The organism is Streptomyces sp. MMBL 11-1, from assembly GCF_028622875.1.
Classification (GTDB): domain Bacteria; phylum Actinomycetota; class Actinomycetes; order Streptomycetales; family Streptomycetaceae; genus Streptomyces.
Window position 1 is genome coordinate 57,672 of the sequence record NZ_CP117710.1, and the last position, 55,211, is coordinate 112,882.

54 protein-coding genes, 1 tRNA gene and 1 pseudogene are annotated in these 55,211 nt (G+C 69.2%); 18 read left to right on the forward strand and 38 right to left on the reverse strand.

Annotation, left to right across the window (positions count from 1 at the left end; translation table 11 throughout):
• The first annotated feature begins 336 nt into the window (after nt 1–336).
• Both PSQ21_RS35615 and PSQ21_RS35620 read left to right on the forward strand, forming a co-directional pair.
• Entirely contained in the window at nt 337–912 is a 576-nt protein-coding gene (locus tag PSQ21_RS35615) for a hypothetical protein (protein ID WP_274036293.1), read from the forward strand.
• A gap of 44 nt (nt 913–956) precedes the next feature.
• A protein-coding gene (locus PSQ21_RS35620) for an IS3 family transposase (protein ID WP_274036295.1) occupies nt 957–2,140 on the forward strand; the annotation gives its coding sequence in 2 pieces (ribosomal slippage) (nt 957–1,244 and nt 1,247–2,140; 1,182 coding nt in all).
• 338 nt (nt 2,141–2,478) lie between these two features.
• Here PSQ21_RS35620 and PSQ21_RS35625 read toward each other — a convergent pair.
• Nucleotides 2,479–3,204 carry a hypothetical protein gene (locus tag PSQ21_RS35625; protein WP_274036298.1) on the reverse strand — a complete coding sequence of 242 codons (726 nt, stop codon included), beginning with the start codon at nt 3,202–3,204 and terminating at the stop codon, nt 2,479–2,481.
• A 344-nt stretch (nt 3,205–3,548) separates the two neighbouring features.
• On the opposite strand from PSQ21_RS35625, the gene PSQ21_RS35630 reads away from it, so the two are divergent.
• The gene (locus tag PSQ21_RS35630; protein ID WP_274036300.1) at nt 3,549–3,842 is read left to right on the forward strand and encodes an SH3 domain-containing protein; all 294 of its coding nucleotides are present in this window, start codon (nt 3,549–3,551) and stop codon (nt 3,840–3,842) included.
• A 377-nt stretch (nt 3,843–4,219) separates the two neighbouring features.
• Here the strand turns inward: PSQ21_RS35630 and PSQ21_RS35635 are convergent, their stop codons facing one another.
• Nucleotides 4,220–4,948 (reverse strand): PP2C family protein-serine/threonine phosphatase, encoded by a 729-nt coding sequence (locus PSQ21_RS35635; RefSeq protein ID WP_274036302.1) that lies wholly within the window; start codon nt 4,946–4,948, stop codon nt 4,220–4,222.
• 459 nt (nt 4,949–5,407) lie between these two features.
• On the opposite strand from PSQ21_RS35635, the gene ligA reads away from it, so the two are divergent.
• Nucleotides 5,408–7,441 carry an NAD-dependent DNA ligase LigA gene (ligA, locus tag PSQ21_RS35640; RefSeq protein WP_274036305.1) on the forward strand — a complete coding sequence of 678 codons (2,034 nt, stop codon included), beginning with the start codon at nt 5,408–5,410 and terminating at the stop codon, nt 7,439–7,441.
• 365 nt (nt 7,442–7,806) lie between these two features.
• On the opposite strand, the gene PSQ21_RS35645 is transcribed toward ligA, so the two are convergent.
• The 3 genes from PSQ21_RS35645 to PSQ21_RS35655 all read right to left on the reverse strand — a co-directional run bounded on the left by PSQ21_RS35645 (nt 7,807) and on the right by PSQ21_RS35655 (nt 9,273).
• Nucleotides 7,807–8,253 (reverse strand): hypothetical protein, encoded by a 447-nt coding sequence (locus tag PSQ21_RS35645; RefSeq protein WP_274036307.1) that lies wholly within the window; start codon nt 8,251–8,253, stop codon nt 7,807–7,809.
• A 97-nt stretch (nt 8,254–8,350) separates the two neighbouring features.
• Entirely contained in the window at nt 8,351–8,614 is a 264-nt protein-coding gene (locus tag PSQ21_RS35650; protein ID WP_274036309.1) for a hypothetical protein, read from the reverse strand.
• A 344-nt stretch (nt 8,615–8,958) separates the two neighbouring features.
• Entirely contained in the window at nt 8,959–9,273 is a 315-nt protein-coding gene (locus tag PSQ21_RS35655) for a hypothetical protein (protein WP_274036311.1), read from the reverse strand.
• 568 nt (nt 9,274–9,841) lie between these two features.
• Between PSQ21_RS35655 and PSQ21_RS35660 the strand changes: the two genes are divergently transcribed.
• From PSQ21_RS35660 to lexA, 3 genes are all read left to right on the forward strand, one after another.
• Nucleotides 9,842–13,174 carry a DNA polymerase III subunit alpha gene (locus PSQ21_RS35660; protein WP_274036682.1) on the forward strand — a complete coding sequence of 1,111 codons (3,333 nt, stop codon included), beginning with the start codon at nt 9,842–9,844 and terminating at the stop codon, nt 13,172–13,174.
• Entirely contained in the window at nt 13,171–14,184 is a 1,014-nt protein-coding gene (locus PSQ21_RS35665; RefSeq protein WP_274036313.1) for a DNA polymerase Y family protein, read from the forward strand. Before PSQ21_RS35660 ends, PSQ21_RS35665 begins: the two co-directional genes overlap by 4 nt.
• Before the next feature lie 158 nt (nt 14,185–14,342).
• On the forward strand, nt 14,343–14,999 hold the full coding sequence (gene lexA, locus PSQ21_RS35670; RefSeq protein ID WP_274036683.1) for a transcriptional repressor LexA: 657 nt from the start codon (nt 14,343–14,345) through the stop codon (nt 14,997–14,999).
• Between the two features lie 75 nt (nt 15,000–15,074).
• On the opposite strand, the gene PSQ21_RS35675 is transcribed toward lexA, so the two are convergent.
• Entirely contained in the window at nt 15,075–15,944 is an 870-nt protein-coding gene (locus PSQ21_RS35675; protein WP_274036315.1) for a Mom family adenine methylcarbamoylation protein, read from the reverse strand.
• 627 nt (nt 15,945–16,571) lie between these two features.
• On the opposite strand from PSQ21_RS35675, the gene PSQ21_RS35680 reads away from it, so the two are divergent.
• Entirely contained in the window at nt 16,572–17,150 is a 579-nt protein-coding gene (locus PSQ21_RS35680) for a hypothetical protein (protein ID WP_274036317.1), read from the forward strand.
• 33 nt (nt 17,151–17,183) lie between these two features.
• Here the strand turns inward: PSQ21_RS35680 and PSQ21_RS35685 are convergent, their stop codons facing one another.
• The 8 genes from PSQ21_RS35685 to PSQ21_RS35720 form a co-directional block, all read right to left on the reverse strand.
• Nucleotides 17,184–17,672, reverse strand: coding sequence for a hypothetical protein (locus PSQ21_RS35685; protein WP_274036318.1), 489 nt, complete (start codon nt 17,670–17,672; stop codon nt 17,184–17,186).
• Nucleotides 17,673–17,758: 86 nt separating this feature from the next.
• On the reverse strand, nt 17,759–18,172 hold the full coding sequence (locus PSQ21_RS35690) for a hypothetical protein (RefSeq protein ID WP_274036321.1): 414 nt from the start codon (nt 18,170–18,172) through the stop codon (nt 17,759–17,761).
• A 462-nt stretch (nt 18,173–18,634) separates the two neighbouring features.
• Nucleotides 18,635–19,225, reverse strand: coding sequence for a hypothetical protein (locus tag PSQ21_RS35695; RefSeq protein WP_274036347.1), 591 nt, complete (start codon nt 19,223–19,225; stop codon nt 18,635–18,637).
• Between the two features lie 594 nt (nt 19,226–19,819).
• Nucleotides 19,820–20,050 carry a hypothetical protein gene (locus PSQ21_RS35700; RefSeq protein WP_274036349.1) on the reverse strand — a complete coding sequence of 77 codons (231 nt, stop codon included), beginning with the start codon at nt 20,048–20,050 and terminating at the stop codon, nt 19,820–19,822.
• A 255-nt stretch (nt 20,051–20,305) separates the two neighbouring features.
• On the reverse strand, nt 20,306–21,613 hold the full coding sequence (locus tag PSQ21_RS35705; protein WP_274036351.1) for a hypothetical protein: 1,308 nt from the start codon (nt 21,611–21,613) through the stop codon (nt 20,306–20,308).
• A 36-nt stretch (nt 21,614–21,649) separates the two neighbouring features.
• Entirely contained in the window at nt 21,650–21,853 is a 204-nt protein-coding gene (locus PSQ21_RS35710; RefSeq protein WP_274036353.1) for a hypothetical protein, read from the reverse strand.
• A 15-nt stretch (nt 21,854–21,868) separates the two neighbouring features.
• Nucleotides 21,869–22,168, reverse strand: coding sequence for a hypothetical protein (locus tag PSQ21_RS35715; RefSeq protein ID WP_274036355.1), 300 nt, complete (start codon nt 22,166–22,168; stop codon nt 21,869–21,871).
• Between the two features lie 109 nt (nt 22,169–22,277).
• Nucleotides 22,278–23,084, reverse strand: coding sequence for a GNAT family N-acetyltransferase (locus PSQ21_RS35720; protein ID WP_274036357.1), 807 nt, complete (start codon nt 23,082–23,084; stop codon nt 22,278–22,280).
• 327 nt (nt 23,085–23,411) lie between these two features.
• Between PSQ21_RS35720 and PSQ21_RS35725 the strand changes: the two genes are divergently transcribed.
• Nucleotides 23,412–23,768, forward strand: coding sequence for a hypothetical protein (locus tag PSQ21_RS35725; RefSeq protein WP_274036359.1), 357 nt, complete (start codon nt 23,412–23,414; stop codon nt 23,766–23,768).
• A gap of 47 nt (nt 23,769–23,815) precedes the next feature.
• On the opposite strand, the pseudogene PSQ21_RS35730 reads toward PSQ21_RS35725, so the two are convergent.
• The 6 genes and pseudogenes from PSQ21_RS35730 to PSQ21_RS35755 all read right to left on the reverse strand — a co-directional run bounded on the left by PSQ21_RS35730 (nt 23,816) and on the right by PSQ21_RS35755 (nt 30,256).
• Nucleotides 23,816–24,632: pseudogene (locus PSQ21_RS35730) on the reverse strand (GP88 family protein).
• A gap of 286 nt (nt 24,633–24,918) precedes the next feature.
• Nucleotides 24,919–25,683, reverse strand: a complete 765-nt coding sequence (locus tag PSQ21_RS35735) for a glycosyltransferase family A protein (protein WP_274036361.1) — start codon at nt 25,681–25,683, stop codon at nt 24,919–24,921.
• An 18-nt stretch (nt 25,684–25,701) separates the two neighbouring features.
• Nucleotides 25,702–26,043: a hypothetical protein gene (locus PSQ21_RS35740; protein WP_274036362.1), complete on the reverse strand. Its 342-nt coding sequence runs from the start codon at nt 26,041–26,043 to the stop codon at nt 25,702–25,704.
• A complete protein-coding gene (locus PSQ21_RS35745) occupies nt 26,040–27,311 on the reverse strand; it encodes a PTS transporter subunit EIIC (protein ID WP_274036364.1) in 1,272 nt (423 codons plus the stop codon). The genes PSQ21_RS35740 and PSQ21_RS35745 overlap by 4 nt, the downstream gene beginning before the upstream one ends.
• A 121-nt stretch (nt 27,312–27,432) precedes the next feature.
• Nucleotides 27,433–28,599 carry an MFS transporter gene (locus tag PSQ21_RS35750; protein WP_274036366.1) on the reverse strand — a complete coding sequence of 389 codons (1,167 nt, stop codon included), beginning with the start codon at nt 28,597–28,599 and terminating at the stop codon, nt 27,433–27,435.
• Between the two features lie 586 nt (nt 28,600–29,185).
• A complete protein-coding gene (locus PSQ21_RS35755) occupies nt 29,186–30,256 on the reverse strand; it encodes a hypothetical protein (RefSeq protein WP_274036368.1) in 1,071 nt (356 codons plus the stop codon).
• Between the two features lie 158 nt (nt 30,257–30,414).
• Here PSQ21_RS35755 and PSQ21_RS35760 point away from each other — a divergent pair, with 158 nt between their 5' ends.
• Nucleotides 30,415–30,819 (forward strand): hypothetical protein, encoded by a 405-nt coding sequence (locus tag PSQ21_RS35760; RefSeq protein WP_274036370.1) that lies wholly within the window; start codon nt 30,415–30,417, stop codon nt 30,817–30,819.
• A 68-nt stretch (nt 30,820–30,887) separates the two neighbouring features.
• Here the strand turns inward: PSQ21_RS35760 and PSQ21_RS35765 are convergent.
• The 9 genes from PSQ21_RS35765 to PSQ21_RS35805 all read right to left on the reverse strand — a co-directional run bounded on the left by PSQ21_RS35765 (nt 30,888) and on the right by PSQ21_RS35805 (nt 38,159).
• Nucleotides 30,888–30,961, reverse strand: a tRNA-Met gene (locus tag PSQ21_RS35765).
• 438 nt (nt 30,962–31,399) lie between these two features.
• Entirely contained in the window at nt 31,400–32,023 is a 624-nt protein-coding gene (locus PSQ21_RS35770) for an ATP-dependent DNA ligase (RefSeq protein WP_274036372.1), read from the reverse strand.
• A gap of 34 nt (nt 32,024–32,057) precedes the next feature.
• Nucleotides 32,058–32,618, reverse strand: coding sequence for a hypothetical protein (locus PSQ21_RS35775; RefSeq protein WP_274036373.1), 561 nt, complete (start codon nt 32,616–32,618; stop codon nt 32,058–32,060).
• 354 nt (nt 32,619–32,972) lie between these two features.
• Complete coding sequence (locus tag PSQ21_RS35780) at nt 32,973–33,170, reverse strand: hypothetical protein (RefSeq protein ID WP_274036374.1); 198 nt, start codon at nt 33,168–33,170, stop codon at nt 32,973–32,975.
• On the reverse strand, nt 33,167–33,976 hold the full coding sequence (locus PSQ21_RS35785) for a DciA family protein (RefSeq protein WP_274036375.1): 810 nt from the start codon (nt 33,974–33,976) through the stop codon (nt 33,167–33,169). Before PSQ21_RS35785 ends, PSQ21_RS35780 begins: the two co-directional genes overlap by 4 nt.
• The gene (locus PSQ21_RS35790; RefSeq protein ID WP_274036376.1) at nt 33,973–35,358 is read right to left on the reverse strand and encodes a transcriptional regulator; all 1,386 of its coding nucleotides are present in this window, start codon (nt 35,356–35,358) and stop codon (nt 33,973–33,975) included. Before PSQ21_RS35790 ends, PSQ21_RS35785 begins: the two co-directional genes overlap by 4 nt.
• Before the next feature lie 88 nt (nt 35,359–35,446).
• On the reverse strand, nt 35,447–35,962 hold the full coding sequence (locus PSQ21_RS35795; protein ID WP_274036377.1) for a hypothetical protein: 516 nt from the start codon (nt 35,960–35,962) through the stop codon (nt 35,447–35,449).
• Entirely contained in the window at nt 35,962–36,795 is an 834-nt protein-coding gene (locus PSQ21_RS35800; protein WP_274036378.1) for a sortase, read from the reverse strand. The genes PSQ21_RS35795 and PSQ21_RS35800 overlap by 1 nt, the downstream gene beginning before the upstream one ends.
• A 116-nt stretch (nt 36,796–36,911) precedes the next feature.
• Nucleotides 36,912–38,159, reverse strand: a complete 1,248-nt coding sequence (locus tag PSQ21_RS35805) for a SpaA isopeptide-forming pilin-related protein (RefSeq protein ID WP_274036379.1) — start codon at nt 38,157–38,159, stop codon at nt 36,912–36,914.
• Nucleotides 38,160–38,402: 243 nt separating this feature from the next.
• On the opposite strand from PSQ21_RS35805, the gene PSQ21_RS35810 reads away from it, so the two are divergent.
• Nucleotides 38,403–39,278, forward strand: coding sequence for a helix-turn-helix transcriptional regulator (locus PSQ21_RS35810; RefSeq protein ID WP_274036380.1), 876 nt, complete (start codon nt 38,403–38,405; stop codon nt 39,276–39,278).
• Nucleotides 39,279–39,292: 14 nt separating this feature from the next.
• Here the strand turns inward: PSQ21_RS35810 and PSQ21_RS35815 are convergent, their stop codons facing one another.
• Genes PSQ21_RS35815 through PSQ21_RS35825 form a run of 3 tightly spaced genes read right to left on the reverse strand, consistent with a single transcriptional unit; the run spans nt 39,293 to nt 41,503 of the window.
• Nucleotides 39,293–39,742: an NUDIX domain-containing protein gene (locus tag PSQ21_RS35815; protein ID WP_274036381.1), complete on the reverse strand. Its 450-nt coding sequence runs from the start codon at nt 39,740–39,742 to the stop codon at nt 39,293–39,295.
• A 17-nt stretch (nt 39,743–39,759) separates the two neighbouring features.
• Entirely contained in the window at nt 39,760–41,037 is a 1,278-nt protein-coding gene (locus PSQ21_RS35820) for an MAB_1171c family putative transporter (protein WP_274036382.1), read from the reverse strand.
• Nucleotides 41,030–41,503 (reverse strand): hypothetical protein, encoded by a 474-nt coding sequence (locus PSQ21_RS35825; RefSeq protein ID WP_274036383.1) that lies wholly within the window; start codon nt 41,501–41,503, stop codon nt 41,030–41,032. The genes PSQ21_RS35820 and PSQ21_RS35825 overlap by 8 nt, the downstream gene beginning before the upstream one ends.
• 594 nt (nt 41,504–42,097) lie before the next feature.
• Between PSQ21_RS35825 and PSQ21_RS35830 the strand changes: the two genes are divergently transcribed.
• From PSQ21_RS35830 to PSQ21_RS35840, 3 genes are all read left to right on the forward strand, one after another.
• The gene (locus PSQ21_RS35830) at nt 42,098–42,790 is read left to right on the forward strand and encodes a ScbR family autoregulator-binding transcription factor (protein WP_274036385.1); all 693 of its coding nucleotides are present in this window, start codon (nt 42,098–42,100) and stop codon (nt 42,788–42,790) included.
• 298 nt (nt 42,791–43,088) lie between these two features.
• Nucleotides 43,089–44,369 (forward strand): cytochrome P450 family protein, encoded by a 1,281-nt coding sequence (locus tag PSQ21_RS35835; RefSeq protein WP_274036386.1) that lies wholly within the window; start codon nt 43,089–43,091, stop codon nt 44,367–44,369.
• A gap of 560 nt (nt 44,370–44,929) precedes the next feature.
• The gene (locus PSQ21_RS35840) at nt 44,930–45,319 is read left to right on the forward strand and encodes a hypothetical protein (RefSeq protein ID WP_274036387.1); all 390 of its coding nucleotides are present in this window, start codon (nt 44,930–44,932) and stop codon (nt 45,317–45,319) included.
• Nucleotides 45,320–45,411: 92 nt separating this feature from the next.
• Here PSQ21_RS35840 and PSQ21_RS35845 read toward each other — a convergent pair whose 3' ends face one another.
• From PSQ21_RS35845 to PSQ21_RS35855, 3 genes are all read right to left on the reverse strand, one after another.
• Nucleotides 45,412–45,945, reverse strand: a complete 534-nt coding sequence (locus PSQ21_RS35845; RefSeq protein ID WP_274036388.1) for a hypothetical protein — start codon at nt 45,943–45,945, stop codon at nt 45,412–45,414.
• A 284-nt stretch (nt 45,946–46,229) separates the two neighbouring features.
• A complete protein-coding gene (locus PSQ21_RS35850; RefSeq protein WP_274036389.1) occupies nt 46,230–47,153 on the reverse strand; it encodes a DNA-3-methyladenine glycosylase family protein in 924 nt (307 codons plus the stop codon).
• A 90-nt stretch (nt 47,154–47,243) separates the two neighbouring features.
• Nucleotides 47,244–47,930 carry a ScbR family autoregulator-binding transcription factor gene (locus PSQ21_RS35855; RefSeq protein ID WP_274036390.1) on the reverse strand — a complete coding sequence of 229 codons (687 nt, stop codon included), beginning with the start codon at nt 47,928–47,930 and terminating at the stop codon, nt 47,244–47,246.
• Between the two features lie 388 nt (nt 47,931–48,318).
• Between PSQ21_RS35855 and PSQ21_RS35860 the strand changes: the two genes are divergently transcribed.
• On the forward strand, nt 48,319–49,326 hold the full coding sequence (locus PSQ21_RS35860) for an ATP-dependent DNA ligase (protein WP_274036391.1): 1,008 nt from the start codon (nt 48,319–48,321) through the stop codon (nt 49,324–49,326).
• 493 nt (nt 49,327–49,819) lie between these two features.
• Here PSQ21_RS35860 and PSQ21_RS35865 read toward each other — a convergent pair whose 3' ends face one another.
• Nucleotides 49,820–50,545 carry a hypothetical protein gene (locus PSQ21_RS35865; protein ID WP_274036392.1) on the reverse strand — a complete coding sequence of 242 codons (726 nt, stop codon included), beginning with the start codon at nt 50,543–50,545 and terminating at the stop codon, nt 49,820–49,822.
• A 38-nt stretch (nt 50,546–50,583) separates the two neighbouring features.
• Complete coding sequence (locus PSQ21_RS35870; RefSeq protein ID WP_274036393.1) at nt 50,584–51,168, reverse strand: hypothetical protein; 585 nt, start codon at nt 51,166–51,168, stop codon at nt 50,584–50,586.
• Between the two features lie 339 nt (nt 51,169–51,507).
• Between PSQ21_RS35870 and PSQ21_RS35875 the strand changes: the two genes are divergently transcribed.
• The 3 genes from PSQ21_RS35875 (at nt 51,508) to PSQ21_RS35885 (ending at nt 54,653) form a co-directional block, all read left to right on the forward strand.
• Nucleotides 51,508–53,259, forward strand: a complete 1,752-nt coding sequence (locus PSQ21_RS35875; RefSeq protein WP_274036394.1) for a hypothetical protein — start codon at nt 51,508–51,510, stop codon at nt 53,257–53,259.
• Nucleotides 53,260–53,331: 72 nt separating this feature from the next.
• The gene (locus PSQ21_RS35880; RefSeq protein ID WP_274036395.1) at nt 53,332–53,931 is read left to right on the forward strand and encodes a uridine kinase family protein; all 600 of its coding nucleotides are present in this window, start codon (nt 53,332–53,334) and stop codon (nt 53,929–53,931) included.
• Between the two features lie 176 nt (nt 53,932–54,107).
• Nucleotides 54,108–54,653 (forward strand): hypothetical protein, encoded by a 546-nt coding sequence (locus PSQ21_RS35885; RefSeq protein WP_274036396.1) that lies wholly within the window; start codon nt 54,108–54,110, stop codon nt 54,651–54,653.
• 171 nt (nt 54,654–54,824) lie between these two features.
• Here PSQ21_RS35885 and PSQ21_RS35890 read toward each other — a convergent pair whose 3' ends face one another.
• Nucleotides 54,825–54,959, reverse strand: coding sequence for a hypothetical protein (locus PSQ21_RS35890; RefSeq protein WP_274036397.1), 135 nt, complete (start codon nt 54,957–54,959; stop codon nt 54,825–54,827).
• Nucleotides 54,960–55,211: the final 252 nt, after the last annotated feature.

Below are 55,211 nucleotides of genomic sequence, written 5' to 3' on the forward strand. Positions count from 1 at the left end.
TGTCGAAAGGGCAAGGGGCTCCGCCATGACAGACCTAGGTATCAGTGAAAGGACTGCAATTCCTGTGAATCTGAAGACCCGCGCCGCCGCGGTAGCTCTCTCCACGTCCCTCCTTGCAGGAGGAGCTGCGGCCTTGGCGCCGACCGCGTCGGCGGCCGGTAGCGCCAGCTGCAGCTACAACATCGCCGACCACAATGCAGTTGTGGATGGGTTTAGCGACCACTAACGAAGTGTTCGTGTCCCTCGTTGAGGCGCTCATTGGCCGCGTCACGTAGGTCTTTAGCTAACGGTCTGCTTCTGTTCGCCCCATACGGGATGAAATGGAGGGAATGCCTGATGCGAAGCACATTGGTGCTGCAAGACATGCGGGTGCAGAAGATCAGACGGACGGACGGCAGCTGGTCGTTCGGAATCGTCTGGCCCGACTGCTCGCTCGATGAGGAGGCGGAGAGCTATCTGCGCCTCTACGAGGGCTCGGGCTCCCAGGAGACCTATGCGTACTACCTCGTTGACCACCTTCGGTGGCGCATCCGCGAGGGCCTGACCACGGAGACGATCAAGATCATGGACCTCCACCGCTACCAGGGTGCGGTGGGCGCTCAGGTGCCGATGCCGTACGGGACGCCGTGGCGGGTGCCGCCGAAGCGCCCGTACGGCAAGTCGGCCCTGTCGATCTCGGCGACCGTCCTGAAGGGCTTCTACCTGCACCAGTGCGTGAAGCGTGGCATCAACGACGAGCTGCGCGAAGCGCTGGACGTCGATCGGCTGCCCACCAGGGCGGACCGCAGCAGGTCCTTCCTGGGGCACACCAAGACCTCAATGCCGAAGAACCCGCTGGCACCACCGCAAGGCACCCGCCGACGGCACCCGAAGATGCTGCCGGACGGTGGGGACTGCTGCAAGGTTGGGTGACACCTGACCTGGCTTGCTGAGAGGCGGCCTGGAAGGATGTTGCAGTGCCCAAGCCGTATCCGAAGGAGTTCCGCGAGGACGTCGTGCGGGTCGCGCGCAACCGTGAGCCCGGCGTCACTCTGGAACAGATCGCCGCCGATTTCGGCGTCCACCCGATCACGCTGTCAAAGTGGCTGCGCCGCGCCGACACCGACGAGGGCGGCACCAAGCCCGCACCGGTGTCGAGCGAGTCGGCCGAGCTGCGCGAGGCCCGCAAGCGCATCCGGCTGCTGGAGCAGGAGAACGAGGTTCTGCGCAGGGCTGCGGCGTATCTGTCGCAGGCGAACCTGCCGTCAAAATGATGTACCCGCTCGTCCGCGAGCTGGCCGCCGCCGCTGCCCCTGGCCGGGTGCCGGTGGCGGTGACGTGCCGGGTGCTGGGGCTGGCCCGCCAGCCCTACTACCGGTGGCTGGACCGGCCGGTCACCGACACCGAACTCGCAGAGGCATACCGGGCGAACGCACTGTTCGACGCTCACCGCGACGACCCGGAGTTCGGCCACCGCTTCCTGGCCGATGAGGCCCGCGCGGCCGGCGAGGCGATGGCCGAGCGGACCGCCTGGAAGATCTGCCGCGACAACCGCTGGTGGAGCGCGTTCGGCAAGCGGCGGAGCCGGGGCAAGAGCGCCAAGGCCGGCCCTCCGGTCCACGACGACCGGGTCAAGCGCGACTTCACCGCATCCGGGCCGAACCGGCTGTGGCTCACGGACATCACCGAGCACGCCACCGGCGAGGGCAAGCTCTACCTGTGCGCGGTCAAGGACGTCTGCTCCGGCCGCATCGTGGGCTACTCCATCGACGCCCGGATGAAGTCCAGCCTGGCCGTCAGAGCCCTTGAATCCGCCGTTGCCCGCCGCGGCCAGGTCGCAGGATGCATCGTGCATTCCGACCGCGGGTCACAATTTCGCTCACGGAAATTCGTCGCCGTTCTCGCACGTCACAGCATGATCGGATCGATGGGCAGAGTCGGTGCCGCCGGCGACAACGCGGCCATGGAGAGCTTCTTCGCGCTGCTGCAGAAGAACGTCCTCGACCGCCGTACCTGGGCCACCCGGCAGGAACTGCGGATCGCGATCGTCACCTGGATCGAGCGCACCTACCACCGCCGCCGGCGCCAGAAACGCCTGGCCCGATTGACCCCCGTCGAGTACGAAACCATCATGACCCCAGCCGCAGCCCTGGCTGCATAAACCCCGCTGTCACCTACTCGTGCAGCAGTCCCAATTGTCGCTGGTGTCACTGACAAAGGGGAGCCGCGTGCAAGTAGTGACCAGGGCGGTGAGAGTGCGGCGGGCCGCTCACGTCACCTACGTGAGCGGGTCGACCGACCTCGCGGACGGCGTCCCGGACGGCGCGGCCGACGTCGATCAGGATGGCTGAGGGCGCTTGTCCTGTCACGTCGCGTCTGTCAGATGGCGAGCACTGACCTGCGGGGGTGCCAGATCGTTCTCAATTGCTGGGGGTCGGTGTTCTCAGTCGACCTGTCTATCGTGGAAGTCTCGTCCACGATAGAGGAAGAATCGGGCACTCAGGGCTGCAGAGTATCTCGGGCGCTCTCGTACATCCATGTGGTTCCCACGCGGCTGAAGAAGGAGTCGGCGAACTTCAGAGCGCTGTCCCATGCCCAACTGGTACAGCCGTGGCCGAGGCACTTCTCCGGGAAGTAGGAGTTCCTGGAGTCGGAGTAGAAAGGGTTCGGCGTGAACTTCCGCCCCATGAGCCCAACCACAAATTTGTGCCGGTCAGTACTTCGTCGCTCATCGCTGTGCTCGGGGCGCCACCTAGGTTTGTAGTGAACCAGCTCGTTGCGCAGCTTCATGAGCAGAACTACTTCGGTGAAGGGGCGGACGCCACAGTCGAATCGATCCCGCCCGAGCAACTGGAGCACCTTCTGATATCGCACAAGCGTTTTGGGCTCTTCCCAGAGGTCCCCGCCAGCGGCCGCGATTCGCTGCCGTTCGTTCAGCTGGAGTCCTGTCCGGGCTTCGGCGCCTTCGACGCGCGCGAGGTCGTCTCTTGAGGCCGTGTGGATGAACTCGTTGATGCATGCCTCGATGAAGGCTCCGGATGCGAGCACGGAAGATGTCGCGTACGAGCGGTGGTCCGACCTGGTACCGATGGGCGCGGTGTCTTCCTCGCCGGAGCACGGTGCCAGGGATTCCAGTTCGCCGCACTTGCGGGAGAGAGCGCTAGCGGCGCGGGCGTGGTCCAAAGAGAAGTAGTGCCAGTCCCGGATCTGTACGTCGTTGTCCACGAGACCAAGTGTAGATACGGCGTGTCCGGATGCCACCGACAGCAGGTGCCGCAGCGAGAATCCGACACCGCGAATGAGAGCGAGTGAGAATCCGACAGCTTCAATGTGACCGGACGGCACTTCGCAGAGTAGCGAGTAGGTGACGTCGGCGCCGCTTGCCAGCAAGCCTGCTGATCTGCCAACTGGGTGGCGTCACATGAAGGACTTGCCCCTGCGGGCCCGAAAATACCTGGACTCTGTCCACAGGCCAAGAATTCCAGGATTGCTTCACCAGCAGGTGCCTGGCATCGACGCAGCGTGCGCTCTGACTCCAACCTGCACCAGGGACCGAGAGGGACTGAACTATGGACAACATCACTGCTCAACGTCGCAGACACATACGCGACGTGTCGCCGCCGGTCAGGGCCAAGGCTGAAGCTTTTGCAGTCCCTAATCTGGACAATGGCATCAACTACCGGACCGGGCCGAGCACTTCTTACGTCAGCAAGGGTTTCCTCTACGACGGCGACGACCTGCGCGTCTACTGCGGAAAGGGCAACTGGTACTACACGAAGCTCATTCACCGCAGCAAGAGCGGAATGAAGAAGGGCACGTACGGCTGGGTCCGTAGCGACATGCTGCTGCAGCTCGCGGGCTAGCCCTCGCGAAACTGGGCGGCCCTCCAGCAGTTGCTGGAGGGCCGCCCAGTTTCGCGAGGCGCCGCCCGTGTCAGGAGTCCCGGGTGGGGTGAAGGTGCGATCCCTGTCCGCGGGAGGACTCCGCGCGTGCGTCCTCGGCGGTATACCCCGTGCCGCAGGTGGGGCGGCAGTACGCGAACGCGGGAGCTCCACAATCCTCGCAGGGCTCATCGAAGTCTGCCGGAAGGAACGGGCGAAGGGCGTCGGCGGCAGGGTGCAGAGACAGGGTGGCCCCTAGGGTTGGTGGATGTTCGGGAGCCGTCGGCGAGTTCCGAACGGGTGAGGCATTCAGGCCTGACGACGGGTACTGCAGCGGCTCCCCGAGCGCTCCAGGCGGCTCAGGAGCTGAGATCTGCCACCAGGACTGTGGCGTTGTCGATGTGCTGGGGACGGGCGTGATAGATGGCGGTGGATGCGAGGCGCTGGGCTGCCTGCTGGCATGTTGCACCGGCCAGGTGCCCGGTCATCGGATCACAGGCGCTCTCAAGGGGTTCGTACGCGCCATCAGAGGCGAGGACGAGCCTGCCCAGGCGCCCATCGATCTGCGCAGTGCCGAACTTGGCTGACCCGCCACCGTTCAGAGGCGCCATCGGATGCCATCCCAGATAGGACGTGACCGTGTTCCTGTCTCCCGGCCGGGGAGCCATGCCTTCGTCGAGCCTCTCCTGGGCGCGGTTGTGGTCGCTGGTCAGGAGAGTGAGCTCGCCGTTCGGCGAGAGGTGCCAGGCCCGGGAGTCACCGCACCAGGCGACGGTCAGCACATCCTGGCGCAGGACGGCCAGGACCGCGACGGCGGCGGGAAGCTCTTCCCAACCCCAGGTGTCCCGCCCGGGCTCGGCGCCGGCGGCAGCATGGACTCGGCGAAGCGCCGCTTCGGCGTCGCCGAGCTCGACACCAGCGGACGCGAGGTCGGCGGCGCGTTCCCTCGTCCAGGTGCGGACCTTCTCGCTGGAGCCGATGCCGTCCAGCAACGTGAAGGCGCTGACGCCCCTGCGGGACCTGCCGGCGGTGGCGTCGCACTGGTGACTCCGGGTACCAAGGCGCTGGGCCGAGCGGAATGTGGGCAAGGGCTACTCCTTCAGAAAGTCCTGCGTGCGAGCTACAGAACCTAATTTACCCGCACTGTGCCCGTGTGTCAATTTTTACTTACCATATGCGTGGCGACCTTGAGCGAGCCCCGTCGCGCATCCCGGGCGTGCAGCCCAGCCCGCCCCCTCGGTCAGTCAGCCAGTAGGCGACGCCCCCGGGCGCCCGGGGCGAAGCGTTTTGGCATGTAATAATTGACATAAAACATTCACATGGAGTAAACTGATCCCTCGGGCGGAACGGGAGGCCGAACTCCGCTCCGCCTTCCGACACCCTCGACGTGCGTACCCCGTGCACCGCTCCTAAGCCGCGCCCGGGGCCCTAACGCGCCGACAGGCACCTGGTCGGGTCGAAGGACATCCCCCTGCACGTCATCGATCCACCGCCTGGCAGATCGACTTGCAGGCAGCGATGTCAGACCTCTACGTAAGGATCGCTTCATGACGACTGCACCCGCTCCTTTGGCCAACCGTGTGGCCTACAACACGGCCGTGGACGCGGCCCTGACCGCGTGCGCCGCGTACTACGGAAGCGGGAACACGTCTCTCGACGACGCCTCGTACGACGCGCTGGTCCAGCAGCTCCAGAAGTACGAGCAGCAGAACCCCGAACACGTCCGCCCCGACTCCCCGCTCGGCAAGCTCGGTGGCGGAGCAGCCCCCGCTGGCGACGTCGCCCACACCGTCCCGATGCTGTCGCTCGGTAACGTCTTCGACGCCGAGGGTCTGACGAAGTGGGACGCGTCCCTGGCCCGGCGCCTCGACGGGCCGGTGCGCGAGGGATACGCCGTTGAGCCGAAGCTCGACGGTGCTGCGATCGCAGCCCGCTACCGCAACGGCCGCCTGGTCCAGCTCGTCGGCCGCGGAGACGGCGCACACGGCGAAGACCTCTCGGCCGCCATCGGCAGCATCGTCGGACTCCCCAAGCAGCTCGCCATCGACACCACGGTCGAGATCCGCGGTGAGGCCCTGCTGAGCAGGGAGCAGTTCGAAAAGGCCAACGAGCAGCGCCGGAACCACGGCGCGAAGCCGTTCTCCAACCCGCGCAACGGGACTGCGGGCGCTCTGCGCGGCGCCAAGTCGCGCGGCTACACGATCGAGATGTCCTTCTTCGCCTACGGAGCTGTCACGCTCGACGGCGTGGACATCCTCAGCGGCTCCACGCACGAAGCTGTCATGGCGCAGATCGCCGCCCTGGGGGTGCGGACCACGGCCTCGACCGAGGTGGGGCTGCGTGTCTACGGAACGCTGGCGGAGGCCCAGACCCGCGTGGATGAGATCCGCGCGCTGCGGGCCGAGCTGCCGTTCGGTATCGACGGGGTGGTCATCAAGGCGAATGGCTTCGGCGAGCAGAAGACCGCGGGGTTCGCCACGCGTCATCCGCACTGGGCCATCGCCTACAAGCTCCCCGCGGTCGAGCGGCAGACCAAGCTGATCGGCGTCGAGTGGAAGGCCGGTCGCACCGGGGTCATCGCGCCCCGGGCCGTGCTGGAACCGGTCGAAGTCGATGGCAGTACCGTGCAGTATGCCACCCTGCACAACCCCTCGTTCATCGCCAAGAGCGGCATGATGCTCAACGACGTCGTGACCGTGTGGAAGGCCGGAGACGTCATCCCGCGCATCGAAGCCCCGGTCGTGGACCTGCGTGGTGATGATGCGACTCCGATCTCCTTCCCGGAGGCCTGCCCCAAGTGCGGCGGGGACATCGACAAGTCCGGCAAGCGCTGGGAGTGCGCCAACGGTGCTGGCGGAGGCTGCGGCCTGCTCGCCGCGTTGAGCTACGCCGTCGGTCGGGACCAGCTCGACATCGAGGGTCTCGGCGACACCTTCCTGGAAGCCCTGGTCGACAACGGGGATGTCACCGACGTGGGGGACCTCTTCACCCTGAACCGGGAACAGCTGGCGACAGCCGCGCGCAGCGACAAGCGGGCGGTGGCGCTCCTGGAACAGATCGACGCCGCCAGGAGCAAGCCCCTCAACCGCGTCTTCTGCGCGCTCGGCATCGTGCGGACCGGTCGTACTCTCTCCCGGGAGATCGCCCGCCACTTCAAGACGATGGCCGCCATCCGCTCGGCCGACGCCAGTTCCATGGCGGCCGTGACCAAGCTGCCCGCAGCGAACGCCCCCAAGATCGTGGACCACATCGCCTCGATGAGCGCAGTGATCGACAAGCTCACCGCGGCCGGGGTCAACATGACCGAGCCCGAGGCCGAAGGCGCTGCGGGGCCCCTGAGCGGGCACACCGTCGTGGTCACCGGCGGCATGAGCGGCGCACTGGCCGGACGCAACCGGAACGACGTGAAGGAACTGATCGAGAACGCCGGGGGGGCGTCCTCCAGCAGCTTGTCGAAGAAGACCACGCTGCTCGTGGCAGGAGCGAACGCCGGCTCCAAGCTGGCGAAGGCCCGTGAGGCGGGTACCACCATCGTCACGGAGCAGGAGTTCGCCGAAATGCTCACGGGCTACCTCGGCTGACACTGGCGTGCCCCGGGGGTGGAACGGGCCTTCATGGTTCGATCCGCCCCTGGCGCCCGAGTCGGGACAGGGCCCTGGTGGACTCGGCCCTCGGCGTGCGCCGAGCTCATGGGCATCGTGCGGTCCCGGCCCGGTGAGGATGGGGCCGTCTGACTTTTCGCACGACACGAAGGGCCCCACCATGTGGTGGGGCCCTTCGTCTGCCTCGGACTCTGCGGAGGGCGAGATCCCTCGTTTGCACCGCCACGGAGGAAGCGGGAAGCCCAGGGATCTCGCCGCTACAGCGGACAAGCTGAAGAGTGAGACTCCAGCAGGTTGGACGGGCTCGGCTGCTTAGATGCAGCCTGGCGTCGATGGGGTGCGGATCAGGCCGGAGGCTGGGGGGCGCCGTTCTGGAAACGGGACTGGGCGAGCACGGCGTTGACGCTCGTGATCAGGTCCGACTGCATCTCCGGGGCCATGTCAGGCGCGAACGCGAAGTGGACACGGGCGAGGGGCTGCTCGGCTCCGCCGAGCGTGATGGCGGACTGGGACGGCCGCAGCCCGTCCGCTCCGATATCCACGGCCCAGGAGGACACGTTGGCTGCTCCGTCGATCAGGCCGTGAATCTCGTCGACGGCCGCGCCGTACGCCTCCCCGTCGTCGGCGTCGGCGGGAAGCAGCTGCCCCCATGTGAGGGTCTGCCCCGTGGACGGGACGGTCTCGGTGCCCATGGCTTCGCCGACCCCCATGTGATCGGGGTCGCAGGTGAGGTTGTAGTGCTGGTCCGCGGCCTCGGCTCTGAGGTCAGCGGGGGTATACGAGTTGGGCACGGAGGCTCCTTCTGGCAGTCGGCCGGGGTACGAGGGGGCAGGCACTCTGTCGCGTGTGCTGGTTCGGGCGGCAGGGCGCGACGGTGGTCCCGTCAGCTCAGGTGAGCTGCTCGAAGAGCCGCTGCAGCCCCGTGCAAGTGCGGCACTCTTCTGCCGGCGTGCCCGGGGCGTCGTGCTCGTCGCAGCACCGTGACGCGAGCGACGGCCCACACAGGCCGTCCTTGGTGATCGGCCAGCCGTGGCGGTGCTCCAGGTAGCCGTTGTAGTCGATCCCCGGGCCGACCTGGAGGGAGAAGGGCTCTTCACGCCCTTCCCGTACGGCGACGAGGTGCGCCTCGTATCGCTCTCGGAGCTGGTCCATGAAGCGTGTGTGGGTGTTCTTCGCGATGGGGCCCTCCAGGGGCGTCGGCGGGTGTATAGGGAGGTTGCTTCCCTGCGGGATCTCCTCGATCATCCAAGTTTACGCCCAAGGGGCGTTTTTTGTCAATTTTTACATTACGGCACTGCAAGTAGGCAGTTGGGCGCGGCCGAAGCTGTCCGGGGGGCGAGGGCCGCTGGCCGGGGTCCGCCCCCCGGCAGAGGTCGCTTGTGCCTCGCGGCAGAGTCCGAGGCCGTACGCGGTATCCCGCTCAGCCGTGACGTCGCGCCACGCTCGGACGGGTGGGAGGTTCCCGAGCGCCGGCAGATCGCGTCACGGCCCGAGGCTCACGCCGAGCGCGCGCCCCCCTCGTCCCCCTGGGCAACTCGGGCTCGGTTGCCGGCCCAGTCCGGGTCGCGTTGCGGCGCCAGGGCCACCCGGGACTCGGCAGGCGGGAGGCGGAATGCGCGCCAGCTCTCGCGGGGCGCGGTGAGCCAGCGGACAAGGGCCACAGCTACCAGGCGAACGGTGCCGCGCTGGACCCATCGGCCCGAGAAGCGGATCTGGTCCTCGGCCCAGCCATCCAGCCGCCACCAGGGCCGGATCCGGCCGAACGCGTAGCCGAGTGCGAGCGCTGTCGTCACAACGATGACGGACTTCACGCCGTCTCCTCTCTGCAGCTTGCGCCTGCCCCGCCCGGGCAGCACTGGCTGCGCGCCCGAACAGCTTTAGTATCCGCTCCACCCCTCGCCGGGCCGGACGGCGGGCCGCGGCCGGCCCGGCCCTTCCGGGAATCGCCGCGGCCGGGTGGAGGAGCTAGGCAGTGCCGTGGCTCCGTCCCGCCGGGGCAGCCCGCCCGCGGGTACCACCTGCGCCCTGGCCCTGGACGCGACCCGGCGCCCCACCGCCAGCCGATCTCGCGCGAGGCCGTCACGGCCACTCAGACCGAACGGCCGCAATGCCTTCGGATCGGATCTACGCCGCCGACGGCGACCGCCTGGTGGCAACTCGACCCGCCTGCTGGGCCGTTCACCGCAAGACACTCGGAGCTCCAGATTGGGGCGCTGACCAGCCACAACCTGCGCTCGCACAAAAGTTCGAATAGCGGTTATGGTGAAAGAACGGAGCGGGGACCGGGACCAAAAAAGGGGGAGACTGGAACAAGGAGGCGGCACGGTGTTCCCACATCTGCATGTCGCGTCCGGTTTCAGTGTCCGGTACGGGGCGTCGATGCCTGCGGCCCTGGCCGAGCGCGCAGCGGAGCGCGGCCTGGGCGCGATGGCGTTGACGGACCGGGACACGGTCAGTGGAGCGGTGCGGCACGCGGACGCGTGCTCTGCGGCCGGGATCCGGCCGATCTTCGGGGCCGACCTCGCCGTTCCTCCCGCAGTTCACCGGTCCGCCGTCATGCGGAGCAGGAAGCCGGCTCGTGGCGGAGAGTTCGTCGACGAGTCTGCTCCCCGGGTTGTCCTGCTGGCCCGGGACCGCGTCGGCTGGGCGAATCTCAGCCGGATCATCAGCGCGGGTCAGGCGCACCGGGCCCAGGGCGGTGGAGCCCAGCCCGTCGTCCCGTTCGAGGTCCTGAGCGGACACACCGAGGGGATCACTGCCTTGCTCGGTCCGGCGTCCGAGCCGATCCGGGCTCTCGCCGCCGGGCGCTCCGACCGGGCGGCGTCCCTCCTGGAGCCGTGGCGGGAGCTGTTCGGTCCTGACCTTCGCCTCGAAGCCGTTCACCACCGACGTACGGGCACCGGGCCGGGGTCCTTGCGCCTGGCCGCCCGCACCTTCGGCCTGGCCCGCGATCTGGACCTGTTGTGCGTTCTGAGCAACGCGGTGCGCTATGCGGATGCCGACCGGGCACCGGTCGCCGACGTGCTGGACTCCGCGCGGTTGCTGATGCCGATCCGGCCGGGACGCACGGACAACGGGGAGCGCTGGCTCAAGGACACCCCTGCGATGGCGGGGCTGGCCGACGAGGTCGCCCGGGCCGCCGGTCAGGACCACGGTGGCGCGGCACATCTTCTGGCCACGACGGCGCGCACCGCCGAGGACTGCCGTCTGGACCCGGCCTCCGATCTGGGTCTGGGGCGGGTGTTCTTCCCCGAGGAGCGCCTGGTCGGTGCCGCGCCGGGTACGTCGGCGCGCGTGCTGCGCGAGCGCTGCGAGGCGGCGCTGATCGCCCGCGGTTACGACCGCTCGCGCGCTATGCACGAGCGTCTGGCCGACGAGTTGCGGGTGATCAACACGCTCGGCTGGCCGACGTACTTCCTCACCGTGGCCCAGGTCGTGGACGACACCCGCGCGCTCGGCATCCGGGTGCAGGCCCGCGGGTCCGGCGCGGGCAGCCTGGTCGTGCACCTGCTGGGCATCAGCGTGGCCAATCCGCTGGAACACGAGCTGATCATGGAGAGGTTTCTCAACCTGAGGCGCCGTTCCTTGCCGGACATCGACATCGACGTCGAGAGCGCGCGCCGGCTCGAGGTCTACCACGCGGTCCTGGACCGCTTCGGTCCCGAGCGGGTCGCCACCGTGTCCATGGTGGAGACCTACCGTGTGCGGAACGCGATCCGTGATGCGGGCCTCGCACTGGGCCTGGACCCAGGCGAAGTCGGCCGCCTCGCGAAGTCGTTCCCGCACATCCGGGCCCGCGACGCCCGCTCGGCGATGCGCGAGCTCCCCGAGTTGCGGGACCTGGCCGTGCACTCCGAGCGATACGGCCCGCTGTGGGACCTGGTCGAGGGCCTGGACGCGCTGCCCCGCGGCGTAGCCATGCACCCCTGCGGTGTTCTGCTGTCCGACGACTCGCTGCTGCGCCGTACCCCGGTCGTGCCTACGGCCGGCGAGGGCCTGCCGATGAGCGTCTTCGACAAGGACGACGTCGAACGCATGGGCCTCTTGAAATTGGACATTCTGGGCGTTCGAATGCAGTCCGCCATGGCCTACGCCGTCACGGAGATCCACCGCTCCACCGGCCGCGCCCTGGACCTGGACGACCGCGAGCAGGTGCCGCTCGACGATCCGGGGGCCTTCCAACTGCTGCGCCAGGGCGAAAGTTTGGGGGTCTTTCAACTAGAAAGTCCAGGTCAGAGAGATTTGCTCGGCCGCCTGCAACCCGAGACGTTCCAGGATCTCGTCACCCAGATCAGCCTGTTCCGTCCCGGCCCGGTCCAGGCCGACATGATCCGCCCGTTCCTCCTGGCCCGCCACGGGCATCGGCGCCCCGACTACCCGCACCCCGACCTCGTCCCGGCTCTGCGCGCGACGTACGGCGTCGTCGTGTTCAACGAGCAGGTCATCACCCTGTTCGCGACCCTGACACGCACGGACCTCGCCATGGGCGAAGAGGCGCGGCGGGCCCTCGCCGATGCGGAACGCCTGCCCGCCCTGGAGGCGTGGTTCCGCGACCGGGCCGCCGGAGCCGGCTACCCCCCGGAGACCGTCGACCGGGTCTGGAGCACGCTGAAGGCGATGGGCGCCTACGGCTTCGCCCGGAGTCACGCGGTTGCGTTCGCCCTGCCGACGCTCCAGTCCGCGTTCCTCAAGGCCCACTACCCGTCCGCGTTCTACTGCGGGCTGCTGGAGCACGACCCCGGCATGTACCCCAAGCGGCTCGTGCTCTCGGATGCCCGGCGCCGCGGTGTGCCGATCCTGACCATCGACGTCCAGCACTCCGGGACCCGGTACCGCACCGAGCCGATGCCCGACGGCACGCTAGGCCTGCGGATCTCGCTGGCCGACGTCCACGGCATCACCGATGCCGAAGCCGAGCGCATCGCGGCCGGCCAGCCCTACACCGACCTGGCCGACTTCCACGCCCGGGCCCGTCCCTCGCAGCCCCTCGCGCAACGTCTCGCCCGCATCGGCGCTCTGGACTCCATCGCCCGCGGCTGCCACCGGCGCGAGCTGCTCCTGCAGCTCGACGAGCTCCACCGACACTCACGGGCCACCGCACCGGCCCAGCTCTCCCTCTCCGCCGACGCGGGCCCCGCGGCCGCGACTGGCCTGCCCGCAATGAGCGCGCAGGAACAGTTGGACGCCGAGCTGGACGTCACCGGCATAGACGCCTCCAGGCACCTGATGACATCCCATCGCGAGCTGCTCGCCGAACTCGGCGTCACCCCCGCGCACCTGCTGCCCGGGATTTCGACAGGCGAGACCGTTCTGGTCGCGGGCGCCAAGGTCGCCATCCAGACCCCGCCCGTCCGCTCGGGCCGCCGAACGATCTTCGTGTCGCTGGATGACGGCTCGTCGGGGGCGATCGATCTCGTCTTCTTCGACGACACCCACGAATCCGTCGCGCACACCGTCTTCCACCACTGGCTGCTGCTCGTGAGGGGGCAGGTCCAGCGGCGCGGCAAGAGCGTGACCATCGTCGGACAGCGCGCCTGGAGCATCGCCGACCTCGCCCAAGCTCACCAGGACGGCGGGCACCCGGCGGTCCGCCAGCTGCTGGCCGCCACCGAACCCGCGCCGCCCGCCTCTGCCCTAGGCGACCCGGCCGGCGGTCCCCGCGCAGGCGGCGCCGGCCGGATGTGGCACGCCAGCCCCGGGAGCGCCGGATGACGTCCGCCACCATCCTCCACGCGAGGTTCGAGCAACCCTCGTTCGAGGCGTACCGCGAGCTGTTCGCGGCCCTCAACGACATCACCCCCGCCGTCCAGGCTCTCCCGCCCGACAGCGCCCTCCTGGATCTCACCGGCGCCCTGCGCTACTGGCAGCGCACCCCCGCCCAGCTCGCCGACCTCATCCAGACCAGGGTCATGGCCCGCTACGGACTGGCCACAGCCATCGGAGGCGGGCCCACGCGCATGATCGCCACGATCGCCGCCGGCCTCACAGCACCTGGAGCGGTACGCATCCTCGACGGCGGCCCGGCCGCCCTCTCCTTCCTTCACGAGCAGCCGGTGCGCGTCCTTCCCGGCGTCGGACCCGCGATGGAGCGCACCCTGCACCGCTACGGCCTGGAGACGGCCGCCGATCTCGCCAGCCTTCCCCTCGCCACCTTGCAGCGCATCGCCGGTGCCTCCACCGCCCGCCTCCTCCACGAGCGCGCGCACGGCATCGATCCTCGCCGTGTCACCCCCGCCGGGCCTCCACCCAGCATCACCGTCCGCCACCGCTTCACCCACGACGTCCTCGACCCTGCCGAAGCGCGGCGCTGCCTCCTCGACCTCTCCCGCCAGCTCGGCGCCCGGCTGCGCCACTCCCAGCAGTGCGCCTCCCGCATCGAGCTCCAGGTCACTTTCGCGGACCGGACCAGCCTGGTCCGCTCACGCACCCTGGCCGAGTCGACCAGCCACAGCCCCCGCCTCCAGGAGGCCCTCTACGGCCTCTTCGCCGCGCTCGGTCTCCAGCGTGCCCGAATCAGGTCCGTCACGGCCCGGGCGGCCGGGCTGACCGACGCGGCCACCTCCGCCGTGCAGCTCACGTTCGACCGGACCACGGAGGACGCCCGCCGCCTGGAGCCCGTCATCGACCGAGCCAACCGCCGCTTCGGCGACAACACGCTCCAGCCGGCCGCTCTCGCAGTCCGCCCCCGCGCACGAGAAACCCGTGCGGACTCACCACGGTGAGTCCGCACGGGTGTCTCCCAGAACCGCTATCAGCCGACTACCTGGGCTTTTGTCGGCGATGCGGGATATCGTTCCAGCCTGCCACCATCAAGAGGGGGACCCGCGTGGAGGCCACCACCGCACGAGGCCGCGCCGGCCGCCCGGCCGGGATCCGAACCATGGACGACGGCCTCACCGAGCGGCAGCAGAGCATCGTCGCCGCCATACGCGCCCATCTGGACACCCACGGCTACCCGCCGTCGATGCGTGAGATCGGCGCGGCGGTCGGCCTGGCCAGCACGTCCTCGGTCGCGCACCAACTGCAAGTCCTGGAGGGGAAGGGTGCGCTGCGCAAGGATCCTCACCGGCCGCGCGCCTACGTCCCCACCGGCCTGAGCTCGGACACCGAGCTGGACGACTCTCCCGCAGCACCAGCCGCTCCGCAGGGAGCCGATGCCTCCAGCGCGGTCCGCGTCCCGCTGGTGGGCCGCATCGCAGCAGGCACGCCGATCCTGGCCGAGCAGCACGTCGACGATGTCTTCGTACTCCCCCGCCAAGTGGTCGGATCCGGAGAGTTGTTCGTCCTCACCGTGACGGGCGAGTCGATGATCGACGCGCACATCGCCGACGGCGATCACGTCGTCGTCCGCGAGCAGCCCTCGGCCGAGAGCGGCGACATCGTCGCCGCGATGATCGGCGGGGAAGCCACGGTAAAACGGCTGAAGCGCGACGGGGGCAACGTCTGGCTGCTCCCCGCGAACGCCTCATACCAGCCGATCTGGGGGAATGAAGCGACCATTCTCGGCAGAGTCGTCGCCGTACTGCGTACGTACTGACCACTCGCACTGGCATCTGGGCGGGAGCATCGGCCGCGCCTCATCTGAGAGTTGGTCGAGCGGGTGGGGCGGGGGCTAGGGCAGTGGGTGCTGAGGCCGTTGGTAGGCAATCGCGCGGATGGGAGTGCGGGCGGGCCCGATCGCGCGGGCGTAGCGGTGGTTGCCAGGGTGGTGGATGGTCGTGGCGCCGATCGCTTCCAGTGCCCGGGCGAGCCAGCGGGTGCCCGCCTCACCGTCATCGCGAGGTGGTGCCCCGAGTTTCGTCAGGCGCCTTTCCGCTCCCTTGTGACCCATCTCGTCGCGCCGTATCTTGGCCGCGGCTCGCTCGGAAAGCACGGTGGCATCCGGCAGGACGGTGAGCCGACGAGGGCGGGTGCGCCCCAGATACAGGAAGTCCTGAGCGGCGTAGACATGACCAATGTGCCCGGGGCTGATCAGTTCGGGGCCGTCGGGAGTCTGTCGCGTACGCGGGTGGGGGTCAGAGTGGGCGACGACTCCTCGAATGCCCTGAAGTGCGGCAAACTTAAACGCTTTTGCGCAGAACCAGGACTCGGAATTGGATTCAGCCCTGTCGAGCAGCACCAGCCGGTTGAGCTCAAGGGTCTCAGCGTATCTGCGGGTGCCTTCGAAGATGTCGAGGACCGCTCCGTTCATCGGGATGCCGAGCGACAGGACGCCAAGGAGCCGTCCGCCCGGGGGCTCTCCGGGACCCGGTTCCTCGTCGAGCCGCTGCAAACCGTAGGTGAACCGGACAGCCGGCCACGTCCCGCTGTAGTGGTGACGCTCAACGAAGCGGCGGGCAGGGGCCTCCGGGAGCACGATCACACGGTGGAGGTCCGGGGCGAAGCCTCCTTCACTCGTTCGGCGCCAGGTCGGCCTGCGGTCGCGCCAGCGTTGGCAGCGATCGGTCCCGTCCGGCAGGTGCAGCTCTTCCTGCACAGGCATCAAGCCACAGCCTCCTCGGGCGGAGTGGCATCCGCGGTGGACCTCCTCGGCCCCTCCAGGGGGAGGCGGACGCTGCCGCGGCACAGGTAGTAGTCGGGGTTGAGGTGATACCTCAGCACCTGCCCGTTCCAGACGAACTCGATCCTGTCTCCGCAGGCGGTACAGGTTCCGGCGTCGGAGCGCCATCGATGAGCCACGTACGGACCTCGCACTTCGTGGTGGTCGACCCCGGGGCCCGCGGCGGCACTGGCCGGCGGTCTGACCGCACGCCGGCAGCGGCAGGTCAGCAGGGTCATGGTCATGGGCCGTCCAGGCTTCGCGGCTCTCCCCGGTGGATTGCGAAGCGGTCGCGAAGGGCACCTCACGCAAGATGATGTATGTTATCGCAACATACGCACTACGCCAATCTTCACTGTCAGAAGGAGGAAAATGAGAACTCACGCCCGGGCCGATGCGGCACCTCGACGTCGAGGAACGGCACTGCTGCTTCTACCGATCACTCTCGCGGTGCGCATATTCCGCCCGCCGCGGAGGGATCAAGTCGCAGACCGCGCTGCCGAGTTCGTCCACGTCCTCAGATCCGGCGTCGGCCTGGCCGCGACGTGCTGGCTCATCAGCTCGTACCCCGTGCGTGAGTCCGCGTCATCACTTATCGCCGAGCGGATCTTCGACACTTTCGCCACCGCGGGCGTCCTGCTGGTCGCCGGCCCCCTGGTCGTTATGGTGTTCATCGCATCCGCCCGACCCCCCGTGCGCAGGCTCTACTGGCGCCGACTCGGCGGGCCGATCGGCGGGTTCGCCTCCCTCTTCGCCTCGGCGCTCGCGCTGTGGCTGCTCCTGCACGACGACGGAGGCATCCGCCTGACCCGGATCCTGGGGCCACTGCAGTTCGTGGGCTTGCTCGCCGTCCTGGCGGTGGTCCTGTTCACCACCGTCTTCGGCCTGACCGCAGTGGTGCTGTCAGTGCACTACGTCTTCAGAACGGGTGACATCCACCAGGTTCTACCCCCGGTCCTGTCCCCGTTGCTCGCCTGGCTGACCCTTCTGCTGCAGGCCCCCGACGAAGCGGCGCTGGCAGCCCCGGCCGACGTGCAGTCGCTGTTCCTCTACGGCGCTCCGCTCTCGATTTCCCTGTTGTCCGGGTGGGAGCTATATCGGCTGCGTACCCGCTTCGATATCACGGTGCGCCGAGCCCTGGGGCGCTGATCAGAGCCCGGCGCTCGACTGCCAACGGGGGATTCACGCCCGGCCTTCACGGGATGCCGCAAGCTCTGCCACGGCGTCCCCGAGGGATGTCCGATAGGCGGAGTTCCGCGGCCCACGGACCCCATCGTCACCGTCGTTGGGCTGCACCACGCGATCAGCGTCGCGGTACTCCGCCAAGCGGAGCTCGGCGAGGGAGCGCGTGGTGGACCATGTGACCTGAGCGGCGAACCTGCCCTCAAGGCCGACCCGGTCGACCAAGGCATTCACCTGCGACGGGGTCAGAACCGCCCGGCGTCCGCTCACGGTGATTCGCCATGGCGTCAGCTTGTCGTAGGTGAGGGCGGCCTCTCCTTCAAGCCTGAAGCCGTCCAAGTCCTCGCGGTAGATGTATCCGGCGTCGAACATCGCGCGGAGCAGCCGCTTGGAGACGGATCCCGACAGGTGGCCGTGGGGGTGGCAGCTGGCACCCTTGAGGTGTGCGCGGGCAGTGGGGGTGAGGGCGGGCGATTCCCCTTCGGTCATGATTCCTCCCGGCGTACGGGGGCCGCCGCCCGCGGAGGGGCGGCGGCCATAGACGGCTGAGGCTCCAGCTCTATGACGCAGCGGCGTCAGGCTGCGCGGGAGCGGGTGGGCACGAGCACCACGGGGAGCCCCAGGGTGAGCAGCGCGTCCAGGTGGGCGGCGGTGAGCGCCGTCGCGGGGAGGCTCGTGACAGTGGCCTGGGCCGGGACCACCTCGGCGGGCGCGATGTCGCCGGGCTGCGGGGGCAGCCCCGCGAGCTTGCGGAGCTCCGCCCGGATCATGTTGCGGGTCTCGTCCCCGCCGGGCACCTTCACTCCGGCGCTGCGCGCGGCTTCGGCGATGCGCCGATCACTGAGGCGCGCGATGTCCGACTCGGTCAGACGTCCCCCGTGCAGGCGGAACAGTTCCATTGCGGTGGGGACGGACTTGCGGCGCCGGTTGAAGTCGACGCAGACGTCTGCGGGCGTGCCGGGAGGGAAGACCTCTCGGGCGGTGGGCATCTGGATCATGTAACTCCAGCAGAAGAGTCGGGACGGCGGCGGGCACCCGGCCAGAATCGCTGGGCGACGCCGTGTGAACTCAGGGGGCCGCCTCGAGAGACAGCTTCCCCTACCCCTCAAGTGTATGTTGCGGGAACATGCACGTCAAGGGGTTCTGGCTTCGGTCCGTACGTCCTCCGCAGCGTCGGCCAGGACCTCAGCTGCCGCCAGCCTCTTGGGCCAGGGCGTGCCCGGCGGGCCGGTCAGCCGAGTTGATGTGTGCGGGCCGCGGCACGTCCGGGGCGCCGGTCGCCCCGGGTGGTCGGCCGCCGTGTCCGTGCGCCTCGGTAGGCGCCTCCGGCCGGAGATAGCTCCGGCGGACAACGGGGAGTAGCGGCAATCGGTCGGTGGAGCAACGAACGCACGAGGTCACGGCCTGGCGTGGGGCAGAGCGCCCTCGCCCACCAGCTGGGGTAGCCGGCCTCAGCAGCCGTACGTCTTCAGGATCCGGCTGGACTTCGCGTCGGCCGGGGTCAGCCGGTGCAGTCCGCCGCGGACAGCGTGGTCCAGGCGCAGCGGCGGGTGCTTCTTGTCCAGCGGGGTGACGGTCATCCGACCTGGGTTCCGGTTGCTGTAGACGATCTGCGAGGACTTCGGGAACTCATTCTCGCTGCCGTACGGAGTGCTGTTCAGGCAGTGGCCCGGGCCGCCGAGCTCCCGGTGGTAGCGCTCCATCTGGTCGGGGAAAATGTAGGCAGCGGCCTTCGGCGCCGCCCCCCCCACGCAGCACAGCACCGCCGTGGCGAGCGCAAGGTGCCACCAGTGCGCTCCGAAGCGGCGGAAGAACGCCCTGGCCGTGAAGAAGACCGCGATCGACGCGATAACGGTCACAGCGGTGATCACGACATACGCCACCCTGCGGTGGTTGTGCAGGAGCTGGGACTCCAGGGCGAAGTACATGGCCGAGATCATGGCGATCCACATCGCGGCCACGGCGAGGCCGCCCGCCGGCGCGGTGCAGTCGGGCTCCCCGGACATGTTGCGGGAGACCTCGATGCGCGATCTGAAGGTCACTTCTCCCCCGTGGCGGGCCCACTGCCCCGTGTTCCTGCTGGCCGTTGCACCCTATGACACCGCACCGACAGTGCCGGCCCGGAGCCCGGGCGCCCGAAGCCCCAACCTCCCATGACGCGCATCGCGTGCGCTTCCTCGAAGTTCATTGCCGGTCCGGGCCCTTGCCGCGGCCGAGGAGTGAAGGCGTCACTCAAACCGCTGTCGGAGGACCTGATGATCCCGTCGAAGGCGACTCTGCCGACCATCACGGCCACGGGCACGTGAGGGCGACGCGTGCAGCTGCTCGCTGCCGCCACCGGCTTCAAGGACGAAGCCGCGGAACAGCTCGCGGACGGCCTGCCCCACCACCTGGGGTTACGGCCCGGCTCATGAGCGGGTGGGCGGCACGTGCACGACGATGTTCTACGACGCCGACTCGGAGAACGAAGGCTGGAGGCAGTGCGACACGTCGCCGGGACACGATCGGCGACGCAGCCCGCTGCACTCGAGTCGGCAGAACAGCCTGTGCTGGAGCGACGACAACTGGCAGGAACTGACTGCCGACGTCGGCGACAGCGACTGACCTGACTTCCGTCGGCCCCATGCCGTCGGGAGTCAGGTCACCGAGGCGGCGGCCACAGCGGGCCACGGCTTCCCGTCCGGCTGAGAGATCGCCGCCCGTGTGAAGCGGTCGCGCGCCTCCCTTTCCTTCTCCACGGCGGCACGCAGGTGCCACAGCGAGACGGCGGGCAGCAGGCCGCCGAGCCGGGACGCCGCCCTCAGCGAGTCGGCCACGGCGGCCATGGCCTCGGCCGCGCTGCGGGACCCCTCGTCTCGCTGGTCCACGCGCAGTCGGCCGAGCAACTCGTCGAGGAGCTCGGCGAGCTCACCCGCTCCAGGATCCTCCGGGACGTCACAGCCCCACCGTTGAGCTGCCGCCCCGAGTGCGGCTAACGCATCGTCGCGGCGGAGCAGCGGCCTGGATCTACCCGTGTCACTGTTCGTCACGATCACATCGTCCACCGCGGACCTGCCTGGTGGGGGCGGAACAGGGGAACTCATGTCTCACCGGCTACTCGCGGGCTGCTTGCGCCGGCCGGGTCAGCGCCGACGCCAGCGCGCGAGGAAGCCCGACCGCCGTTTCTGCTGCGTCGGCGGCGACACGGGCCGGGGAGGGAGCGGGGGCGGGATCGCCGGGGGCTCCACCGGTGCGGGCGGAGGCGGAGCCACCGGCGGAAGCGGCACCACAGGCAGATCGGGAGCGGCGTCGGGAGAGGGAGTGGCCTCCGCTGCCGGGGGCGGTGCCGACGCGGGGGCGGGGGCTGGGCGGTGCGAGGTTCCGGCGGACCGGGCAGGTGCCGCAGGACGGGCCGGCGCGGGGCGCCGCCGGGGCCGGGCTGGTTCAGGCAACGGGCTGGGCGAGCGGGGCGCGGTGGGCACTCCGGCAGCGTCGACGTCCCAGTGGGCGATCTGCCAGTGGGCCTCGGGCCACAGCACCACCTGGGGGGCCATTCGGCCGGCCTTCGGCTTCCACAGCTTGAACGCGACGTCGGGCGCGGCGAGGGCCAGTACGCGGGCGCCTTCGGTGAGGGGTTCAAGGAGAAGGCGGCGGTGGGGAGCAACGCGGAGGTACACGTCGGTGTGCGCGAGCGGTCCGGGCAGGCCGGTGGGGACCTCGGTCACGATCCGGTAGGAGGTGGCCTTGTCGGTGGTCCTGATCTGGGTGACCTCTCCGAGGACGGCGACGGGGTGGCGGACGGTTTCGGCGGCAAGCCGCTGGTATAGGCGGGCCAGGTCGTCGGGGTCGGGTCCGAAGCAGAAGTCCTTCCAGGGAACAGGGGTGCGCAGCCCTGGGTGTTTGACGGTGAAGTGCTCGACGTCCTCGGGATCGTTGCCGTACAGGGCCAGGAGCTGGGCGATCCGGGCGGCGCTGGTGACGGCCGGCGGGAGTTCCGGGTCGACCGAGTGGATCTTGAGGTTGACCGGGCCGGCGGGCGGCGCGAGGAGCGGCGCTCCGGCAGGCGGCAGGAGCGGGGCCTTGGTGTCGGAGGTGGGGGCGAGCACCAGGCGCAACTGCAGTCCGCCGGAACGCAGCTGGGCCAGACCCTGTGACTTGCGGGCGATGGCGTGCACGGTGTGGTCGGTGCGCAGCGGGCACGGGGCCAGGTGCTCGGCTGTGCGGCCCTTCTCCTTCTCCTTGGCCAGGGCGAAGTGCGCTCCGCGGGTGAAGGGCTTGCCCTTGGGGGAGATGCGGGGCTGTTCCGGCTGGGCAACGACCTCGTGCTCGCAGTACGGGCAGCGCAGCGGGCGGGTGAACGGCTCGGGCTTCTGGCCGATCTGCCGGGCCGAGATCACGCGGCCGTGCTTGTCTCTGGCCTGCTGCAACTTGAACGACTGCCGGTCCCCCACCTGGTCCTCCCCGTCCTCGCCCGGTCTGTGGAGACCCTATCCGGCGGTGCGCGGCGCCGGATTCTTCTGCGGCCCGCCGGCGGGCGGGTCCACGTACTGGATGCCGAAGCTGGCGGCTATGCGCTTGGCGTGCGAGCGGGGCGCGGCATGCGGGTGCTCGGCGGGCCAGGCGCACCCCGACGGGGGATGGCCGTTTGAATTGTCCGGCAGGGTGTGTTCGGAGAAGGTCGAGTGGCGCACCGTGTGGCCCTCGTCCTAGGTGCCGTCGTCGCGGCGGCCCAGCAGCGTGTTGCGCCGCCGGTCGGTGAGCCCGGCGGCTCTCCCGGCCCGGCCGATGCGCGTGCCGCAGCGGCTGGTCATGACCCGCACGGCTCCAGTGACGTTGTCGAGGACCGACGGCGTCTCATCGTCGCCCGTGCCGACGGCCTGGTCGGCGCCGTCCATCGTGCGGGCGGCCGCGGCGGTGCTCCCGCTGGAGCGGGGCGGGTGGTTCTTCGGGTCCGCGAGGTAGTCGGCCAGTCTGGCGAAGTCGCCATCGCGCTGAACGCGTCGCACGGCAGGGCCCTTTCGGGAACGGGCGGAGGCTGACGACGTCACCCTACGAGCTGCCCGGCTGCGCAGTCCGGGCGGACGCCGCCGGCTGCGGCCGGCGCTGGGCCCGGTGTCACGGGACCGGGGCCGGCTCGGCGGTGCCCAGCCATGCGATCCAGGCCCCGTCCGCGGACCTGCCGAGGTGGAGATCCGGGGCGTGGTTCACCTCCCGCGCGCAGATACGCCCGTAGGCGCCGTGCCGGGCTGGGCACAGCCGGGCCATCTGCTCGGGGGTGAGGGCGGAGAGGTCCTCCGGCAGGACGCGACCGGCGGCGGTCGCCCTCTCCTCGGCTCCGCGCCGGCGTTCCACTTCGTCGGTGCGCGCCTGAAGCAGGCGGGCCCACCGCAGAGCGGTCTCCTCGCTGCCGGGGGTGTAGAGGCACTGTGGTTCGCCGAACTCGAGGAGGGTGTCGAGGACGGTCATGCCCAGCGCCTCCAGCAGGCGCCGCGAGGCGGTGTTGCGCTCCTGGGTGACCGCGATGAGCGGCCCGCCGTCGGGCACCTCGGCGGCCCACCAGTCGACGGCCGCGCCTACAGCCTCGCGCCCCAGCCCCTGGCCCCAGGCCGAGGAGATCAATTGGTACGAGATCTCGGCCCTCCCCGCGAAGCGACTGTCCGCAGTGATGCTGACCAGGCCGATCGCCTCGCCGCCGGCTGCGGGAGCGACCGCCCACACGCCGGGGGTGGTCGGGTACTCGCACTGCCGCGTCTCGATGCGCGCCTCGCTCACCGGTCCCCCCAGGAAGGCCCGGACCTTGGGGTCGCTCAGCACGGCCCGCACCATCGGAGCGTCCCGGCGGGTGACCGGGCGCAGCGTGACGCGTTCGGCGTGAACCACGACAGGCCACAGGCGGCCCAGGACTGCTTCGACGGACTCCATCAGCACAGGATGTCAGGCAGGGCGGCCACGCGGGACGAGATCGCGACACTGCCAGGCTCCGGAGCGCCGTCATCATGTCGATCATGCTGGTCGTGCCGGTTCGAGCGTGGGCTGCAGTTCACCCGGGGCGGTCAACGTGGGGGCAACCGGCGGGAACGGGCAGCCGTGGGCGCACTTTCGTCCATCTCGGCGGACCGTTACGCGCTCGTGCATGGCCTCACTCCAAAGGGAACCGGCCCAGTTGACTTCGCGGGCGGCTTCACTTCCGGCCCGAGAGTCGCGCCTTGCCGGCAGTTGCATATGTGCCGGGCCCATACACTGCGGAGCATGGGTCTGTTCCGTTCCTCGTACCGCATCGCGTCCGGCGTGCTCTCCGACTTCACCGAGGTGGCCGGCACCGAGCGGATCTCCGTGCCCAGCCTCGCGACGATCCTGCTGCGGGGATATGTGGACGGCACGATTGCTGTCCGTTCGACGGACCAGTTGGTGGGTGGTGACCATCCTCGTACGCTCAAGGACCTTGCGCTTGACCGAGATCTACTTGAGCGGGCGGATGAAAAGCGCGCCAGGGAGGGGGTGGCGCTGAGTCTCGGCCACCTTTTGGAGGTCCTCTTCGACGCTTACGTTCGGGGGACGATCTCCCTCTCGGCTTCCGGTCAGGCCGGAGGAATGCCCGACTCGTGATTTGAGCGGCCGGAGCCGGGCGCGGTGAGCGCCCGGCTCCCGGGCCGTCAGTCGGATTTCGGTCGACGTGCTGCTGGGCCGCTTCGCTTCGCGCGCCGATCGTTTTTCTCGGCGTTCGCGGCTCTTTGAAGCGCGCGGAATGTACGGGCTCCTTGGCGTTTCTTTAGATGGGATATGTTGTTCGCTGGTATCCCCAGAGTTTCCGGACCGTAGGCCCCACGGAGATCGGAGGGGGCCTGTGAGGTGTATCCGGCCTCGGCGAGAGTTTCTTCGTCCGGGAACACATCAACGTGGAGGTGTCCTGGCTCAATGAGCTCGTCCTGCAGTCCGCCGTAGGAGTAGCGCCACCTGAAGTTGGCCGGCGGTTTGGGCCGAACTCGTTTTTCGAAGAGCTCTATCTCTTTTGTGTACGAGTAGAAAACTACCTCCGGAGTGTTTCGCATGATCCGCAGCCAGGCGTTTAGGTAATCCTCCGAGAAATAGTCCCCACTGTCGTGTACGCGAACGTGAGTTCGGACGTTCGGAGGGTGGTACCGGGCGTTTTCCAGTTCCCTGGTCATCTGCTCTTCCCAGGCCTTCGGCTCGTCGAGAACGTACTGGAGATTGTTCTCGTGCGAGCGCAGGACGTTGGAGAACCGGAAGGTTCCGGATCGGGCGTAGCAGAGATTTTTGCAGATGCCGGCCGATGGACATGTGTTGTATGTCCGGCCGTCAGGAAGCCTTCCCGCGAATGCTGGCAGAGTCCATTTTTTAGATCGGCTGTGTTGCGCAGCTTGAGCGCATCTTCCGCAGGAGGAAGCGGGGGCGATCCGGGGCGGTCGCCGCCGGGAGTGCAGTGCTGCTGTCGCGGGCGGTGTCGTTCACAGCTGTCCTCCTATCGGTACTTGGGTTCGGGCCGGGTGGTCCGGATCCGTGGCTCCGTGGCCGTCCTTCGCTCGTCCGCGAGCGGAAGCAGGGCCGGCGGTGAGGAGGTGCGGTCGGCGGGCGGTGCTCGGCTGCTGCGTGGGGTACTCCTTCTGCTGATCGGGCTGCTTTGGGGGCCGGGTGCTGTAGCGGTGCTGGAGGGGGTCGAGGCGGCGGGCGTGGGAGCACGGCGAGTGCTGCTGCCGCTGGCCGCCGATCGAGATGATGGGGTGGCATGGGTCCGCTCCTAGGTGATCAAGTTCGTTTCTCGGCGGACTTCCTGCAGGGCCTGGCCCTGGTGGAAGGCGAAGGTCCGTGCGTCGAATTCGGCCTTGTCCCTGTAGCGGGTCTGCTTGGTCCACTGCCCTCGGTGGTGGCGGTAGTGGTAGGTGATGTCGGGGAGCAGTTCACCGGCGGCGTTGCCGGTGATCGACATCACGTACACGTAGTCTTCGCCTTTCGTGAGCCCGCCCTGGCCGCCGTAGGCGCGGGCGAGGACCGTCCGGGTCAGGAGCATGGTGTGGCCCATGGGCGGCTTGCCGTCTTGGGGTGAGGGCCAGTAGGTCCACACGTCGCCCGGGGCGTGCGGGCCTACGGGAGTGGCGCAGTCCCAGGTGACCAGGTCGCCGTTTCTCTTGAGGTCTGCGGACATGCCGGCGACCCAGCCGAGCCCGGTCTCGACAGCTCGGTGGTAGCGCACGGCGAGGGAGTGCGGGGGCAGGATGTCGTCGTCGTCCGCGTAGCAGAGGTAGGGCGCGGTGACGTAGTTGAGCGCCGTGTTGCGGGCGGCCGCGGCGCCGGGGGCGGGGCGAGCGCATATCCTCACGCGCGGGTCGGCGGCGATCTGGGGCGGGATGGTGCGGGGGTCTGCCTGTCTGCCGTTGGGGGCGATGATCCACTCCCACGGAACGTCCTGGGTGAGGAGGCTTTCGTACAGGGCGATCAGGTACTTGCGGCGCTTCGGGTGGAGGCCGGTGGGCGTGATGACGGCGGTCTGAGGGTGGATGAGCATGGGTGCCGTTTCGTTGAGTCAGAAGGATCGGGTCGCGCGGCCGGGGCGCTGAACCCAGGGCCCGATCAGCGCGCCGGGTCTGATGGTGATGAGCCGGACGCCGGCCGGTAGGGCGCCTTTCAGCGCGGGCAGTTCGCTCTCCAGGGTGATGGGCGGGGTGTCGGTGGCGGTGCGGCGAAGGGTGTCGATGTCCGGGGCGGCTGGTCCGCACCAGCGCAGGGCCAGGACGTCCGGGCCTTGGGGCCGTTGTGCGGGAAGATCGCGGGCCGTGGGCTGGTGCCAGATGGGGCGGTGGTCGATGACGACGACGGGGAAGATCGCGCCGAGGCCGTAGTAGGCGGCCTGCGGGTCGGGGTTCACGTGGGTTCCTCCTTCGTGGGCGGGGCCGATTTGGGCGCGGTTGGGTCTGGTTCGTCGTCGGGTGTGCGGCCGGGCGTACGGAGGTTGAAGCGGGTGATGGCGAAGCGGAAGAGGGCGTAGTACAGGGCCGCGTAGGCAACTCCGATGGGGAGGAGGAGGAGTGGTCGGGTGGCAAGGGAGAAGTTGAAGACGTAGTCGAGGGCGCCTGCCGAGAAGAGGAATCCGGCGTGGATGTCCAGGGCGTTGACCAGGGCGAGGCTGGCTCCGGTCAGTACGGCGTGCGCTAGGTAGAGCATCGGGGCGGTGTAGGCGAAGGCGAGTTCGATGGGCTCGGTGATCCCGGTGAGGGCGGACATGGCGGCGGCGGGAAGCATGATGGATCCGACACGGCGCCGTTGGTCGGGCAGCGCGCTGCGCCAGATGGCCAGGGCCGCCGCGGGAAGGGCGAACATGTTGATAGGGAAGAACCCGCCCAGGAAAATCCCGGCGCTGGGGCTGTGTTCGGTGAAGAAGCAGGGGACGTCTCCCTTGACGCCGTTGCCGCAGTCTCCCGTGACGTACCAGACGATGGCCGACGGCACGTGGTGAAGGCCAAGGGGCAAAAGGAGGCGGTTGAGGAATCCGAACGCTCCGCCTCCGACCACCGCGTGGTCGGCAACTGCTGAGGCGGCCGCGCTGAGCGCCCGGTCGATCACGGGGTAGGAGAGTCCGAGCAGCGCTCCGGAGCCGAGGGCAGCGAGGGCGATCAGTGCGTAGACGGCGAAGGGCGGCAGTGGTCGCCGTCTGCGTTCCACGAGCTTCCACAGGGCCATGGCGAGCAGGGCGCCGAGGATGCCGAGGAGTGCTCCGTAGGGCCACCGTGCGGGTGGCGTGTCGAGTTGGTCGGCCGGCAGGGGGTTCAGGGCGAGGACGGTGCGGGAGAGCACCAGGTACGAGATGGCGCAGCCCAGGACACGGCCTGCGATGTCAGTCGATCGGTTGGTTCCGAGTGCCACGCCCAGGGCGAAGAGCAAGGGCAGGTTGTCGAGTACTGCGGCGCCCGCTTGGGAGAGCACTGCGGCGGTCTGGTGCAGGGAGTCGACGCGTCCGAGGAGGTCGTCCTGGCCGAGGCGTAGCAGGAGTCCGGCGGTGGGCATGGCGGCGATCGGGAGGGCCAGGCCCTGCCCGAGGCGGCGGAGTCGCGCGATGTGCCGCTGGCGGCGGCTTGCCGGCCGTTCGTCGGCGTTCGGCTGCGGGGTGGTGCGGCGGCGGGTGGTGAGGAGGGTCATCGTGTGTGCTCCGGTCGTGGGGCGGCCGCAGCACGTCGTACGGTCACTTCCTTGGTGGGCGTCGAAGTCGTCTGGAGAGTGCTGGTCGTGGGTGTGCCGCGTCCTATGTGCTGGGTCGCCATCAGCCGCCCCCGGGCAACGAGGTGGGGGCCCGTCTGGTGAGCGCGGCGAGGGGCCAGCAGAGGGCCGCGCCGATCACACCGCAGGTCAGGGTGGTGGCTGCGGCCAGGTTGGGGCCTCCGTGGGTGAGTGACCAGGAGGCGAGCACGGGTGCGATGACGACGGCGCCGGCGAGGGTGGTACCCCAGATTCCGGCGTAGAGGCCGTATGCGCCCGGGGGTGAGATGCGGGCGAGGACGTCGCCGGCGGCGACGAAGGCGAGGACCTCGCCGGGTACGGCGAGGGCGGCGAGGAGGCTGAAGCCGGTGACGGTCGAGGCGAGCGCGGCCGCGCCCATGCTGGTGCCGAGGATGAGAGCGCTGAGGGCGAGCAGTCCGGTCATGGGGCGGCCGCGGTGGGCGCGTTGGCTCAGCCAGCGGTTGAGCAGGGGAGAGAGGGCGAGTACGGCGGCGGCGTTGGCGGTCTGCGCCCAGCCGTAGTCGGTGGCGGAGAGCCCTGCTCGGGCCATGAGCATCGGCAGGCTGGAGAAGAGGCTGGCCGCGGCGGTGAGGGTAGCGAGGCTCGTGAGCAGTAGGACGGCGAGCCGGGTATCGCGCAGGACGTCCTGCGGGTGGAGTCCAGCGGGTCGTTGATCTGCCGCCGTGCTGGTGCTGTTGTCGAGGGTCAGCCAGGCGAGGACGCCGAACAGCGCGCAGACGGTCCCGTTGGCCCACAGCAGCGCCGGTATGCCGACGCTGTCGGCCAGGACTCCACCGCTGGCGCCGGCGGTGGCCGCGGCGACGTTGATGATGAAGTTGCGCGTGGCGTTGAGGTGCGCGCGGTTCTTGTCGTCGGCGTAGCGTTCGGCGATGGCAGCGGACAGGACCGGTCGTGGGGCGTCGTAGGCCATGCCGGCCACGAAGGCTGCGCCGGCTACGGCCGTTGGCGCATGTGCCTGGGCGAGGAGGGGCAGAGCGATGGCCGCCATGGCCATGGCTGCGGTCAGGGTGGGCCGACGGCCGACCTTGTCGGACATCCACCCCCACAGCACGGATCCGGTGAACCAGCCGAGACCGAAGACCGCGAGGAGCTGGCCGACGGTCCGTGTGGAGAGTTGCAGGGCGTCGAGGTGGTAGGGGAGGAAGGGGTAGCAGAATCCGGCGGCCCGGACGGCGAAGGTTCCACCCATCAGAATGCGGATCTCCGTGGGCCAGCGCCGGGGAGGGTCACCTGCCGGACTTCCGGTGGGCGCGACGGTCGTGGTCACATCTCTCCAGCAGGCAGCAGGGTCCGGGCCGCGTGGGGGCGCCGCCGGTGAAGTCGGGCGGCGCCCCCGCTGTGTCGGTCGGTTCGGCCCTCCAGGGAGGGTGGGAATCACGACCGCGGTCCGGCCGGGGGAAGGGGGTTGTCCTCCGGCCGGTGGCTCAGAGGGTCGGCCCCTCGCGCTCTCGGGCTCCGGAAAGCGACGGAGTTTCGGGCCGGCTCGCTGCACTGCCGGTGATGTTCACGTCGTCCTCCCTTGCTGGCGGTCTGCTCTGGTGTGCGCTTGTGCGGGCAGGCGCCTGTTGGCTGCCCGACGGCAAAAGCACACGTCAAGGACGCTATGGGTGGGGGCCTGTGGATAATTTCCAGCAATCGCGACAGCGCCCGGGACGTAGGCGCGGGCAGACAAGCCGAACCGTTTTGGACGGTTTCAAGCGAGTTTGAAGCCCCTGAGAAGCACCGAGGGGCGGCCCGCACCGTCCGGGCCGCCCTTCACATCGTCTTCCGGCCGCTCACCGCAGCCTGGTGTCGTCGTGGATGGAGATTCGTCCGAGTTCGAGACTGCCGTCCCTGAGCTTCCACCACGTCATCCGGGGCGCGGCGGGGCTGTTGCTCTTGATGTTGCACCGCCAGGCGGTTGCACCGTCCTCGCGGACGCGCTGGGGGGCGCTTCCGTCCGCGCGGGTCCGGTGTGGGCGGACCTGACGCCCTGCGACTTCGGCGGCGCGGCCGGTAAGTACGTCGGTCACGATGTCGAGGATGTCGCGGCGCTGGGCGGGACGGATGTCGGCGAAGCAGGCGAGCCAGTCCGGGCCGAGCCGGTACGGGCGCAACGGCCATGCGGCGCGTTCGGCTTCAGGGTAGCGCCAGAGCCATACCTGGCCGATCTCGTAGCGGAGCTGCTTCTCGGCGTCGTCGTACACGGAGGGCGGGAGGGCCGAAAGGACGTCGGTGCCGGTGCTCGTGAGCCGGGCGACTCTGGCCTGGAGCTCCCGCTTGTCGCGGCGCGCGTCAGCGAGTTCCTGCTTGGTGGCGTTGAGCTGGGTGACGAGCTTCTGGTTCTCCTTTGCGAGCTGCCCGTTGGGGGCGCTGACCACAGGGGAACCGCCGGAGTCCCTGGTCCAGACGGAGGGGACGCTGTGGATCTTGGTGGTGATGTAGCGGATCGCCTCGGCTTCTCGGCCGGGGCTTACGTAGACCAAGGGGTGGCGCTGGTCCGGGTCCGCCTCGCTCGCGTCGGTGAAGAAGATCCGAACGGATCCGCCGAAGGTGCGCCACTTCTCGGGCAGTCGGGCATCCATCGCCCAGGCGGCCGCCGGACCGCTCAGGAGAGCGACGTCGGCACGGCCCAGGAGGCTCTTTGCGAGGTCGGACATCTGGATCAGCGGAAGATCCGCGTTGCGGTGCGAGGTGGTGACGATGACCAGGGGGCGAATACGCGAAGAGTCGAAGATCTCGTCGACGAGGTGGGGAATTTGATCGGGGCTCACGCACCGCACACCGTCTCGGCGGGCCAGCTCTGCGGCGGGCGTGGGGGCCTCCGAGAGGCACAGAAGGGAGCGGCGGGTGGCAGATCGGGGCATGGAATCTCCTTGCCATGAGACATTTTGACAATTAAGATACTACAGAACGCGCATCTTTGAGGCAACCCAACCCTGGTCTGCCTCTTGGCTCCGCCACGGGAGATCGCCCGACCACCCTCTGCGTGACCACGCGACCGAAGCCGACTCGAGGAGTGCACATGTCAGAGAACGTGACCGTCTACCTGGACCGAGAGGCCCTGGCGGAGGTTCTGCTGAATCTGCTGCTGCCGGAGACCGGCACTGAACGGAGCCCCGCCGTTGCCACGGCCACGGAGATCAACGGCGTGTCAGCCGATCCCGCGGCGCTCCAGCGTGTGCACCGAGAAGTGGCCGAGCGGCTCGCCGCCGGAAGGATGGACGGCGACGAGGAGGCCGTGCTGGATGAGTTGAGGGAACTCTTCGGCGACGACTGGACCGCCGAACGCGACGGGCCGGGCAGTCTCACAGCCGAATGCGCCGACCAGGAGGCCGACCGCGAGGTGGCACACCGGATCATCACCGAACTCGCCGAGGCCTACCCACTGCCCTCGGACCAGTGGTCGGCCCTGTGCCCCTCGGAGTGATCGCTCCACGGCACAGGACAAACGACGTGGGGCCCGGCACACTTGCGCCGGGCCCCACGTCGTGTCAGTAGCGGGGACAGGATTTGAACCTGCGACCTCTGGGTTATGAGCCCAGCGAGCTACCGAGCTGCTCCACCCCGCGTCGGTGAACTGAACTGTACGCTACGCGCTGCTCCTGCCCGGCACCGTGAGTGTATTCGAGCTGGTGATCGCTTCACGCGGCAGGCCTGCACTGCGCAGCTACGGGTTGCCGGTCAGCAACAGCGCCCCCGCCCTCGTAACCCTCGGCCCCGGTCATCCGTCCTTGGAGCGGATCCGTACGAACCGAGCGGTGGCGTGCCGGCCCGAGCCCTGGTGTACCTCAGCGAGCGGGCCTTCGGTGACGGCGTGGACGATGTGGCCGTCGGTGGTGCGCTCCGCTTTGCCGAGACGACCGGTGACAGCTTCGGCTACGCGTCGGGACTGCGGGGGATCCAGTCTCGGGGAGGTGATCTTGCGTGTCCCGTCGTCGAGCTCGACGATGACGGCGTGCGGGCGGGCGGTGGGCCCGACGATGCCCAGGATGCGGCCATCGACCGTTTCAGCGTGCCGACATTTGACCCAGGCCGAGCGGCGGTCCGGTCTGTACGGCGCGTCGAGCCGCTTCGCCACGATGCCCTCGATACCTACGGAGGTAAGGGAGTCCGCGATGAGTAAGGTCCTCTTCGCGGTCCTGAGTCGTCATCACCTGCTGGGCGTACGCTGCTGTGTCCCGCAGTTGGTCAAGCACGTGCTCCCAGCGCGCGGCGAGCGGCAGGGCACGGATGTCGCGTCCGCCTTCCGGAGAGGGAGTGGCGAGGCAGTCGAAGGCGACGTAGATGAGGGTGGTGCCGGCTGCTCGCCTCCGGGCTTCGGTCGACAGGAGTTCGGTGAACTCCAGGCGGCCGTGTGACCAGGCGCAGATCTCGCCGTCCAGGACGACGCCGGGCTTCAGTACGCGGCTGAGGTTCGCGGCCAGGGAGGGAAAGTCGGGGGCCAGGTCGCGGTACGAGCGGCTCTGAAGAACTGTCCGGCCGTCCAGGGCGAAGGCCACGGCGCGGAACCCGTCCATCTTGAGGGAGTACTGGAGGGGGTGGGCGTCGGGCCTGGCGGCCGTGGGAAGCTCGCGTACGGCGGTGGGGCGCATGACCTCGACGGGCGGTCGGAGGGAGCTGTGTTCGGCCACGTCGCCAGCCTGCCTCACGCCGAGAGCGGTCGGTTCACTCGGGCGCAGGACGAGAAGGGCTAGGTTCGGTCCTTTCCGGAAGGCGGGCGAAGGCTTTCCACTCGGCGCCGGCGCGCACCGGTGTGGGAGGCGGCCAGTGAACGCTGCTGCCTCCTGGTTGCAGCAGTGTCAGGTGGGGTGGTGGCTGCCTCGCTGGTGGATACATCCCGTCCGGGAGGCGGACGAACTGCGCCGCGAAGTGCCCGATCTTGAGCGTCGCGCAGTAGCTGTACTGCCCGGTGTCGTGCTCCATGCGTTCGAACGTCTGGGTGAAGAACGGCTCGCGGGTGTACTCCGTCGGCTGGTAGTTCGCGAGGGCCATGAGCATGGTCGGGCCGAGTGCCCGGTCGCGGTGGAGCCTTGCCGGGTCCGCGGGCAGTATCACTTCCTCCTCCGCTCTCGGGCGGGGTCCGAACTGGGGAGCGCGGTAGGCGACCATCAGGGTTTTCGCGGACCAGAGCGCCACGGTCGCTTGCCGGTCCGGGGTGAGCACGGTCGGCAGACCTCGGATCATCCTCGTCAGAGGATCCCGTACGTCGGTCTCGAGTCGGGACATCCAGTCGTTGTTGCACGGCTGGCATACCACCGGGGCCTGACGGCTGAATGGGCCGTCCACTTCTCGCCCTCCCCGGTACACCGTCCTGGGACTGCTGGGTGATGGGCCGTCGTACTCATTGTGGCTGCCTTGGTAGACCCGTTCCTGGGCGAGCTCGGGAAACTCCTTCCTCATCCACTTCGGGAGAACGTGCTCCTTCGTCATGCGCCCCCGGGCGCCACAGAAGATGCACGGCATGCAGCTCACTGTAGGGGCCGGCTCTCTGGAGAGCTGGGGGAACGGAATAGAGGGGGGACAGGGTCTGTTCGTGTCCCCGTGTTGATCCTCGTGTGAAGGGTGCCGGGCTTGGGGCCCTCAACTGCTGTGCCGCTGGGCCCGGTCGGGCGATTGCGGGGGATCGGACAGGCGAACTGCGGCAAGGATGACCAGGAGGTAGTCGAGCTGTGCGTAGAGCTGGTCGAGTTCCGGATCGGTGATGGTCGACGCAGTGCGACGGGCTGCCCCCCTCATCAGGCTGTTGTGACGCGGTGAAGGCGGAATTGCATGGTTCATGAGAGGGCGTCCGTTCGTTCGGCCCGGGTGGCGGACCCCTGCGAGTAGCGCAGAGGGCCCGGGCGGTGGCGTTCGATGAGGTCGGCGAAGACGTGGTCGGGCTCGCGGGATCGGCTGCTGCGGGTGAGGCGTTTCGCTGCTTCTTCTACAGCTCGGTCGCGGCCCAGGTCCGGCTTGTGCGCGGCCAGGAGGGCCTTGGCCTCGTGGTACCCCTCGGGCGGTTCCGCCCGGGCAGGAGGCTCGGCAGGACGCTGGCGGGGTTGGGGCGGGGGCCCTGGGAGGTGTGGAGGTCGGCCCGCGCCGGCGCCCGTCTTCTGGAGCTTCACCGTGATGACGCGCACCACCTGGGGCACGTTCTGCTCGGTGCCCTCTGACCCACCGGACTGTGTGGAGGTGTGGAGGAACTGGTTGGCGCGTTGCATCAGTTGGGGTCCGACGAGGCGCGCTTGCGTCGCCCAGGCGGTGGAGTCTGCGGCCAGGTCGAGCTGTCCGGTGGCTTCGTCGAAGCGCACTGCGGTGACGTGGTTGACGAGCTCGGAGCCGTCTCCGCCGGCGATCTTTGCCCAGTTGTGGAGTACCGAGCCGCCGGCTGCCGGTCGTTCCCAGCCGCGCTCGGCCATCAGGCGGCCGAGAGCCGGGCCGAGAGCCATGGGGTCGCGTCCGTCGGTGCGGTTCGTGTTGCCGCGTTTGCCTGTGCGGCGGCGGGTGGCCGGTCCGCTGCGGGCTCCGTGCTGTTTGGCCCGTTCCTTGGCCGCGGCGAGGGCGACCCGGGCGAGGTCGATACCCGAGAGCTCATCGGTCGTCATGCGTGCCTCCACTGGGTGTGCAGCACGAGGCGGGCGGTGCCGCGCAGGCGCTGGAGCTGGTCGACCACGTGATGGGTGAACAGGCGGCGGGCGTAGGGCTCACCGCACTCGGCGATGGTGGTGCGGATCAGTCCCGGGTCCTTCAGGGCGGCGGCTCTGAGGTCGACGATCTCGTCCCGGGTCAGCTGGTCCAGATCGGCCATCCCGTGTTCGCCTCCTTCGAACGCCGCGACAGCCGGGCCTTCGTGGGCGGTTACCTGCATCTGCGCGAAGACCTCGTCGACCTGGCGGGCGACCGATCGGCTGGCGGGAGCCTGCCACTCCCCCGACCAGTCGGCGTGCCGGTCCCTCGTCGCTCGGCGGGACTCGCGCCACCAGTCCACGATGTTCTGCCGCTTGGCTTCGGTGTCGTAGAGCAGGTGCGCCCCGTTGAGCCGGGTGGCGAGGAAGCCGGAGGGGCGGCTCACGTGCAGGGGCGGGGCCTGCTGGCTGATGACGGCGACGACCTCGGCGGCGGTCCAGCCGGCGTCCGCCACGTGGCGGACGATCCAGGCGATGCGGGGGACGGCCGCCCGATGGAGCCAAGGCAGCTGCTGGACGAGCTGGTGGGCGAGCTGGTGGCGGCGTCCGACGGCGTTGAGCTTCTGTCGCCGGGGGTTGGGCCTCTTCGGGGAGGGAGACTTGTGCTTCCCGGTTCCGAGCTTGCTCTCAGGGGGGAGCGAAGTATCACCGGCAGAAGAAGACGTAGAAGTACTTACCCCCCTTGGGGTGCAAGAAGGCGGTGCTGAAGTAGGCGGCACCGGCGACCGGTTGGGGCTCTTTGTCGGATTTCGCTTGAGGCTTCGCCGGGCCTTCTTCCCCAGCCGGGCCATGAGGGCGCGGTGGGGTTCAGCGATGCCGTGGACGGCACGGATGTAGTCCGTCGAGGGACCTGTGCGCAGGCCGAGGGCGTCGTCGAACCTGCGGGGGACGGTGCGGGCGAACTCCGAGGCGCGGCCGCCGATTCCGCTGATGCGGGTTCCCTTGGCGAGGTAGGTGAGCAGGCCCGCTTCACGGAGGAGGCCGAGGTGGTACTGGACCGTCCGCTCGGAGACGTTCAGCCAGGCCGCGAGGGTGTCTACTCCGGGGCGGCACTCCTTGAGGCGGGCCAGCACGACGGCCAGGCGCATCGTGGTACGTCCGATCCGCGTAGGCCCGTGGGCGCGGCCGCGCAGGCGGGGGCCGTGGTCGTGGAACCAGTGGACGGCCTGCATCCACGCGTAGGCGTCGGGGGCGAGCCGGCCCGTGGTATGGGCAATCCACTGGGCCGCCTCGGGCACGAACTGTTCGCCGTCCGGTGCGGCGAGCAGGGCCTTCGAGGGAGGTGGGGCGGGCGTGGGCACGGTGGTTCCTGGCGGGTTTCGGGTGTGGCGGAGTAGACCCGTGGCGTCACGGGCCTGGGATGGGCGGCGGCGCTGGGTGCGCTGCGATTCAGCAGTCGATCGAGAAGGTCATCTGCAGCGGCTCGGCGGCGGGCCGCTCGGCTGATTCGTCGGTCGCCATGGCTCGCTGCTGATCAGCGGACCTCGGGCGGGCCGGAGAGCGGCACACGATGCGCGGGGCTGCGGGGCTTCGCGCTTCCTCGGCTACGAGGCGCGCCAGGCGCTGGACTTCCCGGTGCGAGAGCTTGGTGGAGTGGCGGACTCGGAGGCGTGAGGCGCCGTGGGTGAGCATCTCGATGGCGATGAGCTCGGCTCGGGCGCGGCTGACGTTGTAGACGGGCCAGAGTCGCGCAGGCTGGATGGTGACCTTGTCGCTGGTCTCCTCCAGTTCCTCCAACGCCTCCGGGTCCCCCAGTTCCGCCAGTTCGTCCAGTTCTTCCTCGGGCTGAGGCTCTGTGCCGCTCCTGCGGGCTTTGCTGGTGCGGTGCCGCGTCGGCTGGATGGTGCCGCGGGTGCTGTTCTCCTCCGGTTCCTGCTCGTTGCGTGCAACGTCCGTTTCGTTCATCAAGCACCGCCCCTGCCCGAGACGAGATCCGCCTCGACGACGACTCGCTTGGAGTGGCCGTTGGCCGGCCAGCACGTCACGAGGGTGAGCTTGGCCTTGGTGGGGGTCGCCTTCGGCTGACCGGGGACCTGGGCGATCACGTTCACATCGGCCGGTGCGACGGTGCGGACGCGGATGACCTTGTAGGTGTAGGTGATGCGGTTGGCGGTGGTCACCGTGATCGCGGTGCCGGGGGTGATGCGGTCGATGTCGCGGAAGGCCGGATCTGCGACACCGGACCGATGGCCGGCAAGCGCGAAGTTGCCGACCTGTCCGGGCTGTTCGGTGCCGGGGAAGTGGCCGACACCGGCGCGGAGCTGCCGGTCATCGATGCCGTCGTAGATCGGCTGGGCCCAGGTCGGGCCGAGCTTGGGGATGCGCAGCACTTCGGTGATCTGGCCTCCGGGGCCGCGGCCGTTGTCCCCGCCCACAGCGTGATCGCCGCCAGCGGCGGGGTTGCCGCTCTGCCAGTCGGCCAGGGTGCGGCTGGCACTCTCGCGAGCGGCGCCGGTGTGGTCGGGGGGCTTCGGGCCGCGGGTGGGGGCGCTGGAGGAGATCAGCGGGTCCGGTGCAGAAGGGGTGGTTGGCTGCACGGTTGCGGTGGCGGAGGGCCGCGGGGTGTCAGCGGTCGGCTGGTCGGCCCCGTTGCCGCTCTGGGCGATCATGAGCGCGGTGAAGGTGAGGGCTGTCGCGGTTACGCCCGCGGCAGCGGTGATCACCTGCCGGCGGCTGGGACGGTCGGGGTCCTGGGTGGCTTCGTCGTCGGAACGGGGTGTGCTGGCCGAGCGGCGCATGGGCATTCCTGCGGGTGAGTGCGGCGAGGGTGCCGGTGGGCCGCGGTGGGGCGGGCTGTGAGCCGCCGCCACCGCAGCCTCCGGGTCCGCGGAGGTTGATGCCGCGAGTGATGTGGTCAGGCGCCGGTCTGCGGGAGGACCGGGATGGTGACCGGCCTGGGCTTCGGCTTGGGCTGCTCGGGGATCTTGACGTCCGTGACAGTGACGGCAGTCGTCTCACCGTCGGCGACCGTGGCCTTCTGGTCGGCCGCGAGCTGGTAGCCCTCCACGGCCGTCGCCTCGTGCACGACGTAGGTGCCCGGCTCGAGGCCGGTGACCTTCCAGAGGCCGGCAGCGTCGGTCTTCCCGGAGGCGACCGTCTTGCCGGAGGGGTCCTTGACTTCGAACTGCACCCCGGCGAGGGGCTTCTTGGTGTCGGACGCGGTCTTGGTGACGGTCAGGCCGCCTTCGAGACCTTCGGCTGTCAGCTGTACCTCGGCCTCGGCGGATGAGGAGCCACCGGCGAGCAGGAGCCGCTGGGCCTTCGCGTCGTTGGGGGCGAGAGCTCGCAGCTGCGTGGCGGGGAGCGACTTGGCCAGGGCCTTGAAGTCGACCTTGCCGTCCTTGGCCGGGGTGATGGTCGCCGTGGCGACACCGTCGGCGTTGGTGGTCACGCTGGCGGCACCCGCGGCGGCGCCGGAGACGTCGAGGTCGAGCTGGACGCCCGGGACCTTACGGCCCGAGGCGGCGGTGACATCGAGGGTGACCGAAGCCTTCTGCCCTGCCTTGAGGGGGCCGTCGACCGGCTGAATGTTGACCTTGTAGGGGCCGGCGAAGAGCTTCGCCTCGTTGAGGTAACCGGTGGCCCACTTCTTGGCGCCCGGCGAGACGTTGGGATAGCCCAGGCGCTCGAGAGCGCGCTTGCCGTCAGGCAGGGCGTAGGTGGATCCCGCCTCGAGATAGGTGTAGAGGACCGCGTCCACGGCTGCGGCCTGCTCGTCGCTGGCGGTCTGTCCGTACTTGGACAGGACGTATGCCGCACGTGCCAGGTCTTCGGGCGAGGCCGACTTGCCGGTTGCCTTGGAGGTCCAGGCGGTGACGGGCTGAGGAGCACCATAGCCGCCGGCCGCGTCGGGCCCGGCCAGTTCCGGGTCTCCGCAGTAGGCGAGGCCGTCGACTCCGGTGACCTTGTAGCCGCCGATGTGGGACGTGTCCGGATTGCCGGAGCTGTCCGGTATCAGGTACCCCGGTCCCCACTTGTCCGCGGCGCTCGCGTGCGGCGCCAGCAGGATGCTCGCACCCAGCGCCACCGCCGTGCCAAGTACGAGCGGATACCGATTGCGGTGGAGGGCGTGCGAACGGGGTCGGGTTGATGCAAGACTCATCCAGGTCTCCGTATCGGGGATACACACCGGGCCCGGCCATCAGGTTGTCGAGGCCATATCGTGGCCGGGCCCGGTGAGCCGCCTTCGTGAAGGCGAGTGGTTCAAAGACGAACAATCGGGGCATAACGCTTAGGGTGAACTTCAACCACGATCGCTGAACGGAAGTTATCGCCTTCCAGCGATTCGATCAAGTGTCTTAGAGTGGCTTTCACCCGCCCCTGTGCCCTTGCCTGGAGTTCCCGCATGCCTGAACGTGTCTTCAACGCCGAGAAGTTCCATACGGAGCGTCGGCGAAAAGGGCTGAAGCAGCCGGCGGCTGCCGCGTTCCTTGGCGTGAGCCCGAACCAGGTGTCGCGCTACGAGCGAGGCCTCCTGCAGCCACCGCCGGAGAAGCTGCCCGCGGCGGCCGCCTTGGTGAGCCTTCCGCTGGACGACCTCGCACCGAGGCACGGGCTCCCCGATCTGCGGGACCTGAGGTGCGACGCCGGCCTGCAGCAACGGGACACCCCGAAGATCATCGGTACGAAGTCGGCCGTCTCGGTGGGCGCGGCGGAGAAGGGACTCCGCCGGCTTCACCCGGACTTCGTGGCCCCGCTCGCGGAGGCGTACGGCGTCTCGGTCGCGGAGCTCGAAGCGGCGCAGGAACGCAGTTTCGGCAAATCCGTTCCGGATGTGCGCCGTGGAGCGCCCTCGCCGGCGGGCGCGCCGGGAGCACCGCGGACCCTCGCGGAGAAGATCACCTATCTCCTCGACCAGACGTACGCCGCCGGAAGTCGTCCGACCGATGCCGAGCTCGCCCGGAAGGGCAACGCGAAGGTGGGCGGGATCCTGCTCAGCGACGACCTCGTCCGCAGGCTGCGTACCGGGGAGGCGGACACCGACGATGCAGATGTCCTGGGCGCCCTGGCGGCGGCCATGGACGCGCCGCCGGTCTTCTTCACCAGCGATAGCCCCGAGGAAGCGGCGCGAATCGTCGCCGGCATCCGCACTGTGGCGCTGGGTGTGATGGCGGCACGAGGCGCTGGGGAGCGTCCGCTGAACGACGAGTGGCTCGACTTCATCGCCTCGTCGATCCAGGACATCATCGGTGATCAGGGCGGACCGCCGGAGAAGGCGTAGCCCGCGAGCGCGGTTCATCGCGCACCGATCCGGATGGTCCGGCGCTCACGCAGGGCCAGGAGCGCGCTGTCCCACATCGGTCGCGCGAAAGGTGCGACGTCCTGATCGGTGAGATCGCTGGGGTTGACGAAGCGGAAGGCCCGCAACTCGTCCTCCTGGAGCCGGATGTCGTTGTGGCGGTGGGCGGAGACGACACCGCCGTCGAAGATGAAGTACTCGTGCGGCTGCCCCTCCGGCACCGGAATGGTCGCGTGGACCAGGAGCAGGCCGATGTCCAGGTCGAGGTTCAGCTCTTCGAGGACCTCGCGCCGGCAAGTCTCGCGGGGGCCCTCGTTCTCCTCGGCGTGGCCGCCGGGCAGGTTCCAGTAGGGCTTGTAGACGGGGTCGACGATCAGCACCCGTCCCTCCTCGTCGCGGATGACGGCTCCGGCCGACACAGAGGAACGGCGACCGTTCTGTTCCATAGGGATGCTCCCGATATTCACGGCTTCACCTGGGTGAGCTGGTCCGCGCTGGTGGTCGCTGCCTGGAGGACCTGCCAGCCGTGCTCGGCGGTCAGCTTGCGGTACGCCTCGGTGACCGCGCGGAAGTGCGGTACCTCCGCCGCAAGTGTGGTTCCGGCCGAGAAGGGCAGCGAAGCGTGTGGGCTCGCAGGTTGCGTCTGGTAGGCCGCTTGCGCGGCGCGGATCCACAGGGCCTCTCCAGCTGCTGCTCCGGGACCGTTGCGCTCGGCGAGCGCCAGCTCGGCGAGCGCAGGAGGGGCGTGGCGGGACAGCTCCAGCATCACGTCACGGATCTCGGTCACGAAGCGCTGTACCCGGGCATCGGGCGTCTCGTCGTAGTAGCTGCAGACATCATGCAGCGTATTGACGTGCGCCATCCCCGGCACACCGTGCAGGAGCGTTCGCGGGTTCTGGCGTATGCGGTGCGGTGCGCTCATGGCGAGGTCACGCCACAGGGGATGGATCGCCAACAAGTCGCCCAGGGCCCGGACTCTCTGCCGGGCCGCGCGCAGGGCGGGCGCGAGGGCCCCCAGGCCCCACAGCAGGAACGTGGCGTAGAGCAGGGTGTCGGTGACCGCTTCCTGGGCGAGCGAGAACCGGTCGGAAACCGGGGTGAACGTGATCAGGAGGACGTACGCGGTTCGCAGGAGGGCGTACAGGACGGCGAGAACCATCGCACCGGCCATCATCACCATGCCGATGCGTACAGCGCGCTGGGGTATCCGCCTGACCGCCCCGCCCCACTGGACGGCGCAGACCGCGGCCGCGGTGGCCATGTAGAGGTAGAAGAGGCCCATGTAGACGGCGAGGCCGGGCTCGCCGGCGTACCGGCCGGTGAAGTAGAGAACGTCGGCGACGACCTCGTCGAGCGCGAAGAAGAAGACGCTCACCATGACGGCGATGGTGCCGAGTGATGCCCGGGTGGCGACACGGTGGACGATGCCGGAGATCTGGACGGTCCTGGAGATGCTTTCGGACGGTTCCGCGGTGCTGTACACGGCGGTGACGTAGCGCAGCAGGACGCAGATCCCGGTGATGGCCAGGACGTGCTTGACGAGGTAGGCCAAGTCGACGATCCCGAAGCTGCCGAGGACGTCGTGTGCGAGGGACGTGCGCGTCAGCCAGGCGGCGGCCAGCGCGGCGAAGGCGCCCCACAGTGAGCGCTTGCGCACACGTCCCCGCACTGCAGAAGGGGCCCTGAGCAGGGCTTGAATGAGGAGGAGTGCGGCGATGGCGTAGGCCAACACGTCAGACACGGTTGTTCCAGAGTTCGCGGGAACCGCCAAGGGGATAGGTGAAGTCCTCGGCGAGTCGGCGGGCGGTGTTGTCTTCGATGAACTCACCTGCGTGGGCGAGTTGTTGGAGGCGGGCGGCAGCGGCCTCCGTGCGGATCTCCTTGTGGCTCCCGTAGTCCTGCCGGGCTGCTACCTGGCCGTTGGCGATGAGCCGCTCCACCATGCCGAGCAGGAGCCCGCCACGCAGTTCGTCCAGTTCGCCGTCGGTCATGCCGTCGGCGTCATCGAGCCACAGGTGCACCAGTTCGTGGAAGATGATCTGCTGCCCGTGGAAGGTATCCGCGCGCCCTGCGTGGAAGATCACGTCGAATGGCTGACTGCGGTGCTTGATCCACAGCCCGCACACCCCGATGACCCCGAGCAGCCGGTCAGGGATCGGTACGAGGTGGATTCGGCGTTGCCGCGCCAGCTCGATGTTGCTGATCAAACCGTTCAGTGTCATCGGCGTCGGGACCGGCATCGACGCCACGATGCTCTGCGTCTCAGCGGCCAGCGCCCGGCGCCGATCTCGGGCAGTCGAACGGGAGGGTCCCCCTCCCCCTGCGCTTCCGCGCCGGGGCAGCCAGCTCCGCACCTGTCCTCCTACCTGAACCTCGATCGAGCGAGGGCACCAGAACCCCAATAGAAACACATGTTCGAATTTGGGCGGCACCCGAATACGTGACCGCGACCAGCCCCCCAGCTCGGAGTCGACAGCCCTCAACCCCCACCCCTCTGCGCCGGGAAGACCACTCCCGCTGCCGGACCTACAGCCTCACGGGCAGCGACCTTCTACCGTCCCGAACGCAAAGAAAACAGGGCGAAGGTCGACCGGAAGCGTCGCTAAGCGATTCACGTGCTCTCCCCCTGAGTTGCCCTGCCACGGGCAAGCGGAAGGCTGGCAACCACCAGCCAGCGCGTAACATTACGGGGCGGTCGGTCTGTATAGCAACAGTCAAAAATCGCGATCAAGATCAACTAGTTCCGCCCCGCCCTTTCGCCGCCGGGAGCGGGCGCTCCGAAGGAAAGGGCATGCCTGACCATGACGCCTCCCCACGCAAGACAGCGGGCGCCGCAAGAGCGGTCCCTTCGCACCGTGCAAGACATACGCGAGGCCGCCGGTGAAATCTTCGACGAGTGCGGCTATACGGGCGCCACCCTAAAGATGATCTTGGAGCGGACGGGGGGCCGCGTGACCAAGGGCGGCCTCTACCACCACTACGCGTCCAAGGAGGCGCTGGCGAAGGACATCCTGAAGATTCAGGTTCCGATGAGCGTCCTTCCTCCGCAGCCCATGAAGCTGCAGGAGCTCGTGGACACGAGCTACTTCTACGTTCATCTCCTCCTGACCAGCCCGCTTGCCCGAGCCGGTGCACGGCTCGCGATGGACGCCAGCCTTCCGCCGAGCATCGATCCGGCCGACATCTTCCGCGCCTGGTCCGCGCACGCCGCCTCTCTGCTGCGGCAGGCGGCGCAACTCGGGGAGACCCAGCGCGGACTCGACGTGGAGGCCATCGGGGAAATCCTCGTCGGCGCCTACAGCGGGATCCAGCAGACCTCGAAAGCCTTCGACGACAGGAAGGAACTGCCGAGGAGGATCTCCCTGTTCTGGCAGCTCATCCTTCCCGGTATAACGAGTCCCGGCCTCCTCGCGCGTATCCACTTCTCCCCGGATCGGCTCGGCCTGCTGTTCCCCCCTGATGCCCCTAAGGGCCTTGCAAAAAGCAGGAACTGACGAATCGTAATATCGCTTGCCGGCCTCGCCCGGAGCCCTGGATCGGCCCGAAATTAAACCGGGCGGACGCCCGGTTTAAGGGGTGAGGCGGATTCTGGGGTACTCAAACGGAATCAGCCAGGTTAGGTTCATGCCCGAGATGACGTCAGCCCGAGCGGGCGTCAGCGACTTTGCAAGCAAATGAGCAGTCGCGCAGTGCAGCGCGTCCAACTCCGCTGCCACAGTCTCGTGTCTCGTACCGCAGAGGGTCATGGTCGCCGCGGCGCGCTCGGACCCCAGCCACTCCCGGAAGGCCACCATGACCACGCAGGAACTGACCACACCTCGTTGCCCCTTCAGGCTCGATCCCCTCGCCGCGGACCTGCAAGGCGAGAACGAGGACCTCCGGGCCATGGGGCCGGCGGCCCGGATCGAGCTTCCGGGGGGAGTGTTGGCGACGAGCATCACCAGCCAGGCGCTCGCGAAGCGCCTCATGATGGACGACCGGGTCTCCAAGGACCCGAGAAGGCACTGGCCCGCCTACAACAACGGCGGCGTCCCCGCCCTTTGGCCCTTCCGCATATGGGTCGACATCCGCAACGCACTGAGCACCTACGGTGAAGAGCACGCCAGACTCAGGCAGTTGATCGCCCCGGCCTTCAGCACGCGCCGCGTCCGGCAGCTGCAGCCCAGCATCGAGGCCATCGTCGAGAGGCGTCTCGATGACCTGGAGGCCCAGCCCGAGGGCCCTGTGGACCTGAGGAAGGACTTCGCCTGGCTCATACCTCTCCAGGTGGTCAACCTCCTGCTCGGCATACCGAAAGACATGGAAGAGACCTTCCGTCACCTCGTCGGCGCGAACATGTCCACCCACTACACCCCCGAACAGGCCGAGGCCAACGGCAGGGCCTACTACGAGCTGCTCGACAGCCTTGTCGAGACCAAGCGCCGATCCCCGGGCGACGACATCACCACGCACCTCGTCGGCCTCCACGACAAGGGCACCGTCAGCCGCAAGGAACTGATCGACAGCTTCATGCTGCTGGTCGGCGCCGGACACGAAACGACGATGAACGCCCTCGACCAGGCATGTGTCAGCCTCCTCAGCCACCCGGAGCAGCTCGCGCTCGTGCAGAGCGGCCAGGTCTCCTGGGGCGCAGCGATCGACGAAACACTGCGTCACCAGTCCCCGGTGGCGAACATCCTCCTCCGGTTCGCCGTCGAGACGATCCACGACGCCGAGACCGGCACGACGATCGAGCAGGGCGAGGCCATCGTCATCAACCTCGCCGCCGCAGGCCGTGACCCGCTCCTCCACCACGAGCCGGCAGATTTCGATCTCACCCGAGCCTCCCGGCGCCAGCACATAGCCTTCGGCCACGGACCTCACTACTGCCTCGGTGCCGAGCTGGCCAGGCTCGAACTCCGTACCTCCCTGGAGCGTCTCTTCCAGCGCTTCCCCTCGATGTCACTGGCCGTGCCCGCGGCCGACCTCAAGCCGCTGCCGTCGTTCATCTCGAACGGACACCAAGCGATCCCGGTCCTCCGGGCGAAGAAGGTGCCGATCCCCCTCCACCGCCGAGCAGGGCGAGCGTCATGATCAACCGCGCGCAGACCCGAGAGGCCGCTCCCGGCGGGACATGCCCGCAGTGTGGAGCAGCATTCGCTCCCCGCTGGTTCCCCGACGGATACAGCCCGAGCGCCGGCGCCCTCTGCGCCAGCGGACTGCTCGATCCGCCGCCGGACCGCAACGGAGCAGCCCTCCGGACCTCCTACGACCAGGAGCCCGAGCAGACATTCCTGCAGCGCGCGCTCTCCAGTCTCAGCGCACGCCTGGGTCCCCCCTCGCAGTACGGCGGTGACAGCCTCGGGCCGGCGGTCCGGTGGCGGTGGCCTTCGCAGACGGTGATCCTGACCGCGCCCCGGGGGCTGTGCCCGCAGGTATCGGTGACCCGGACCAGCGAGCTGGAGAAGGCCGAGACCGCGGCCTTCCGCCGAGCCGTGGGCGCACCGCAGGTCGCGCTGCCCTTCCTGTGGAGCTACCAACCTGGACCCATGTGTCTCCCTCCCCCTCCCGGCCGGGCGGCACCGAGCTGGGATCACCTGCAGGGATCCCTTCAAGCGGTGTTCCGAGCATGGTGTTCGCACCTGGTCCCCTTGGTGGGAAGCGAGGGTGCGGGCTTCAACATCATCGACGTGCGGGACCGCCGGTGGCGGCTGTGCGTGGTCGTCAGCCCGGAAGATCATCTCTTCCTCGCTGTCGACGACCGCGGCCGCCAGGCCGGTGAGGACGGCATGAGGCAACGAGGATGGCAGACGTTCGTCCCTCTGCTCCGGATGTGGGACGCCGAGTTCGCGCTGAGTGACGCCGGCGCCGCGTCTGCCGCTCGGCTTCTCGTCTCGGAGCTGCAGAACCGGAACGTTCGCTCGCCGGGAGACCTTCGGCTCACGCACATCAGTTCCGGAGACCACGGGCAGCTCGACATCCCCGGCCTCAGCATCCCGCCCGCCGAGCATGCGGACTTCACGACGCGAGCGGTAGCGTCCTGATCTCCTCCGCGCCGAAGCTGTCGTTCACCTCGGAGTCGTCAGCGAGTCACGGGGCCTCGTGGCGGCCGGGCCCGCGGGTTGCGGGCTGGCAGTCAGGTATCGCAAGGGGGCTCCCGATGGCCGTGTTGCCCCGTCGGGGGCGCATGGATGACCTTGCGCACTGTGTTGCGTGAGAGGCCGGTCAGCCGAGCGGCCTCCGTCTCCTTGATCCCGACCCGCGCCGAGCGAGCCAGCAAGTCATCGCGTCCCCGGTTGATGGCGCCGTAAGCGACCAGGTCGCGACGGATCGCGTCGCGTGCGTGCTGAGCGAACGCGGCGTAGTCGCCTGCGGCCAGTTGCAGCAAGGCCGGCATGGGGAATCCGGCGGCCTCCAGCAGTGCCTGCACCAGCTCGGGCCGGCACGCGTTGATGTCGAGTTCATCGCTGGCGGAGGGCAGGAGCGCGTCAAAATGGGCCAGCGCATCTCGCAGTCCAGCAGCTTCATCGCGGGTGAGGGACCACTCGCCCTGGCTGAGTCGTTCCGCCAGCCGGGCGAAGGCCTGCATCATCAGGCCCGTGGCCTCTGCCAGCTGCCGCTCGCGGTCCGTCGCGTCGGCGTAGATCATGTTGTGCGTCTCCGGCAGCACAGATCCTCCTCGGTTCGTCGGTTCGTTCCCGAGGTACAACGAGGCGGGGCTCTTCACGGCCTGTGCAATTCTGCACATTTTGGCGCTGGTCTCTGCAGCGACGGCAGAAGGATGACTCCCTGCTCTGTGTGCTCGCCTCGTCGAGGCCGCTTTGCTGGGCGTTCGGGGGCGGGCCAGCGGCCTGGCTCCCCATGCACCGGCCCGACCCAGGTCCCGGCTGGAAACGGCGCAAGGGGCGAGCGCTCGGTCGATGTGTGACGAGACTGGCGTCCGGTGCGGTCGCGTCACAACTGGGCGATGCAGCTGTGCGGCGCTCGGTGGGCCCGTCGGTTGGGCAGCCGCCCGCCGAGCAGGATGAGCCGGGCCGCGCGGTGGCGTTGCCCGGCGTACGGCTCCAGAAGCTGAAGCATCTGCTCGTCCGTTCCGTTCTGGGCGCCGGTCAGTGCGTACCCGATCTGGACGGGCAGGTGAAGGTCGCCGAGGGTGAGGGCGTCGGGCGCGCCGAGGGTGCGCTGAAGGGTCTCGGCAGCGGTCCAGGGGCCGATGCCCGGGATGAACTGGAGCCGGGCCATCGCCTGCGGCAGCGGCATCTTCGCGGCCTCTTCCAGGCGCGGGGCGCAATGGCAGGCGCGCAGGATCGCCGCCGCGCGGGACCGGTCGACACCGGCGCGATGCCATTCCCAGGAGGGGACCGTGCGCCACGTGGCGGCCGCCGGTGGTACGCGCATTCCGTCCGGGGCCGGGCCGGGGGGCTTCTCCCCGTACTGGGTCAGGAGGCGCCGCCCTGCGTAGTGGGCACTGCCGGTGGTGATCCGCTGCTCCAGCACGCTCGGGACGAGGGACTCCATCACCAGTCCGGTGCGGGTCAGTCGCAGCCCGCCGTGCCTACGGTGCGCCTCTGCCACCAGACGGTGACGGGGCAGGAAATCGGCCGGGGCGTCGTCGGCACCGAGCAGCGCTGGTAGCTGCTCAAGCGCCCAGTCGGCGCCCGGGCCCCACGCCGTTGCGGCGATCGTCCGTTCACCGGCCGGCTCCGAGCCGTCCCCGCTGATGCGCAGGGTCACCGGGCCGTCGGGGGTACGGGAGGTTCGCCACCAGGTTCCGTCGGGCTCGCGCCGGCAGGCCGGGTCCCTACGGCCGCGCCGCAGCACCCGCAGTGTGCGGGCGAGACCGTAGGGCGCGGGCGGCGCCCAGGAGCGGCTGGTCATGGTTCCCAACGTACGAGGACAGAGCGAGAGCTGGCGCGGGCGTAGAGCCGGGGCGCAGGTCTGGGCCCTCTGGGGCAGTTCTTCCGCGGTTCAGTTCGTGCCGCCGGCCGATGGGCTCGGGGATGAAAGAGAGGCCTTCGCGGACTGGTCGTCGGAGTCGGTAGTGCCTGGTGGCCGCCGTTGCAGATCGAGGGCCGGGATGAGGGCCGGGATCGCGATGGACGGCAGAAGGTGTCGCCACATGACGGCGATTCGGCTGATAGCGGCGTCCCCGGCCTTGGGCTCCGGGGCGAAGCGGCGCAGCCCGGCGAGGACGGTCGTGATCAGCTCGGCGGTATCGGTGGGGGCGACGTGTGAGAGCAGCTCCCCGGCGTGGGCGGCATCGGTCAGCAGGCCGGTGATCGTCAGGTGGAGGCGTTCCTGCCCCGCGCTGCCCTCGAACTCGGGCTCGCCGATCAGGCGCAGGGCGCCGCGGAGGACCGGATCGGTGAGTGGCGGGTCGGCGTAGCCGTTGATGAGTGTGATGAGGGTCTGGAGGCGTACGGGGCCGGCGGGGATTTCGGTGGTGTCCGGCTCCTGGAGGCGGGCCAGGACCCCGGCAGCCATCTCTTCCTTGCTCGCGAAGTGGAAGTACAGCGCCCCCTTGGTCACGTGGGACCGGTCCATAATCTGCCCGACGGAGGCCCCGTGGTAGCCGTACTCGGCGAACACTTCGCCCGCTGCGCACAGCACCCGCTGCCGGGTTGCACGAGCGCGTTCCTGTTTGGGTTGGGCCACCGTGTGTTCCTGCCGATCATGCGTATGGACGAGAGGTGCGGCCGCACCTCGGTGTGCGAGGTCTCCGGTCAGAGGCGGACGGGATGGCGCCCCTGCCACCCAGATGGATGATCTTGAGAAAGTCCGGCAAGGGCGGGCTTCGGCAGATGCATCCAGGTGTAGCACGTACTGGTGCGCGGGTGTGGCCGGCGAGCTGAGGGCTCCGCACGATGACGCCGAAGGTTCAGCGAAGCCCCATACCGGCACACGGAGGAGAAGCTTCCTTTGCGAGCCTATCGGCGGGGTCTGACAATCGGCCGGTTCTCCCCGAGTCTGCGGCACGCAGAACGGTGCGGTGAACGTCGTCCCTCAAGTGGCATCCGACTCGCCGGGGCGATAGACCCAGAGAATGAACCCGGACCCTCTCCGCCCGCCGGTGGAGCCCATGCTGGCCCAGGCCCGGGACACCCTTCCGGGGCCGGGCGCGCTGCGCGGCGGACTGGCCATGGAGCTCAAGTGGGACGGCTACCGGGTCATTCTCTTCACACCGAGCCGGCCGGGCGGCCCGCTGCTGCTCCAGACCAGGAAGGGCGCGCTGGTCCAGGACAGGTTCCCCGACCTGGTGGCGGCCGCGTCCCAGCTCCCGCCCGGCTTGGTCCTCGACGGCGAGCTGCTGGCCTTGACGGGCGACGGGTCTATGGACTTCGGAGCGCTCCAGCGCCGGGCGGCATCCGGCGTCCCGCGGACGGTGCAGGCGCTCGCGAAGGCGTTCCCGGCGTATCTCGTTGTCTTCGACATCCTCCAGATCGATGGTCGGCCCGTCCTTGCTGAACCGTACGAGCGTCGCCGCACCATGCTGGTGTCGCTGTTCGCCGACCAGGCGCTGACACCGCCGTGGACGCTGTGCCCGTCGACGAGAGACCCGGCAGTCGCCCGGGAGTGGCTGGAGACGTGGACCCGGACACCGGGGATCGAAGGAGTGGTCTGCAAGGGCCTTCACCAGCCCTACCGGCTGGGCGCCAGGGGATGGCTGAAGGTGAGGGCGCGGGAGACGACCGAGGCCGTGATCGGTGCGATCACCGGCACCCTGGGCCGTCCTCACCTGCTGGTCCTTGGGCGATACGACTCGGATGGGCGGTTGCGGCACGTCGGCAAGACCACCGTCGTCTCCCCGGCCGCCGCCCGGCAGCTTGCCGATCAGCTCACCGTGGCCGCCCCGGGCGCACACCCGTGGGAGGGGGCACGGTTCTCGTCCGGGTGGGGGACCAGCACCGTCCTCGACACGACGCTCGTCGTCCCGGACCGGGTGGCAGAGGTCAGCGTCGACACCGCTCGCGACCGTGGTGTCTGGCGGCACCCGGTCCGCCTGGTCCGTCTGCGATCCGATGTGCCGGTGCAGGACGTGAACACCTTCTGATCGCGTTCGCTCGGAGAAGGGGAAGCCAGGCGGCTTTCCGTGGGACGGCCCTCCAGGCCCGAGATGGCGATCCCAGGTGCCCGGGCATCATGGCTCCCAGGGTCGGACCGGCGATCACTCCTCGCCGGTCCGATTCGCGAGTGCTTTCCGGGTCCGTACTGAACCAGGAGGCGTCCGGGCCTGGAGAAGGCAGCGGCGTCAGGCTGATCGCGTCAGGGCTACGCGAGCAGGTACAACGCCCCGGCCTCCACATCCCACACCTTCGCTGCCCGGCCTGGCCCGGCCTGGCACCGTGCGTAAGTGTCGCAGCGCCCCCGCACTCGCGTCCGGTCGTCGAACGTGCGGTGCCTCTTCGGGGCGGTGCTCGGCGACGGGGCGGTTTCTCAGGCCGCTGTGCAGAAAGCAGGCCCCCCGGGAGAAGGGGTGGCGCCGCTGAAGCCGCAGTACTGCGACTTGCTTACGGCCCTTCGCTCTGAGGCTGGGGCGTGGTCGCTCAGCTCGCAATCTTGGCCTGGAGGTCGCCAAGGGTGAGCTCGTTGGTGCGACGCTCGGCAGCGGAGCTCTGCGTCCAGGCGACCATCGCCGGGTGCGCATCGTCATAGGAAGTGCCGGCCGGTGTGGGGCGGCCGTCGTTGCGGGCGATCTGGGTGAGATAGGCGGCCAGGGCGTGCGGTCCGCCGCCGCTGTAGCCGAGGTTGTATCCCATGCCGTGCTTCTGCGGCAGGATCGACAGGAGCCCCTTGGCCGTTCGGGCCCAGAACAGGCCTCGGCTGGTGATGAAGCTGCTGAAGACGTCGTCGGGGCGGAGCGCGAGGGGGGCGTACGTCGTGTAGCTCCACCGGTCGGTGCCGGCCGGGCCGGCATGTTCGCCTACGACGGGGAGCCCGAACGCGGGGTCGTAGTAAGTGGGCCGGCAGGGGCATCGCGGTCCACTGGTGGCTGCGCGGCCGCCATTCGGGTCCACCGTGACGCACGGGTGGAACAGCGACGGGATCTGCGAAGACGGCACCAACGTGCAGTGCAGGGCGTCCGGCTCGCAGCGCTCGAGCCTGCTTCGCCACTCCTGAAAATACGGCGTGATGGTCTGGGGTGCTTCGATGTCCAGCTCGGCGTTCAGCGACGCCGACGCGACGCCGCGGCCGGCCTCCGTGTAGAGGACGAAGTGTAGGAACCCCTTGTGCGGGTTGGTCAGGTTCAGGTCTCGAGCTTCGAAGGGCAACGCGGCGCTCCCATGCGCTCTGTGGTTGGGCGGCGAGGTCAGAAGACGCGGTGTTCGGAACGCACGGTGAAGCCGAGGTTGAGGAACTGCTCGGTGTCCTCTGGTCCCAGGTTGAGGGCGCGGGAGACGGTCGTGCCCTCGTCGTCGTGGACGAACGCGAGGAGGATCTTGCGGGTGGCGGGGTCTACCATGGCCCGGCGGGCGGCTTCGATGGTGTGGGCGACGCAGCCGGTGGTGCCGTCCTCGACGATGTCGCGGCGTGTGGTGTCGTCCCAGACGTTGAGCTGGAGGCCCGCGCCCTCGGTGGAGCAGCCCTCCTTGGAGTCGGCACCGAGAACGCACCGTCCGAGCAGGGCGGCGTGGGCGTGGCGCTGGAGGTGCACGGCTGTGGCCAGGAGGTGGTCGACTTCCCGCTGCGTGTTCTCCAGGGCCTTCTCAGGGCTGACGAATGAGGTGTTCGGGTCGTGGGGCTGGACGCGGATCCTCAAGGCAGCCAGGCTGCGGGCGAGGTCGTCGGCGATGCTCAGCAGTCCGGGCAGGTTCACGTCGCCGTGGATGCGCGGCGGGGGCAGTTCCGCCGGGTAGCTTTCCAGCGGTTTCAGTGGTTCATGCAGGTCGGTCAATGTTCCTCCTGGGCCGGGATATCGACGTCCTGATTCTCAGTCCGGCCCTCCGGGCCGCGCCGGTGAACGCGGCAACCGGCCACGAGCTGGCCGGTTGGTGCCCTTCCGTTCAGCAGGACGCTGACGGGCTGCCGCCGGGGGGAGGGGGTGAGGGGAGGCGACTGGGGGTGGTCCGGTGCGCGGGGGCGGGGAGTGGATTCGTAGATCGTGCCCCGTGGGCGTGAGCCGCGTCGTACGGTCGTTTCACCGTTGGCGACCGGGCGGTGGCGCTGGGTCAGGTTCGGGGAGGTTGTCAGGGTGGTCAATGCCCGTACATATCCGCTGTGGCGGGATCTCGCGATGAGCGAGGAACTTCCCCGCGAGGCGCTCAAGACGGTGATCGGCGCTCTGTGTACCCCGGCGGCGGGGCCCGGTGGCGGCTTCGACGCTCAAGGCGACCGGTGGCGGAAGAAGGCGCTCCAGGAGGCGCTGCCCGCGCTGCTGGCCCGGACTTCGGCCAAGCTGCTGCGGGGCCAGCTCCTGCTGCACGCCGACGAGGACACGCTGGCCGCCCTGGCCGCCGACGGCACCGTGACCACGGGCGATCTGCCCGGCATCCTGCGCCACCGCAAGATCTGGCCGGGGCTGATCGCCGCTCTGGCACGCCATGGCGACCAGGTCGACGCGGCGATCGAGCTCCTGCCCCAGCTCAGCGACCACGAGGTCGAGCACGTCGTCCGTGACTGGGACCCGAACCGCTTCACCCGAAGGGCGGATGCCGCTCCGGTCCCGCCGGTGCCGCAGAAGTTGTTCGACGCCGTGCTGGAGGCCTGTCTGACCCCGCTCGCCGCCTACCTGCTGCATCCCCAGCCCGAAGACGGATGGGAGACGTTGTCGACGCACGGCAGGGACTGGTCACTGGAGCTGGGCGGCCGCGACGGGTGGGCGATGCTGGCCCGGTGCCCCGAGCGGTGGCAGGAACTGGTTGCGCACCCCGTCTACGGAGCAGCTGTCCAGCATCTGCTGCTGGACCGGGCCGAATCCCAAGCCCGAGAGGATGCCCAGCTCCTCTCCGCCACCAGCCCGGACGCTCAGGAACTCCGTGCGGAGCCGGTCGGCGCCCTGAGCGTGGATCTTCTGCGTGCGTGCCTTCCGGCTCTGTGCCTTCCTGAGCTGGCCGAGCTGCCGAACTCCCAGGTCACCGCGCGCAGGACCCTGCACCACATCGCCAGTCGGGTCCGGGCCAACCCGCGTGTGGTCGACCTCGCGGGCGAACAGCTGCACAGGGTCACCGACGAACTCGTCGCTCGGGGCCGGTTGCTCGACTGGAGGGACAGGCAGCCGGACGACTTCGAGTTCCACAGCCGGCTTCTCCGGCTGGTCGAGGACCTGGCGCTCCTCAGCGTCAACCCCGACCACCTCACCGCAGCCTGCGCCCACCTCGCCCGCCTGGACCAGCCCGCTGTCGTCTCCCCCGCTCAGAGCTCGAGGCTGACCCGCGTGCTCAGCAACATCGATCCCGATCACGACCGCCCGGCCCGGCTCCTGGAGCGCAACTCCGAGCACCGCCGGGTCCAGAGGCTGGCCGTCCTGGCCGCCAACCCGTGCACGCCGCGTGCTGCCGTGACCGATGTCCTGAACAGGCTGCACCCCGCCGAGCTGGCGTGGATCGCCGAACGGTCCGGCGGCCCCGACTGGTTCCTTACCGCAGCGGCCGCCATCACGCGCCCCGAGGAGGAACACCCGGGTGTGGTGCGGCTTCTGGACGACGACGCACTGGCGAGCCAGCCCGACCCGGCGGCCGTCCTTCAGTCCTGGCTCGACTCCCCCGCCGCGAAGGACGGAGGGCTCTCCCGTTCCGAGATCTACCGGGCCGTCATCTCCTCTTCCCACCTCACCCCGGAGCACCTGCGCCAGATCCCCGCCGACGAAGTCCTCACCGGCAACGGGCCGAACGACGTCCTCGCGCTCCTGCTGGATCACTGCGGGCGCAGCACCGAACGGTGGAAGGCGCTCGGCGCCGCCATGACGTTCGGCGACGAGGGGAAGGTGTCCCTCGGCCAGCTCCTCGACTCCCTGGACCGCACCCCAGCCCGCCGGCACGCTTCCTGAGCGCTGGGGGGGGACCGTCACCGGCCGGTGGCCGGCATCCGGCCGACCAGCCCGGTCGCCAACGATGCGCCTATGTCCGCTGACCACCGCCCGGGAAGGCACCCCGTGTTCCCCGATCCTCCGCCCCGGAATCTCCTCGCCCTGGCCGGGGGGGCCGGTTCAGGCAAGACCACGCTCGCCGAGTCCGTCGCCGCCGCACACCCTCGGACCGCACTGCTGCAATTGGACCACTATGTCCACACCCAGCCCGAGCGAGCGCCCCTGGTGCCCAGCGTCCTCGGCACCGGGGAAGTGATCGACTTCAGCGACCCGCGGGCCATCGACTGGGGGCGCGTCCTACAGGCCATCAGCGGAGCTCCGGCTGGGAAGCTGCTGGTTGTCGAAGGCACCTTCGCCTTGGAGAAGCAGATCCGTCAGCTGGCCCGCTGGACCGTCTACCTGGACACCCCCGATGATCTGCGCCTCGCACGCAAGACACTCCGAAGGATCGGCGAGGGCGTCGACCCCCGGATCGGCCTGCTCGGGTATCTCGCGCATGGACGCGAAGGCCATCACCAACACGTCGCCCCGATGCGCCAGGCCGCCGGGCTCGTCCTCGACGGGACCCTGCCCACCAAGCACCTGACCGACCAGCTGATCGCCCATGTCGCCAACGAAGCCAAGGGGACCTGACGCGCGGGAACCCGGGTGCCCACGGTGGGGCACGGAGGGGTTGCCCGCAGGATGACGGCGGCCGATACTCGCCCACACCAGAGCCGACCGGCGCGCGCCTCTCGATCCGATCAATCAGCAGCTTCACGATGCAGAAGCCGTGCACGCGGCTCTGCACAACGGCGTACGCTGGCCCGATGTCCGTCGTACCCCCGCTCTTCAGCGATGCCGAGACCGGCCATCCCGCCATCGCCCAGTGGTGCTCCACCATCCTGGCCGGCGACACCGCCCGCCTGCTCCTGATGGGACCCCACTGGTCCGGCAAGTCCCACGCCGCATACGCCGGGCTGCGTCGCCTCCTGGCGGCCGGCTACGGCGAGAAGAACATCACCGTCCACCAGGCCCACGACCTGAGCGCCAGCTACGAGCCGGGCATGATCGAGAACACCACCGCGGTCACGGTCATCGACGATTTGACCGTCTCCGTCGATCTGGTGCGTGAGGCGAAGGTGCCGCTGCGGCCGGACCCCGCCGACGTCCAGGCCATGATGGCTCTGGAGGCAGGAGCGCTCGCGGACGCTGTCGCACGTCTGAGCCTGCTGCCCCGCCGCTCGTGGCTCCTGATCGCCTCCAGCGTCGACTGCCTCGTCGAGACGGTCGGCCAGGAGACTGCCGACCGGCTCGTTGCCGTCGCCGAGCAGGCAGAACTAGAACCCCGCCCGCGCCCAACACTGCGCTGGTAGCAGCCGGGCACCGGCATAAAGCGGCCAGCGCCGAGCCCGATCGTGGTCTGCCGGTAGGCTTGATCGTGCACAGCAAAAGGGCGGGCGCCCCCGGATACCGGGGGCGCCCGTCTGCTGTACGTGGCGTGTGAGCTCTACCGGGCCGGGAAGGGGCACCTCGGCAGCGGCTGGTCAGGCGGCGCGAACAGGGGCGGGGCAGGGGTGAGTTACCTGGGCCCATTTCTCCAGCAGGGCGGCGTACTGCTGCGCACGGTCGTCGTCGTCGAGGTCCGGCCGGTCTATGAGCGTACGGATACTCGCGTTCACCGCGGAGGCCCTGGACAGCGGCTGTATTGGGATGCCGGCTGCGGAAGGGATGGTCATATGGGCAGAGTACCGATGAGGTCTGACAAGGGTCTGAGAATTATGGGGCGGAGCGCTCCGCTCAAATTCCCTGCGCGGGGGATGGGAATCGGGGATCGAGACCCCGACCCGAGCTTGAGATGCTTCCACATCACGACTTCGGGTTGCCTCGGTCTCGCCCATCGCGGGGACGCGGTCGCGGGGCACTCACCGAAG

What these genes read in the sequence shown, in the direction of transcription:
- PSQ21_RS35615 (WP_274036293.1), top strand. Translation starts at nt 337, where the DNA reads ATGCGAAGCACATTGGTGCTGCAAGACATGCGGGTGCAGAAGATCAGA.
- PSQ21_RS35630 (WP_274036300.1), top strand. Translation starts at nt 3,549, where the DNA reads ATGGACAACATCACTGCTCAACGTCGCAGACACATACGCGACGTGTCG.
- ligA (WP_274036305.1), top strand. Translation starts at nt 5,408, where the DNA reads ATGACGACTGCACCCGCTCCTTTGGCCAACCGTGTGGCCTACAACACG.
- PSQ21_RS35650 (WP_274036309.1), bottom strand. Translation starts at nt 8,614, where the DNA reads ATGGACCAGCTCCGAGAGCGATACGAGGCGCACCTCGTCGCCGTACGG.
- PSQ21_RS35660 (WP_274036682.1), top strand. Translation starts at nt 9,842, where the DNA reads ATGCCTGCGGCCCTGGCCGAGCGCGCAGCGGAGCGCGGCCTGGGCGCG.
- PSQ21_RS35665 (WP_274036313.1), top strand. Translation starts at nt 13,171, where the DNA reads ATGACGTCCGCCACCATCCTCCACGCGAGGTTCGAGCAACCCTCGTTC.
- lexA (WP_274036683.1), top strand. Translation starts at nt 14,343, where the DNA reads ATGGACGACGGCCTCACCGAGCGGCAGCAGAGCATCGTCGCCGCCATA.
- PSQ21_RS35675 (WP_274036315.1), bottom strand. Translation starts at nt 15,944, where the DNA reads ATGCCTGTGCAGGAAGAGCTGCACCTGCCGGACGGGACCGATCGCTGC.
- PSQ21_RS35685 (WP_274036318.1), bottom strand. Translation starts at nt 17,672, where the DNA reads ATGACCGAAGGGGAATCGCCCGCCCTCACCCCCACTGCCCGCGCACAC.
- PSQ21_RS35690 (WP_274036321.1), bottom strand. Translation starts at nt 18,172, where the DNA reads ATGCCCACCGCCCGAGAGGTCTTCCCTCCCGGCACGCCCGCAGACGTC.
- PSQ21_RS35720 (WP_274036357.1), bottom strand. Translation starts at nt 23,084, where the DNA reads ATGGAGTCCGTCGAAGCAGTCCTGGGCCGCCTGTGGCCTGTCGTGGTT.
- PSQ21_RS35725 (WP_274036359.1), top strand. Translation starts at nt 23,412, where the DNA reads ATGGGTCTGTTCCGTTCCTCGTACCGCATCGCGTCCGGCGTGCTCTCC.
- PSQ21_RS35735 (WP_274036361.1), bottom strand. Translation starts at nt 25,683, where the DNA reads ATGCTCATCCACCCTCAGACCGCCGTCATCACGCCCACCGGCCTCCAC.
- PSQ21_RS35745 (WP_274036364.1), bottom strand. Translation starts at nt 27,311, where the DNA reads ATGACCCTCCTCACCACCCGCCGCCGCACCACCCCGCAGCCGAACGCC.
- PSQ21_RS35750 (WP_274036366.1), bottom strand. Translation starts at nt 28,599, where the DNA reads ATGGGTGGAACCTTCGCCGTCCGGGCCGCCGGATTCTGCTACCCCTTC.
- PSQ21_RS35755 (WP_274036368.1), bottom strand. Translation starts at nt 30,256, where the DNA reads ATGCCCCGATCTGCCACCCGCCGCTCCCTTCTGTGCCTCTCGGAGGCC.
- PSQ21_RS35760 (WP_274036370.1), top strand. Translation starts at nt 30,415, where the DNA reads ATGTCAGAGAACGTGACCGTCTACCTGGACCGAGAGGCCCTGGCGGAG.
- PSQ21_RS35775 (WP_274036373.1), bottom strand. Translation starts at nt 32,618, where the DNA reads ATGTCCCGACTCGAGACCGACGTACGGGATCCTCTGACGAGGATGATC.
- PSQ21_RS35780 (WP_274036374.1), bottom strand. Translation starts at nt 33,170, where the DNA reads ATGAACCATGCAATTCCGCCTTCACCGCGTCACAACAGCCTGATGAGG.
- PSQ21_RS35785 (WP_274036375.1), bottom strand. Translation starts at nt 33,976, where the DNA reads ATGACGACCGATGAGCTCTCGGGTATCGACCTCGCCCGGGTCGCCCTC.
- PSQ21_RS35795 (WP_274036377.1), bottom strand. Translation starts at nt 35,962, where the DNA reads ATGAACGAAACGGACGTTGCACGCAACGAGCAGGAACCGGAGGAGAAC.
- PSQ21_RS35800 (WP_274036378.1), bottom strand. Translation starts at nt 36,795, where the DNA reads ATGCGCCGCTCGGCCAGCACACCCCGTTCCGACGACGAAGCCACCCAG.
- PSQ21_RS35805 (WP_274036379.1), bottom strand. Translation starts at nt 38,159, where the DNA reads ATGAGTCTTGCATCAACCCGACCCCGTTCGCACGCCCTCCACCGCAAT.
- PSQ21_RS35810 (WP_274036380.1), top strand. Translation starts at nt 38,403, where the DNA reads ATGCCTGAACGTGTCTTCAACGCCGAGAAGTTCCATACGGAGCGTCGG.
- PSQ21_RS35815 (WP_274036381.1), bottom strand. Translation starts at nt 39,742, where the DNA reads ATGGAACAGAACGGTCGCCGTTCCTCTGTGTCGGCCGGAGCCGTCATC.
- PSQ21_RS35830 (WP_274036385.1), top strand. Translation starts at nt 42,098, where the DNA reads ATGACGCCTCCCCACGCAAGACAGCGGGCGCCGCAAGAGCGGTCCCTT.
- PSQ21_RS35835 (WP_274036386.1), top strand. Translation starts at nt 43,089, where the DNA reads ATGACCACGCAGGAACTGACCACACCTCGTTGCCCCTTCAGGCTCGAT.
- PSQ21_RS35850 (WP_274036389.1), bottom strand. Translation starts at nt 47,153, where the DNA reads ATGACCAGCCGCTCCTGGGCGCCGCCCGCGCCCTACGGTCTCGCCCGC.
- PSQ21_RS35860 (WP_274036391.1), top strand. Translation starts at nt 48,319, where the DNA reads ATGAACCCGGACCCTCTCCGCCCGCCGGTGGAGCCCATGCTGGCCCAG.
- PSQ21_RS35875 (WP_274036394.1), top strand. Translation starts at nt 51,508, where the DNA reads ATGAGCGAGGAACTTCCCCGCGAGGCGCTCAAGACGGTGATCGGCGCT.
- PSQ21_RS35880 (WP_274036395.1), top strand. Translation starts at nt 53,332, where the DNA reads ATGTCCGCTGACCACCGCCCGGGAAGGCACCCCGTGTTCCCCGATCCT.
- PSQ21_RS35885 (WP_274036396.1), top strand. Translation starts at nt 54,108, where the DNA reads ATGTCCGTCGTACCCCCGCTCTTCAGCGATGCCGAGACCGGCCATCCC.